Annotated in this window: 56 protein-coding genes (1 of these 56 cut by a window edge); 35 read left to right on the top strand and 21 right to left on the bottom strand. The window is 65.4% G+C overall.

Annotated features, from left to right (window positions below; genetic code table 11):
* The 7 genes from dprA to LFT45_RS22545 form a co-directional block, all read left to right on the top strand.
* Positions 1-614: the 3' portion of a DNA-processing protein DprA gene (gene dprA, locus LFT45_RS22575; RefSeq protein WP_236809630.1), read on the top strand. The gene continues 295 nt to the left of window position 1, outside the view; the window shows 614 of its 909 coding nt (coding positions 296-909); its start codon lies beyond the left edge, outside the window; the stop codon is at positions 612-614.
* Positions 615-938: 324 nt separating this feature from the next.
* The gene (locus LFT45_RS22570; RefSeq protein WP_236809621.1) at positions 939-1,109 is read left to right on the top strand and encodes a hypothetical protein; all 171 of its coding nucleotides are present in this window, start codon (positions 939-941) and stop codon (positions 1,107-1,109) included.
* Between the two features lie 549 nt (positions 1,110-1,658).
* Positions 1,659-3,005 (top strand): ParB/RepB/Spo0J family partition protein, encoded by a 1,347-nt coding sequence (locus LFT45_RS22565; RefSeq protein WP_236809619.1) that lies wholly within the window; start codon positions 1,659-1,661, stop codon positions 3,003-3,005.
* A gap of 1,127 nt (positions 3,006-4,132) precedes the next feature.
* Positions 4,133-4,408, top strand: a complete 276-nt coding sequence (locus LFT45_RS22560) for a glutaredoxin family protein (protein ID WP_236809617.1) — start codon at positions 4,133-4,135, stop codon at positions 4,406-4,408.
* A complete protein-coding gene (locus LFT45_RS22555) occupies positions 4,405-4,608 on the top strand; it encodes a hypothetical protein (RefSeq protein ID WP_236809616.1) in 204 nt (67 codons plus the stop codon). Before LFT45_RS22560 ends, LFT45_RS22555 begins: the two co-directional genes overlap by 4 nt.
* Before the next feature lie 76 nt (positions 4,609-4,684).
* Positions 4,685-5,326 carry a single-stranded DNA-binding protein gene (ssb, locus tag LFT45_RS22550; protein ID WP_236809614.1) on the top strand — a complete coding sequence of 214 codons (642 nt, stop codon included), beginning with the start codon at positions 4,685-4,687 and terminating at the stop codon, positions 5,324-5,326.
* Positions 5,327-5,362: 36 nt separating this feature from the next.
* Positions 5,363-5,656 carry a ParB family protein gene (locus LFT45_RS22545; protein ID WP_236809612.1) on the top strand — a complete coding sequence of 98 codons (294 nt, stop codon included), beginning with the start codon at positions 5,363-5,365 and terminating at the stop codon, positions 5,654-5,656.
* A 360-nt stretch (positions 5,657-6,016) separates the two neighbouring features.
* Here the strand turns inward: LFT45_RS22545 and LFT45_RS22540 are convergent, their stop codons facing one another.
* Positions 6,017-6,442 carry a hypothetical protein gene (locus tag LFT45_RS22540; RefSeq protein ID WP_236809610.1) on the bottom strand — a complete coding sequence of 142 codons (426 nt, stop codon included), beginning with the start codon at positions 6,440-6,442 and terminating at the stop codon, positions 6,017-6,019.
* Between the two features lie 432 nt (positions 6,443-6,874).
* Between LFT45_RS22540 and mobF the strand changes: the two genes are divergently transcribed.
* Together mobF and LFT45_RS22525 are read left to right on the top strand one after the other, a co-directional pair.
* A complete protein-coding gene (gene mobF / locus LFT45_RS23310; protein WP_272912851.1) occupies positions 6,875-11,347 on the top strand; it encodes a MobF family relaxase in 4,473 nt (1,490 codons plus the stop codon).
* A gap of 5 nt (positions 11,348-11,352) precedes the next feature.
* A complete protein-coding gene (locus LFT45_RS22525; RefSeq protein ID WP_236809609.1) occupies positions 11,353-11,829 on the top strand; it encodes an N-acetyltransferase in 477 nt (158 codons plus the stop codon).
* Between the two features lie 276 nt (positions 11,830-12,105).
* On the opposite strand, the gene LFT45_RS22520 is transcribed toward LFT45_RS22525, so the two are convergent.
* A complete protein-coding gene (locus LFT45_RS22520) occupies positions 12,106-12,831 on the bottom strand; it encodes a hypothetical protein (protein WP_236809607.1) in 726 nt (241 codons plus the stop codon).
* 83 nt (positions 12,832-12,914) lie between these two features.
* On the opposite strand from LFT45_RS22520, the gene LFT45_RS22515 reads away from it, so the two are divergent.
* Positions 12,915-13,193, top strand: coding sequence for a helix-turn-helix domain-containing protein (locus LFT45_RS22515; RefSeq protein WP_236809605.1), 279 nt, complete (start codon positions 12,915-12,917; stop codon positions 13,191-13,193).
* A gap of 139 nt (positions 13,194-13,332) precedes the next feature.
* Positions 13,333-13,557, top strand: a complete 225-nt coding sequence (locus LFT45_RS22510) for a hypothetical protein (protein WP_236809604.1) — start codon at positions 13,333-13,335, stop codon at positions 13,555-13,557.
* Between the two features lie 111 nt (positions 13,558-13,668).
* On the opposite strand, the gene LFT45_RS22505 is transcribed toward LFT45_RS22510, so the two are convergent.
* Positions 13,669-14,406, bottom strand: a complete 738-nt coding sequence (locus LFT45_RS22505) for a hypothetical protein (protein ID WP_236809603.1) — start codon at positions 14,404-14,406, stop codon at positions 13,669-13,671.
* Between the two features lie 23 nt (positions 14,407-14,429).
* Positions 14,430-14,813: a hypothetical protein gene (locus tag LFT45_RS22500; RefSeq protein ID WP_236809602.1), complete on the bottom strand. Its 384-nt coding sequence runs from the start codon at positions 14,811-14,813 to the stop codon at positions 14,430-14,432.
* Between the two features lie 369 nt (positions 14,814-15,182).
* On the opposite strand from LFT45_RS22500, the gene LFT45_RS22495 reads away from it, so the two are divergent.
* From LFT45_RS22495 to LFT45_RS22465, 7 genes are all read left to right on the top strand, one after another.
* On the top strand, positions 15,183-16,145 hold the full coding sequence (locus LFT45_RS22495; RefSeq protein ID WP_236809601.1) for a nucleotidyltransferase domain-containing protein: 963 nt from the start codon (positions 15,183-15,185) through the stop codon (positions 16,143-16,145).
* On the top strand, positions 16,142-16,738 hold the full coding sequence (locus tag LFT45_RS22490) for a hypothetical protein (protein WP_236809599.1): 597 nt from the start codon (positions 16,142-16,144) through the stop codon (positions 16,736-16,738). The genes LFT45_RS22495 and LFT45_RS22490 overlap by 4 nt, the downstream gene beginning before the upstream one ends.
* Positions 16,713-18,023: a HesA/MoeB/ThiF family protein gene (locus tag LFT45_RS22485; protein WP_236809597.1), complete on the top strand. Its 1,311-nt coding sequence runs from the start codon at positions 16,713-16,715 to the stop codon at positions 18,021-18,023. Before LFT45_RS22490 ends, LFT45_RS22485 begins: the two co-directional genes overlap by 26 nt.
* Positions 18,020-18,544: a Mov34/MPN/PAD-1 family protein gene (locus LFT45_RS22480; protein WP_236809595.1), complete on the top strand. Its 525-nt coding sequence runs from the start codon at positions 18,020-18,022 to the stop codon at positions 18,542-18,544. The genes LFT45_RS22485 and LFT45_RS22480 overlap by 4 nt, the downstream gene beginning before the upstream one ends.
* 1 nt (position 18,545) lies before the next feature.
* Positions 18,546-19,856, top strand: a complete 1,311-nt coding sequence (locus tag LFT45_RS22475; protein ID WP_236809592.1) for an SAVED domain-containing protein — start codon at positions 18,546-18,548, stop codon at positions 19,854-19,856.
* Between the two features lie 278 nt (positions 19,857-20,134).
* On the top strand, positions 20,135-20,596 hold the full coding sequence (locus tag LFT45_RS22470; RefSeq protein ID WP_236809589.1) for a MerR family transcriptional regulator: 462 nt from the start codon (positions 20,135-20,137) through the stop codon (positions 20,594-20,596).
* A gap of 2 nt (positions 20,597-20,598) precedes the next feature.
* Entirely contained in the window at positions 20,599-21,615 is a 1,017-nt protein-coding gene (locus LFT45_RS22465) for an arsenic resistance protein (RefSeq protein ID WP_236809588.1), read from the top strand.
* 107 nt (positions 21,616-21,722) lie between these two features.
* Here the strand turns inward: LFT45_RS22465 and LFT45_RS22460 are convergent, their stop codons facing one another.
* The 7 genes from LFT45_RS22460 to LFT45_RS22430 form a co-directional block, all read right to left on the bottom strand.
* The gene (locus LFT45_RS22460; RefSeq protein WP_236809586.1) at positions 21,723-22,931 is read right to left on the bottom strand and encodes an MFS transporter; all 1,209 of its coding nucleotides are present in this window, start codon (positions 22,929-22,931) and stop codon (positions 21,723-21,725) included.
* Between the two features lie 2 nt (positions 22,932-22,933).
* Positions 22,934-23,350 carry an arsenate-mycothiol transferase ArsC gene (locus LFT45_RS22455; RefSeq protein ID WP_236809584.1) on the bottom strand — a complete coding sequence of 139 codons (417 nt, stop codon included), beginning with the start codon at positions 23,348-23,350 and terminating at the stop codon, positions 22,934-22,936.
* Positions 23,347-24,006 (bottom strand): arsenate reductase ArsC, encoded by a 660-nt coding sequence (locus LFT45_RS22450; RefSeq protein WP_236809582.1) that lies wholly within the window; start codon positions 24,004-24,006, stop codon positions 23,347-23,349. The genes LFT45_RS22455 and LFT45_RS22450 overlap by 4 nt, the downstream gene beginning before the upstream one ends.
* A 32-nt stretch (positions 24,007-24,038) precedes the next feature.
* A complete protein-coding gene (locus tag LFT45_RS22445) occupies positions 24,039-25,427 on the bottom strand; it encodes an FAD-dependent oxidoreductase (RefSeq protein WP_236809580.1) in 1,389 nt (462 codons plus the stop codon).
* Positions 25,428-25,603: 176 nt separating this feature from the next.
* Complete coding sequence (gene trxB, locus LFT45_RS22440) at positions 25,604-26,581, bottom strand: thioredoxin-disulfide reductase (RefSeq protein WP_236809579.1); 978 nt, start codon at positions 26,579-26,581, stop codon at positions 25,604-25,606.
* A gap of 25 nt (positions 26,582-26,606) precedes the next feature.
* Complete coding sequence (locus LFT45_RS22435; RefSeq protein WP_236809578.1) at positions 26,607-27,029, bottom strand: arsenate reductase ArsC; 423 nt, start codon at positions 27,027-27,029, stop codon at positions 26,607-26,609.
* A gap of 200 nt (positions 27,030-27,229) precedes the next feature.
* On the bottom strand, positions 27,230-27,904 hold the full coding sequence (locus LFT45_RS22430) for an arsenate reductase/protein-tyrosine-phosphatase family protein (protein ID WP_236809576.1): 675 nt from the start codon (positions 27,902-27,904) through the stop codon (positions 27,230-27,232).
* Between the two features lie 46 nt (positions 27,905-27,950).
* On the opposite strand from LFT45_RS22430, the gene LFT45_RS22425 reads away from it, so the two are divergent.
* From LFT45_RS22425 to LFT45_RS22400, 6 genes are all read left to right on the top strand, one after another.
* The gene (locus tag LFT45_RS22425; protein WP_236809573.1) at positions 27,951-28,691 is read left to right on the top strand and encodes an aquaporin; all 741 of its coding nucleotides are present in this window, start codon (positions 27,951-27,953) and stop codon (positions 28,689-28,691) included.
* Positions 28,692-28,765: 74 nt separating this feature from the next.
* Entirely contained in the window at positions 28,766-29,116 is a 351-nt protein-coding gene (locus LFT45_RS22420; RefSeq protein WP_236809571.1) for an ArsR/SmtB family transcription factor, read from the top strand.
* Positions 29,117-29,139: 23 nt separating this feature from the next.
* On the top strand, positions 29,140-29,625 hold the full coding sequence (locus tag LFT45_RS22415; protein WP_442863638.1) for a GNAT family N-acetyltransferase: 486 nt from the start codon (positions 29,140-29,142) through the stop codon (positions 29,623-29,625).
* Positions 29,626-29,677: 52 nt separating this feature from the next.
* Complete coding sequence (locus LFT45_RS22410) at positions 29,678-30,256, top strand: DinB family protein (RefSeq protein WP_236809566.1); 579 nt, start codon at positions 29,678-29,680, stop codon at positions 30,254-30,256.
* A gap of 10 nt (positions 30,257-30,266) precedes the next feature.
* On the top strand, positions 30,267-30,578 hold the full coding sequence (locus tag LFT45_RS22405; protein ID WP_236809564.1) for a thioredoxin family protein: 312 nt from the start codon (positions 30,267-30,269) through the stop codon (positions 30,576-30,578).
* 608 nt (positions 30,579-31,186) lie between these two features.
* Positions 31,187-32,437 (top strand): Nramp family divalent metal transporter, encoded by a 1,251-nt coding sequence (locus LFT45_RS22400; protein WP_236809563.1) that lies wholly within the window; start codon positions 31,187-31,189, stop codon positions 32,435-32,437.
* Between the two features lie 22 nt (positions 32,438-32,459).
* On the opposite strand, the gene LFT45_RS22395 is transcribed toward LFT45_RS22400, so the two are convergent.
* On the bottom strand, positions 32,460-33,143 hold the full coding sequence (locus LFT45_RS22395) for a metal-dependent transcriptional regulator (RefSeq protein WP_236809561.1): 684 nt from the start codon (positions 33,141-33,143) through the stop codon (positions 32,460-32,462).
* A 909-nt stretch (positions 33,144-34,052) separates the two neighbouring features.
* Complete coding sequence (locus LFT45_RS22390) at positions 34,053-34,355, bottom strand: hypothetical protein (protein WP_236809560.1); 303 nt, start codon at positions 34,353-34,355, stop codon at positions 34,053-34,055.
* A 237-nt stretch (positions 34,356-34,592) separates the two neighbouring features.
* On the opposite strand from LFT45_RS22390, the gene LFT45_RS22385 reads away from it, so the two are divergent.
* From LFT45_RS22385 to LFT45_RS22375, 3 genes are all read left to right on the top strand, one after another.
* Positions 34,593-36,173 (top strand): multicopper oxidase domain-containing protein, encoded by a 1,581-nt coding sequence (locus tag LFT45_RS22385; protein ID WP_236809559.1) that lies wholly within the window; start codon positions 34,593-34,595, stop codon positions 36,171-36,173.
* A complete protein-coding gene (locus LFT45_RS22380) occupies positions 36,098-36,940 on the top strand; it encodes a multicopper oxidase domain-containing protein (protein WP_236809557.1) in 843 nt (280 codons plus the stop codon). The genes LFT45_RS22385 and LFT45_RS22380 overlap by 76 nt, the downstream gene beginning before the upstream one ends.
* 448 nt (positions 36,941-37,388) lie before the next feature.
* A complete protein-coding gene (locus LFT45_RS22375; RefSeq protein ID WP_236809553.1) occupies positions 37,389-39,359 on the top strand; it encodes a hypothetical protein in 1,971 nt (656 codons plus the stop codon).
* Between the two features lie 671 nt (positions 39,360-40,030).
* Here LFT45_RS22375 and LFT45_RS22370 read toward each other — a convergent pair.
* The 6 genes from LFT45_RS22370 to LFT45_RS22345 all read right to left on the bottom strand — a co-directional run bounded on the left by LFT45_RS22370 (position 40,031) and on the right by LFT45_RS22345 (position 46,176).
* Positions 40,031-42,049 (bottom strand): multicopper oxidase family protein, encoded by a 2,019-nt coding sequence (locus LFT45_RS22370; protein ID WP_236809552.1) that lies wholly within the window; start codon positions 42,047-42,049, stop codon positions 40,031-40,033.
* A 463-nt stretch (positions 42,050-42,512) separates the two neighbouring features.
* Positions 42,513-43,163: a cation diffusion facilitator family transporter gene (locus LFT45_RS22365; RefSeq protein ID WP_236809551.1), complete on the bottom strand. Its 651-nt coding sequence runs from the start codon at positions 43,161-43,163 to the stop codon at positions 42,513-42,515.
* Positions 43,164-43,420: 257 nt separating this feature from the next.
* Positions 43,421-44,176: a cytochrome P450 gene (locus tag LFT45_RS22360; RefSeq protein WP_236809546.1), complete on the bottom strand. Its 756-nt coding sequence runs from the start codon at positions 44,174-44,176 to the stop codon at positions 43,421-43,423.
* A complete protein-coding gene (locus LFT45_RS22355; RefSeq protein ID WP_236809543.1) occupies positions 44,176-44,664 on the bottom strand; it encodes a hypothetical protein in 489 nt (162 codons plus the stop codon). Before LFT45_RS22355 ends, LFT45_RS22360 begins: the two co-directional genes overlap by 1 nt.
* A 119-nt stretch (positions 44,665-44,783) precedes the next feature.
* Positions 44,784-45,410: a TlpA family protein disulfide reductase gene (locus LFT45_RS22350; protein WP_236809542.1), complete on the bottom strand. Its 627-nt coding sequence runs from the start codon at positions 45,408-45,410 to the stop codon at positions 44,784-44,786.
* 16 nt (positions 45,411-45,426) lie between these two features.
* Positions 45,427-46,176 (bottom strand): cytochrome c biogenesis CcdA family protein, encoded by a 750-nt coding sequence (locus LFT45_RS22345; RefSeq protein ID WP_236809540.1) that lies wholly within the window; start codon positions 46,174-46,176, stop codon positions 45,427-45,429.
* 123 nt (positions 46,177-46,299) lie between these two features.
* On the opposite strand from LFT45_RS22345, the gene LFT45_RS22340 reads away from it, so the two are divergent.
* From LFT45_RS22340 to LFT45_RS22325, 4 genes are all read left to right on the top strand, one after another.
* Positions 46,300-46,683 carry an ArsR/SmtB family transcription factor gene (locus LFT45_RS22340; protein ID WP_236809538.1) on the top strand — a complete coding sequence of 128 codons (384 nt, stop codon included), beginning with the start codon at positions 46,300-46,302 and terminating at the stop codon, positions 46,681-46,683.
* Positions 46,680-48,632 (top strand): heavy metal translocating P-type ATPase, encoded by a 1,953-nt coding sequence (locus LFT45_RS22335; protein ID WP_236809533.1) that lies wholly within the window; start codon positions 46,680-46,682, stop codon positions 48,630-48,632. The genes LFT45_RS22340 and LFT45_RS22335 overlap by 4 nt, the downstream gene beginning before the upstream one ends.
* Positions 48,629-49,147, top strand: coding sequence for a signal peptidase II (gene lspA / locus LFT45_RS22330; protein ID WP_236809531.1), 519 nt, complete (start codon positions 48,629-48,631; stop codon positions 49,145-49,147). The genes LFT45_RS22335 and lspA overlap by 4 nt, the downstream gene beginning before the upstream one ends.
* Before the next feature lie 608 nt (positions 49,148-49,755).
* Positions 49,756-50,781 carry a DUF808 domain-containing protein gene (locus tag LFT45_RS22325; RefSeq protein ID WP_236809519.1) on the top strand — a complete coding sequence of 342 codons (1,026 nt, stop codon included), beginning with the start codon at positions 49,756-49,758 and terminating at the stop codon, positions 50,779-50,781.
* 653 nt (positions 50,782-51,434) lie between these two features.
* Here LFT45_RS22325 and LFT45_RS22320 read toward each other — a convergent pair.
* Together LFT45_RS22320 and LFT45_RS22315 are read right to left on the bottom strand one after the other, a co-directional pair.
* Positions 51,435-51,875 carry a helicase associated domain-containing protein gene (locus tag LFT45_RS22320; protein ID WP_236809517.1) on the bottom strand — a complete coding sequence of 147 codons (441 nt, stop codon included), beginning with the start codon at positions 51,873-51,875 and terminating at the stop codon, positions 51,435-51,437.
* 446 nt (positions 51,876-52,321) lie between these two features.
* Positions 52,322-53,452, bottom strand: coding sequence for a metallophosphoesterase (locus tag LFT45_RS22315; RefSeq protein WP_236809515.1), 1,131 nt, complete (start codon positions 53,450-53,452; stop codon positions 52,322-52,324).
* A gap of 246 nt (positions 53,453-53,698) precedes the next feature.
* Between LFT45_RS22315 and LFT45_RS22310 the strand changes: the two genes are divergently transcribed.
* The 4 genes from LFT45_RS22310 to LFT45_RS22295 all read left to right on the top strand — a co-directional run.
* Positions 53,699-54,340: a hypothetical protein gene (locus LFT45_RS22310; protein ID WP_236809514.1), complete on the top strand. Its 642-nt coding sequence runs from the start codon at positions 53,699-53,701 to the stop codon at positions 54,338-54,340.
* Positions 54,341-54,445: 105 nt separating this feature from the next.
* Complete coding sequence (locus LFT45_RS22305) at positions 54,446-55,174, top strand: YcnI family copper-binding membrane protein (RefSeq protein ID WP_236809512.1); 729 nt, start codon at positions 54,446-54,448, stop codon at positions 55,172-55,174.
* A gap of 162 nt (positions 55,175-55,336) precedes the next feature.
* Positions 55,337-55,939, top strand: coding sequence for a copper resistance CopC family protein (locus LFT45_RS22300; RefSeq protein ID WP_236809510.1), 603 nt, complete (start codon positions 55,337-55,339; stop codon positions 55,937-55,939).
* Between the two features lie 245 nt (positions 55,940-56,184).
* Positions 56,185-56,902, top strand: a 718-nt coding sequence (locus tag LFT45_RS22295) for an SURF1 family cytochrome oxidase biogenesis protein (protein ID WP_236809508.1), incomplete at its 3' end; no start/stop codon positions are given.

The following is a 56,902-nucleotide window of genomic DNA, read 5'->3' as shown; positions in this document are numbered from 1 at the left end:
TCCCGGACGCGCCCCTAGGCCTCTGGTACCGGGGCAACATCGCCATCGGAATCCCCGACCCGTCCAACTGCGCGGCACTGGCAGGCTCCCGCGACTGTACAAGTTACGGCGCGGCCGTCACCGCCGACATCGCCCATAGCCTGGCCCAGCGCGGCATCTGCGTCATCGCAGGACTCGCCTACGGCATCGACGCCCACGCCCACCGCGCCGCACTGGCCGGAGCCACCGGAGACGGACCGGCCACCATCGCCGTCCTCGCCGGAGGCCTGGACCGCGACTACCCGTCAGGCAACGCCGACCTCGCGGCCGCCATCCGCGCCACCGGACTCACGCTCTCCGAGCTGCCCCCGGGATCCGCGCCAACCCGGCACCGCTTTTTGCAAAGAAATCGCCTGATTGCAGCCCTCGCCGGAGTGACCTGCGTCGTGGAGGCACGTTGGCGCTCCGGTGCGCTGACCACCGCCCACCACGCCGAAACCATCGCCCGGCACGTCGCCGCCGTACCCGGCAGCGTCCACAGCGCCAACTCCGCAGGATGCCACCGGCTCCTCAGGGAAGGCGGGGCCGTGCTGGTGACCGACGCGGCCGAACTGACCGAACTGCTCGCCAGCTAAACCCACCGGGGTGGCCGGTCCTTCGGGGCCGGTCACCGCGGGCGGTCCGCCGCCGCTGGCCGGCCCGGGTGCGTGGTTGCCGGCGGCGGACCGCCCATCACGCCCCAGTGCCGCGGTTGAAGGGCTGCCGTCGGCGGCCAGCCAAGACAAGCGTGTCAGCGGGGCCGGATACGATGCACCAAGACGACAAAGGAAGAGAACCGGCAGATGAAACCGATGCACCCACCAGCTGCGGAAAGAGCTGATCGTTTGACCAAAGCAGAGAACCACAGGAAAGCACGGAACCTCGCCTGATCGGGAGTCATTCTCCTGTTCGTGGGAGCCATGCTGGCTCCGAGCAACTGGGGCCCCGCGGTGGGGATCGACGGGGCGGGCATCTTCGCCCTCGGAACAGCGCTGCATAACACCAGACAAAGAGGCGGACGCATCCTCCAGGTCGTAGGCGCAGCCGTGATCATCGCCGGGATAGCCCTCACCATCACGGAAATCCTGTAGTCCTCCCAACACTGGAAGGACCACAGCGGCTCCTCGCGGCCGTCATGAAGATTGACTGCAGGAGGACCGCCCCCCCGGGGCCGGTCCTCCTCTGCGTTCGGCCGGCCTCCTCTGCGATAAGTGGGCACGCCCGCAGGGTTTGCACTGGTTTCCGCTGCGCTGCAACCAGGGATCGGGCGCCCACTCCGCTTCGCTCCGTGGCCGGCTGTTGGGTCCAGTGCCGGCTCCGCAGGGCTCCGCCGACCCTGGCCCAGTGTGTCTACGACGTTTTTTGGCTGCTGTCCTTCGGATTCTAAGTGTCCGCTCCGGCCTGTCGAGCCCCGGTTCCGCAGGCTCCACCGGGGCCTGCGGCCCGCTGAATCGGCTCCGGCGCTCCTTCGTCGCTTATTTCCTCCGCAGATTCCACGGTCCTTGCCCAAGGGTAGACAGGCCTCCGTCGGCCACAGCTCCGCAAGCTCCGCCAGCAGCCAAAAAACAACGGGGGAGAAGGGGAGCTGGCCGGTCACCAGTACCGCCCCGCACCCCCACGTCTCTGCAAGGACAAAAACCATGAACGCAACACCCACGCTTGAAATGCTCGACCCGGCAACCCTGACCGTCGACATCAACGTCCGGAAGGACGCCGCCCTGACCTCCGATTTCATCGCTAGCATCGCCGAACACGGCGTCATGGAACCCGTGATCGCCCACCGCAAGGACGACGGAACCGTGCACGTCCTGATGGGCCAGCGCCGCACCCGCGCCGCCGTCGAAGCCGGACGGCCCCTGATCCCGGTGATGATCATCGACAGCCCGGAAGAGGCCGAACGCATCGTGACCCAGGTGGTGGAGAACATCCAGCGCGCCGAGCTGACCGAAGCCGACGAAGCCGACGCCTACCACCAGCTGTCCCTGATCGGAGTCTCGGCCGCCGCGATCGCCAAGAAGACCGGCCGAACCAGGACCACCGTCGAGTCCGCCCTCAAGGCCAAGTCCACCGACACCGGAGCCGCCGCCCTGGGCAAGGGATACACCATCGAAGAAGCCCTGATCCTCGCGGAATTCGAGTCAGATGGAGACGCCACGGCTGAGCTCGAATCGGTCATCATGGACGAACCCGACATGCTCCTGCACGTCACCCAGCAACTGCGCGACAAGCGCGACCGCGCCGCCGCACTGGCCACCCTCACCGCCGAGCTGGAAGCGGCCGGAACGATTGTTGTGCCCGAATGCGGCTACGGGGAGGACAGCGAAACCCTCCGCGTCACGTCCCTGAAAAGGGCAGACGGCGAACCGGCCACAGACGAGGACTCAAACGCCGTCTACATCGAGACGGACTATCGCGGCGGGCACTCCGCCGTCGCCGTCGTCACCGGCTGGAAAGAACTGGGCTTCACGCTCCGCTACTACAGCGGCTACGGCACATCATCGGCCCCGAAAGGGCCGATGACCGAGGAGCAGAAGGCCGAACGGAAGACCCTGATCGAGAACAACAAGCTGATGCAGTCCGCAACTGTGGTCCGCCGTGAATGGGTCAAGAACCTGCTGGCCAAGAAGCAGGCCCCCAAGGGCTGGCAGTATTTCACCGTCCATGCGATCACCCACCACGCCGAAACCGCCAGCGGATACGAGGGAAAAGTCGCCGCCGAGATGGTCGGGGTGAAGTTCGAAGAATCCAACCAGTGGGCGTGGAACCCGCTCAGGGACCACGTCGCCAAGACCACCGCACGGCCGGAATTCGCACTGATTGCGCTGATCTGCGCTGGATATGAAAAGACCATCCAAAAGGACTCGTGGCGCTCACCCAGCCAAACCCACCGGGACTACCTGAACCAGCTGGTCGCATGGGGATACACGGCATCCGAGACCGAATGCATCATCATTGACAGTGGCGAAAAGACGGAGACGGCCGGATAGACCTTGAGCCCTGTGCCGGGTGGCGGATCCCGAACCGCGCCCGGCACAGGCTCCCAGCCCAATCACCGCAGGAAGGCCCGGAACCTTCCAGAATTCGGGCGGTCCGCCGCCCAGGGCGAACCACAGCAACCACTCACCAGCGACGGCCCGCCGTCCTGCGCAGCAGACAGGATTCAGAGCAGGAGCCGCGCTCCAGCAATGAGGCTGGGAAGGAACGCGGCCATCACTTCAGCTAGACTGACCCATAGATTTCTTGCAGAGAAACCCGAAGGGAGCCGGCACATGCCGGTTCCCTTCCGGGTTAACCGGCGGCCAGGTTTCCAATGGTCCAAGACCACCACTTCAGGCTCACCTACTTGCCCGGGTGGGATTCTTCCAGCAGGGACGACACAGTCAGGAGTCGGGGCGGCTGGTCCGGGCACAGGAACCTGCACGTCGGGGAGCCTTCTACTGCGGCCGGGGGACTTTCTCTGGGGTGCTTCTCGTGTTGACCCAAACTCGCCAGACGCTGTGGGCACGCTACTTCCTCCAAGACCAGGGGGCCAGCTCGGCCCCAGGGCCGGGTGAGGCGTGTGCTTCCGGCGGCTAGACACGAATGGCCGCCCCTCGGCGTTGAAGCCGACCACACCCGCAGGTTGCCCACGGATCTCGGCGGCGTTGCCAATCAGAACCCGGGAATGACGACGGCGCAGAGGTGTTCTGACATTCTGTGCAGCCACCTTCTGAAACTGACAGGCTATGTCATTTTCAGGAGCTGACTGCACTGACTTTCCCGTGATTTCGAGGGTAGTGCAGACGACTTGTGAATCTTGGCTGCTCGCTACTCCTCTGCACTAACCTCGCTTCTGCTCGCTACTCCTGCACTGAGGTCACTTCTGCTTAGCACTCCGCCGGCCCATGGCTTAGTGCAGAGGACTTCTGACATTCAGTGCAGACGACTTCTGAAAATGACAGACAGGCTATTCGCCCCCAGCCGACGAACTTCGCACGAATAGAAAATTTTGGAGGCAAAATCCATAGAATAAAGGATGAAACCGCTGTTTATTCAGTTGAATAATTGCTAGAATGGAAGCAGAAAGTCAGCCAGAGAAACCTCGCCACAGTGATACGAAACCAAGGGACTGAAGATGACTCTCACCATTTACACCAAGCCCTCCGGATGCTTCGGCTGCACCAAGACCAAGCAGAAATTCGCGGAGGCCGGCCTCGCCTTCCGCGAAGTGGACATCACCACCAACCAGGCCGCGTTCGAGTACATCACCGAAGAACTCGGCTACACCCAGGCGCCCGTCGTCGTCTACGACAAAGACGGAACTGAAAACCACTGGGCCGGACTCAACCCGGCCAAGATCCACCAGGTCATCGCCATCGAAAAGACCCCTCAGGAAGGCGCAGCATCATGAGCATCCCGCAGGACATCATCCACCGCATCCTCACCGAGCAGGGCATCCCGGCCGAACTGCAGGCCGATGAAACACTCCGGGCTATCGCCGACAGCATCGCCCGGCTCGACGCCTTGCGGGACATCTACGGCGACCAGCTCAACACCCGGACCACCGAACTCCTGGACACGGACACCCCGGACCTCCCCGACGGGGACTAAAACAGGACGGGCGCCACCACCCCGGACACAACCACTACCCGCCGATACGCAACCAGCACGAGAAGGAACGAAACCAATGAGCGGCGAAACCAGCATCACGATCACCGGCAATCTCACCAACAACCCGGAACTCCGGTCCATACCGGTTTCCCGTGGGCTCGGTAAAACCGACGGAACTCCCGTCGCAAACTTCACCATCGCCTCGACGCCACGGGTGTTCGATTCGGCCACGCGTGAGTGGAAGGACGGGGAGACCTTGTTCCTCCGCGCGACGGCCTGGGGGAAACTGGGCGAACACGCCGCAGCCTCCCTGACCAAAGGATCCCGCGTCGTAGCCACCGGCGACCTGAAGCCGCGCAGCTACGAGACAAAGACAGGGGAGAAGCGCACCGTCATCGAATTCGAGATCGAGGAGATCGGCGTGTCCCTGAAACACGCAGCCGTTCCCCGTGAGTTCACGAAAGCCGAACCCGCGACGGCAGAAACCGCAGGATCTACACCCGCAGGAGTCGAAACCGCGGGAGCCGAAACCGGGAGTGGGGCGCCGTCCGGTGAGGACCCTGACGCGCCGGTCGCGGCGGGCCGGGCGGAGCGCCGGGCGCGTGAGTTCACGATCAGCCCCCGCCTTTACACCGGCGAGGATGTATGGTTCGGCAGGGACGCCAACCCGTCCGGCCGTGTCGAGCTGCCAGCCACGCCGGCCGTGCCCGAATGGTGAAAACGGGGACAGCGCATCAGCCGATGAAAGCGAAGCATGCCGATTCCTAAGAAGAATAAGACCGTCTCCCCGTACTTCACGGAAGAGGACGCCGACCAGATCCGGGCGGCCGTCGCGGCCGTCGGACAGTTCGAAGGCTATGCCTCGATCACTGACCTCGTTGAAGCAGCGACCCTGCGGGAGCTGCGGCGGCTGCAGCGCAAGTACAACAAGGGCAAGAAATGGCCCGGCGTCCCGGCGGGCCAGATGCGGCCGGGCCGGCGGACCCGCGAGGAGGAAAGCCAACGCCACCAGGACCGCCAGCAACCACGCGCATCACCAAATCCCTAAAAGCCCTGCTGATGTTCGGGCGCACGGCACGGGAAGTGCCGCCGGTATGCAGCACAATGCAACCAGTGCCAAGACACGATGGGACACCCTCGCGCCGTCCGGACAGCACGTCCCCACCGACGAAGACACACCCCTGGCACGGGGCCCTGGCCGAAGACTGGCCGGGCTGCAGCGGCCGGCAGCCGGCCGGATCGACACCGGCACCGCCCGGGACCATCACGACTTTAGACGCGCCCCCGCAGCAACGAGGCTGCCCCATAAAGTTCCTTCATCGAAGGAAAACCAGAAGAGGCTGGCACAACGCCGGCCTCTTCAGCTTTAACCCGGACGACTAAGCCACCGGACAAACAGATGGCGCCCTTAGGCGGCCTGCTCCTCCACCGGTTCGACGGCCGGCTCCGCGGCCGGTCCGCTTGTTGGTTCCCCGGCTGGTTCAGTGGTTTCCTCGTCCTGCGGGGTGAGGAGGTCGAGCATCCTTTTGACCTCGGCGCCGGTCAGCCCGAGCCGGGCGGCAACGGCGGCCCTGGCTTCGCCGGCGGCCAGCATCGCCTGGACTTTCTCTGCCGCGGCGCGGACGGCGCTCTCGGCCTCAGCTTCTGCCTTCGCCAACAGGGCGTCGGCCTTCTGCCTGGCGTCGGAGCGGATGACGTCGGCCTGCTCCTGCTGTTCGAAGAACTCCGCGGCCAGATCGATCAGTTTCTCGTGACGTTCGGTCAACTCCCGCGCCTTGGTCCGGGCCTTCTCGCGGGCCGCGAGCTGCTGCGCTGATTTTCGTGGTGCTGCCATGGTGTGGGTCCCCCCTTGGGTCATCCGCGGACCAGACCCCGGCTGGTGCCGGGCCCAGGGTCCGCGGCCGGCGGCGCGCCGCCGGATCGGTCCTCGCTTGCGCTCGGGCTGGTATCGCCCCGGGTTATCCCCACGTGGACAGCTCCGAGATAGCGACGGTCTCCGCTGCCCACCTGTGGATAACCCGGGGCGACGGTTCCACACAATCGAACGCACCGTGGATAACGAAAAAGCGCGTTACCCACCGCCCATTCTCATGTGCAGAACCGCATCAAAATCTTGATGGCCCGATCCTACCGGCTCCCGGCTTGTTCCATCGCGCTACCTCCTCCGTCGTGTCGCCGATTCCACAAGCCACAACCCGGCAATACCTGTCACACCTCATGCATCATCGACGAGTGAGGCCCCTGACCGGGTAGGCTGGCATCCGTGATGACCGTGCACAAGCTCAGTGCCGGCGACGGATACACGTACTACACCCGTGAAGTCGCCAGCGGCGATGAGCTGCGCGCAGGTGACCGTGCCCTGGGCGATTACTACACGGTGGACGGCAACCCACCCGGCCAATGGGGCGGCGGAGGCACCGCACATCTCGGTGTTTCGGGGGAGGTCACCGAGACACAGATGGCGGCACTTTTCGGCGAAGGGCTGCACCCCAACGCCGACGCCATGCTCGCCGCCAACCCCGGCGCGGACGTCCGGCTCGGCGCCCGCTACCCCCGTTACGGGCAGAAAGACAACGAACTCAAAGCCCGCGTCGACCGGGCACTCGGGGACTACCAGCGGATGAACCACCGCGAACCGGATGCCGACACGCGCCGGGTCATCCGGATGAAGGAAGGCGCCCAATACTTCCGCGAACTCAACGGCCGCAACCCCGCCGACAAGGAAGAACTCGGCCGTTTCGTCACCGCGCACACCAAACCCGGATCCCAGGCCGTCGCCGGATACGACCTCGTCTTCGCTCCCGCGAAGTCAGCCTCCGTGCTGTGGGCCATCGGCGGCGATGAGGCACGGCAACAGATCGAAGCCGCCCACCACGAGGCCATTGACGAGACCATGCAATACCTCGAACGGGAAGCCACGTACACCCGGCGGGGACGCAACGGCGTCCGCCAGGAAGACGTCGACGGCGGACTGATCTACACCACGTTCCGGCACTACGACTCCCGCAACGGAGACCCCCAACTGCACGACCACGTCGTCGTCTCCAACAAGGTCCTCGGCGCCGACGGGAAATGGTCATCCCTGGACGGGCGGTTGCTGTACCAGTTCAACGTGGCCGCCTCCGAGCACTACAACCGCACCGTCATGGAGAAGATCTGCACCCGCCTCGGCGTCGGACTCGTGGAGCGGAAAGTCGCCGGTGACCGGCCGGTGATCGAGATCGCCGGCGTCGACGTCGCCGCCATCGAAGCCGCCTCCTCCCGCCGCGAAGGCATCAAACCCGTCCTCGACCGGCTCGTCGCGGATTTCACCGACGACCACGGCTACGCCCCCAACACCAAGGCCATGATCGCCCTCGCCCAGCAGGCCACACTGGACACCCGGGCCGCCAAGAAAGAGGCACGCCAGCTCTCCGTCCTGGTGGGGGAGTGGACCGAAGAACTCGGGGCCATCCTCGGCGTCGAGACCGGCCCCGCCGCCGTTCAAAAGGCCCGCGCGCACCGCCACGACGCCCGGGCCAAGGCCGACGCGGTCGACCCGTTGTGGATGGTCGCGCACGCCGACGAGATCGACCCGGCCCAGGAAGCAGAAGCCGTCATCCACACCCTGGAACGGTCCCGGGGGGTCTGGGGAGAACACCACATTGACGCCGAAACCCGACGTCGGCTCGGCTCCCGCTTCGGCGAACTCCCCATCCCGCCGGCACTCCTGGAACAGGTCAAGGCACGCGCGATCGACCAGTTCTCCCTGCGCATCACGCCCGAAACCCCGGCCCCCGAAGTCGCGGCCCTGAGACTGAGGAACGGGGCGTCCAAGTACGGCAAGGCCCACTCCACCCTGTACACGTCCTCCGGGATCCTGCACAGCGAAGACCGGCTGCTGACCGCAGCGCAGCGCATCGTCATCCCCGCCGCGACCACCGAATCTTTCGACACGGCCCTCGCGAAACAGGACAAGAGATTCGACGCGGGCCAGCTGGCCATGGCCAAGGAATTCGCCTGCAGCGACCGCCTCCTCATGGTCGGTGTCGGCCCCGCCGGGGCCGGCAAAACCACCGCCCTCAAACTCGCCGCGGACACCGTTCGGGAAGCCGGCGGCCGGGTCATCGGCCTCGCCCCGACAGCCGTCGCCGCGGCGGTGATGGGCACTGAACTCGGTGCGAAGGCCACCACCATCGACTCTTTCGTCCGCGGCCACCAGACCGATGCGGAGCAGAAGGTCATCCCCGCCCCGGCCGATGTCATCATCATCGACGAGGCCGGCATGGTCGGCACCCAGATGTTCGCCGCCGTCGTCACCATCGCTGACCAGTACGGCGCCGTGGTCCGGGCTCTCGGCGATGACCAGCAGCTCTCCGCGGTCGGGTCCGGCGGCGCGCTGCGCCTGCTAAAAAACACCGTCGGTGCCGTTCATTTGGAAGACCTGCACCGTTTCCGCAACCCTGACGGCACACCCAACGACGCCGAAGCAGACGCCACCCTCGCCCTCCGCGAACCACCTACCCATGGGGAAGATGACCCGTGGGGTTTCTACCGGGACAACCGTCGCGTCGTCGGCGGCGACGCCGAAACCATGACCGCCCAGGTCTTCGCCGCATGGCAGCAGGACACCGAAAACGGCAAACACTCGATCATGATGGCCTTCGACAACGCCACCGTCACCGACCTCAACGCCCGCGCCCAGGCCTACCGGCTCGGCAACGGCACCCTCACCGACGGGCCGGCAGCCACCCTCCGGGACGGGCTCACCGCCCGGGCCGGGGACATCATTGTCACCCGCGAAAACAACCGCCGGCTCGCCACCAACCGGGGCAAAGACTTCGTGAAAAACAACGACGTCTGGACCGTCCGCGAAGTCCACCCCGACGGGTCACTGACCGTCCGCCACGACAACCACGCCGGCACCGTCACGCTCCCGGCCGAGTACGTGCGGGAGAAGACGATGCTCGGCTACGCGGCCACGATCCACCGCACCCAGGGCATCACCTGCGACACCACCCACGCCCTGATCAGCTCCAAACTCTCCCGCTCCCTGGCCTACGTCGCAGCCTCCCGCGGCCGGGAAACCAACCAGCTCTACGGCATCGTGGACGACGGCGAGACCCTCGACGACGTCCTGACCGCCGTGGCCGCCAACCACGACGGGAACCTCACCGCCCACGAACAAATGGACGCAGCCCGCGCCCAAGCCCGTTCCCTGCCGGAGATGTCCGAGGTGTACCGGGACATCGACCATCAGGCCAACGAACTGCGCATGGCCAACATCGCCCGCCGCGAACTCGGCGAAGGCACCGCAGGCAGGTTCGTTAAATCCAGTGCGTGGGGTGCGATCGCGACCCATCTCCGCGCCGCAGAGAACGACGGCTTCAACATTCCCAACCTGCTGGGTGACAGCGTCGGCGAAGGAGACTTCGACGCCTCCGATGACCCAGGTGCGGTGCTGGCGTGGCGGATCGTAGACCGGCTCGACCGGTGGCGGGCCCGCGCCGCGGACCCTGGGCACCGGCCTTTGGAATCAATGAGCGACGAGGCCCTGGCCCGGCTCGAACAGCGCGCCATCGGCGAGCTCATGCGCGCCAAGGCCGACTCCGCCAGGACCGCAGCCGCCGACGAGGTGGACCGGAAGGCGCTGGTGCGCGGCTGGAGGACCGAAAACAGGGGCACTCCCTGGCAGCGCCGCCTGCACGGGCACTTCACCGACGACGACCTGACCGCACGCATCAGCCTCGCGGAGCAGAAAACCCGCACCGATGCGACGATCAACGACCACGCCGCCGTCCGGAAAGCCCGCTGGCTGGCCTCATCCCTGCACAAGGAAAAGGCGCTGCGCGAGGCGATGCATCCCGAGGCCCGGGCCGATGAAGCCTACGAACGCGGAGCCGTCACCAACTACCGCCGCGAGGAAAACGCCACCAGGGCGCAGGCCGCCGCCCAGATCCAGCGGCGGATCCGCGCCGAAATTGAACTGCGCCGCCAGTTGCCGCAGCCCCTCGCCGCCAAACCCGCAGCGGACCAACTGCCGGCATGGCTCGCCCCGGACGATGTCGTCACGCACCCGGACACCCCGGCACTGTGGCGGAAAGAACTGCTGGCCCGCCGCGAACTCATGGCCACCGAAACCACACGGCTCGGCGCCCAGCTCGCAGCCGAACCCCCTGCCTGGGCAACAGCCCTCGGGCCCGTCCCCTCCGACCCGGCACGGCAGGAACAATGGCGCCAGCTCGCCGTCGAAATCTCCACCTACCGGGACACCTACCGGATCCCCGCCAGCGAACCACTGCCCCTCCCGGCACACCACCAGGTCAAGGGCGTCGGCGCGGAGCTCACGGCAAGGGTCACGGCCATGCACAAATACAGCGCCCAAACGGCCAAGGAACCCCTGGCACCCGCCGACGCGCCCCTCATGGCCGAAGCCGCACAAGTCGAAGCCGCCGTGAAGGAATCCCCGACACCCGCAGAGCAGGTCGTGGACCACCTCCAGGAAACGCGCGGCACCGAAGCCCAGCTCAGCCCCGCCCAGGAACGCGCCGAGCGCATCGCCGCACTCGCACGCAAGGTCCGCGAAAACCGCGCCAAGAACCAGCGCCTCGACGCCGACACCAGAAGCCCGGAAGCCGTCAGGGAAGCACTCGATCAGATCAAGGCTCGTCGCGCCCAGGAACAAGCCCGCCGCGACGAGACCCGCCGCACCGACGAGCCCACGCCCCGGCAGGACCGCGGCCCCGGCATCGGGCGGTGACAGTCGTGCCCTTTGGTCGAATCGGCCGCACGTGGTGGCGACTGCGCCACCAGCGGCACATCATCCTGCACCGGGGCAGCAGATCATTCGTGCTCACCGTGCCCCGGTCCCCGGTCGGAAACGTGTTCAACGGGACGCTGCACCCGCGCCCGCAGCTGCACGGGACTCGTGACGGTACATTCGGCGTCGGAGAGACCAGCGCCTATCTCGACTTCACGATCATCAGGGACCGGATCGGCAAGTTTCAGGGCATCGGAGTCCCGGACGAGTACCACCGGCAGGGATGGGCTACCGATATGGTCCGGGCACTAATGGACCATTACAGGGAAGTCCACTTCTACAACAGCGCACTCAACGAGATGTCAGGCCCGCTGTTCATGAAGCTACGCGCCGAAATGCCCGGCCGGATTGCGCCTATCCGGGTATACGAGGACGGCGGCTACGAAGTAGATACATCATGGCGGCCCGGGCAACCCGCCTAACCACGAGTCGGTTTCTTGAAGCCCGCGGGGGAGCCTTTTTAGTCTTTCCCGAAACTTGCACTCACGCTGTCGTCCACGCGGCGCGGTCAGGCCATGCCGGCCCCTCGCTGCGGGCGCATGTTTGAGAGGGGTGTTCCCAACACCCAGGAAGCCTGCCAGCCAACCGCTGGCAGGCTTCCCATGGTTACCTCGTGGTTCAGACCCAGGTCACCGGCACACTCCCGCTCGGGACGGAACACGCTCCCGAACAACGGCCCTGGGGCGGGTCGTGCCTGATCAGCGAACGAAGGCCGGAACGTGCGAGTGGTTGAACGGCTTGAACCAGTCTTCGAGACGCATCGGCGCGAAGCCGAGCTGCATGTTCAGTTCGACGTCGTCTTCGAAGCCGTCCATCGCGTTCTGGTACAGCAATTCGCTGTCGGGATCTTCCAGCAGGTGTTCTTCGACCTGGCCGCGCCAGCCGTCCGCCAGATTGAGCCCGTACAGGTCCTGGATCACTTCCACCTGGTCCAGCAGGCACCGCACCGCCAGCTCCTGGGCCACGCAGGACGGATGCGTCCAGCCGCGGACCAGCGCCGCCGCCATATCCGCGGCGATGACGAGGAAGCGTTGGGCGAACCGGACGTCGTACTTGTCGGCGTGCCGGGGCGGCAGCCCGGACAGGACGTAGGTTTCGGCGATGTCCCGCCGGGAGACTTCGTCCAGGCTGCGCAGCTCGGCGACGTCCTCGAAGAGCTGGTCGATCAGGACGGCCGAGGCCTCCCACAACGCCCCCGCCAGCAGCTTTGCCTGGAACAGGCTCCTGTCCCGCTGCTCCGGAGTCACCGATTCCATCCATTCAAGATCCCAGGCCTCCAGCGCGTGCCGTTCATCATCGCCAAGGTCCTCAGGCCGGGGCCGGTACCCCAACTGCTGCAGGCTGAGGCCGTTCAGCTCCTGGCCGCTCTGGATCAGGTACTCGACATAGTCCTCGTGCTCTTGGTCCTCGTGCTCTGGGATCATGGGCCCGATGCTACAGGGGATAGGCTGCTCCGGTGAGCGAAACGGATACCCCCGGCACGCCCCGGCCAGCTACGAAACCACTGATGCCGAGGGAACCAAAGAATCTGCCGGGGCCTTTGGCCAAGGAAGTCATCGAAGCGGTACGTCGGCACATGAGCCGGCAGGGGGTGTCCGGTCTGGAGCTGGCCAAGAGGATCGGCATCTCGCAGAACTACATCGCCAAGAGGCTCCGCCACGAGGCATCGTTCACCTTCAACGACGTCGAAAACATCGCCACCGCCCTCCGGATCCCGAGCGGACACCTGGTTCCGGGGGTGGGTAACGGCAACGGCGGACCCCCGGCGGTGACCCTGCTGCGGTAGTCTCCATCGCCGGACCAGCTAACCTGCGCGATGAAGGAACCTACCGAATGCCGGCCAGGATTGATGAACTGTTTGAGAGTCTGCCGCGGGTTCTGTCCTGACCGACCTGACCCGGATCCTGGGCAAAGACCGGACCACCGTGTACCGGTCGCTACGGAAGGGCGAGGTTCCCGCAGTCCTCATCGACACGACCTGGATCATCTACCGGGACGAAGTGAAGGACTACCGCCTGAGCAGGCACAACCAAGCCGGCGGCGCTGCACCGGTGCAAGACTCCGCTCCAGAGGACAACGATCCCGCCGACCTCGATGCCGGCGACACGAAAGAGCGGCACGAAACCCAGGACGAAACACCTTTGGCGTAGATTCCCCGGCCGCTGGCACCCTTAGTGCAATCCCCGTTTGCGAGGGATAAGAGGACGGGGCCAGCCCGTCTGGCATCAGATGCGACGCTGTGACTCACCGACCTGCAGTTGTCAGCGGCACTCCAGCCCATACAGGGCGAGTATGTAGTTGAGGTCGGTGTCGTTGCGGTGGATCTCGGTTTCGGCTTCGAGCTCGACGGGGTCGGGTCCGAGCCGGTCGTCCTGCCGGCGGAGCCAGTAGGCCCAGCAGAGACCGCCGCCGTATTTGGAGTGTGCGTGTACGCCGGCGGCGTAGTTTCCATCGTCCAGGACCTGTTCGCGTAGCCATTCCGCGATGGTTGTCGTCGCGTCGCGGTTCTCTCCGGCAAGGGTGGCCAAGGTGACGGCGGAGATGCCGAAGGCGTCGTCGAGCTGCTGCCCGAGGTGACGGTTCAGGGCGGCAATCGATTCGGCTGCGGTGAGGTCGATCCACCGGATCGGGCTGTTGATCCGTAACGTGTACATGAGGCGACCGTCGCGCCAGTTGGCCGGCAGCCAACCGGGAACCATGTTCCCGTTCCTGGTCCAGTCATCCTGGATCAGTTCGCGTGCCGCGTCGACGGAAATACCGAACTGGGCGGCCGCGAATGCCACGGCGTCGCGGAAGTCCTTCCCGACCCGGCCCATGGCCAGTGTCTCGGCATAGGCTGTTCGCCGGTCCCCGGCGAGGTACACGGTGGAACCGGGGGTATCGAAACGCGACCACGATGACCTGTCAACGGCTCCTGTGCTCCGCGGCAGCGGGTTCAGAGGTCCATAGGAGGATTTGGCGATCCTGTATCCGGTGACCGGCCCTTCAATGTAAGCCAAGCCGGTGCTGGAGCAGACTGCCGTCAACCGGAGAACCTGTCCTCGGTCATAGCTGCAGCGGCCGCCATGACGTCCTTGGCGCGCATCGCCTTGATGGCTTCGATGGGGGAGACCTCATCCAGCCAGGGATTCGCGCCGACAAACCACAACCTGGCGACATGTTCGCCCTCGATGCTCGAGACCGCGGTCCATGCGCGGTGGGCGAGCTGCAACCGAGCCTGCGCCTCCGGCCTCGGCTCAGGGCCGTCCGCGCGGGCCCACCTATAGCTGATCTTCGGGTCTTTGCTGCCCGCCAAGGCGGACACCAGTGTCGCACCCAGAGCGCTGTTGAGCTGGCGGACGATTTCACGGATGCCCAGGCGTGCTGTGCCGCTGTGGGTCGAGCCGACGTCAATCGAAATGCTCATGAGTCCTACGCTCCTTCCATTGCATCCCACTCTACCGAGTGCGCCACCAAATAGCTACGAAAAAACCACTATTTCACACCTGCAAAGCTACTGTCTTTTCTGATCTTTACCTGATGCCGGCGTAGGAGGTCCTTTGATGTCACAGTCGGCTGTCATGCTTGCCGTGTGAATTCACAATCCGATACTTGGAACGCTTGGGCGCAACTCGGCGAACAGTCTAAACGCAAACCGCGGGCACAAAACATCAACGCCGAGGGAGATTTTTGGGGCTAATTAGCCCATTTGAATGACAGTCATGTAATACTATATCTAGTAGCAATATCTTCAATGAGTACTACATGTAGTGTTATGAACGAAACGGGGACTTAAGTGAGCGTAACGGACGCCTTCAACGAATTTCAGGGCATCGTCAACGCTGACGTCCAGCAAGTGAAGGAAGCCCGCTCACGGCGGGACCTGTTCAAGGACGCTTTCATCCTGGAAAGCGACGTGGACGAAGTCATCTCGTCAGGTTCACTGGCACGAGGCACTCACAAGGCCCCAATCCACGATGTGGATGTAGTAATTGTCTACGACGGCGCTAAGCATCCAGACTGGGGCGAACCAGGCTCCTCGGCAGAGGACGCCCTGGATTACACACGCAGGCGCGTCAACGCTCTCCTCGGTGCCACCAACGGAACCTTCGATAAGGCGGTACGCCTCGCCAAGTGGCGTAACCACGCAGTCAAATGCTTCCTGGACGATCCCGATGACCCCAACGCGTTCACTGTCGACGCGATGCCAGCTCTCCGTCGTAACGGCATGCTGCTCATTCCGGAAGCAGCTTCAAAAGACTGGGTTCCCTGTAATCCGGAATATCTCATCAAGGCCGTAGCGGACAAACATGCAGAGTGGAGCAGCTACGCCGGCACCGTCCGGATGCTCAAATGGTGGGCATCCGAGCAGGACATCAAGATCAAATCACTGGTCATGGAGGTACTCGCCCTTCACTTCCTTCCGACAAGCCACACCCGACCAGTTGCCATCAAGCAGTTCTTCGTCAGTGCCCTGTACGCCATTGAGGGCGGCTACGAAATCGTTGACCCAGCTGGGATCTGCGGTCCCATCCAGTCAGATCTTGACTACGAGGAATTTGCGGAGTGCCTGCGGGCAGCGCGGGATGCAGCAATCCGCGCGTTCCAGGCACAAAACAACAACAACACCGCCGCCGCCGTTCAACACTGGGGGGAAGTCTTCGGAGACGACTTCCCCAAGCCTCCTGCTACCGGAAAGCCGCTTCCGGCCGTGGCTCCCGCCCTGCCTCGGACAGTGAAGGATACCCCTCAAGGATGACCAAGCTTCAAGCCGCGGACCCGATCTTTTGGCAAGATGCCGAGCCCGCCCGGCTGCAACGCGACCGCAAGGAAGTTGCTGAGTTCGCTCCCCATTTGCTGTACCAGGAGCCGGATGCATCGGACGGTGGGGAGCACATTCATGGCGGGTGGTTCGGGGAGCTGCCACTATGGCCGTTCGAAAGGCCCGAGCCGGAGGGCGTGAAGGAGCTGATCGGCACCAGCGGGCTAACGGTAGCGGTCATGTACTCCGCCGCCCATCCCATGGTCCCCCCGACTATATTCCCCGTCAGCGTCGAACCGACGCCCGAGGAAGAGACGCAATCGGCGTGGCATGTGGCACCAGGCGGTTCACTGTGCCTGCTCCAAAGCGACGGTGGTTGGCACCCCGAAGCCAGCATTACGGAATTGCTTGCCAAAGCCGCAGGCTGGCACGTCGAGTATGCCTTGATGAAACGCGGGGAGATCCAAGAAATGTCCGTGCGGGGCATCGTGATCGACTCGTCTTTCGATCACCTTGTTACCAAATACGGGCACGGTGGCCACGAGGTCCCGGAACCTCCTATGATTGAGGACTCTATTGTCAGAGACTGACCCATTCATAGTCCTCACACAGGACGCGGCAGCGAAGATCTCCAAGGCAAAGGGCACGTCCGGTCGGATTCGGATGCGCTTTGTTCCTTCCGAGGGCATGTACATCATCAGCGCAATTACGTCTTCCGCTGGGACGACACTTCCGGTGGACATTCCTGCAGAATACCGATCGCTGAACTGGGATGGTGAACGCTGCGACGGACAGTGGATGAGGAAACCACAGGACGGAATCAATGTTCTCCACCGGTACTACATCAATCGGACCAGCGGGACTTTGGACTACGACGGTTTCCGGAAGATGGTTCCAGGCATCTCCGATCCTGGCAATTATTCGCGCCTGCTGATCACACACGATCCGGATCTTTCCCCGGAGGCCGTCCAAGCTGGGGTCCACGAATACGCCGGGTGGAACGTGACACGGAACGGCGTCAGGCCCCTTCACATTGAAGTCGAGCCCAAGGTTGTGGGTCTCCAACAGCTTGCCGATCAATGGCCCATTGAACAGCTCTCGGCCAACTCCGTCATGGTCGTTGGGTGCGGCAGCATTGGCAGCGCAACGGCGGAAGCCCTGGCGGGCTACGGAGTAGGCCGTGTCCTCCTTATCGACCCTGACCGCTTCCTGTGGCACAACATGCTCCGACACACCTTGGGGCCCGAAAGCGTCGGCAGGCGCAAAGTGCACGCATTACGGGACCACCTGAAGTCCCAATGGCCCTTGCAAGACATAGAAGCACTTCCCCTTGACGTCGTCAGCCAAGCTCACCTGGTGCGCCCATTGATGGAGGACGTAAATCTGGTGATCTGTGCTGCCGATGGAATAGCTCCCCGTCGGGTAGTCAGTCACCTCGCCCGCCGAGCTGGAAAGCCGGCCATCCTGGCATGCGTCCTCGACAACGGGTCCATCGGCGAACTACTGCGACTTCGTCCTACGCCCCGGTTTGGGTGCCTTTTGTGCTTCCGTGCGCACCTCGATGCGTCTGGTGCCATGGACGCCGAGGCCGATCAGGAACTGGACTATGGCACGGGCCGGGTACACCAGCCCATGACCGCCGTGCCACCGGACTTGCGCCTTATGGGCACACTTGCGGCCAAGGCGGCCGTTGCCACGCTGCTTGAGTCCTTGCACGGAGACCACACCCAGGCCCTTCCTGGCGAACACGCTGTGATCGGATTAAGGCCTGACGGCGACCTTGCCCCGCCGTTTGACGCCAAAGCCGCGGCTGGGATCAGCTGGGCGTCCATCCCGCAGCCCAGGGAAAACTGTCCAACCTGTGGTGCGGCGTGAGCAACCCGGTTCAAAGGCCCGACGTCCGGATCATCCCGAAGGCGCTGATGATGATAGGGGAGGAGGCCATCCGTTCCCGCGACGGGCTGGAAACCGGGGGTATTCTGCTCGGCACCGACGACGGTCAGGAGATTGTCATCCGTCATGCGGGTGGCCCCGGCCCAAAAGCCCGTCGCGAATTCCACCGCTTCCTTCGCGACTTATCCCATGCCCAGCAGTTGGCCGAGCTGGCATGGAGGGAAGACCAAAGCCAATGGATAGGTGAATGGCACACTCACCCATCGGGTGACGTCACTCCGAGCAACTATGACCTCGAAGCCTACGCCCAACACCTGCATGACCCCGAACTGGGCTTCAAACGTTTCCTCACCATCATCGTCGGGATTACTCGGACGGATGAAATCACGGCGGTTGCGTGGATCGTTGACCAGGAAACCGCCCTTCCTGTACCCGTAGCCGTTGGTGATGACCGCGAAGGCACCCCAGCACCTCAATCCCCAGCCGACAAGGATAGGAAGTAACTTGGCCGACCTCATCGCCACTCATGACCCGGCAGACCCCATCTTCATTTCCTACAGGCAATCAGATGGAACCGAAATCTGCGCAGAACTGGCCTGGCTATTGCGGGCAGGGGGAATACCCGTTTGGCGGGATAAAGACGACCTCCCTCCTGGCGACACGGAAGAACGCCTACGGCAAGCAATCGCAGACGGCATCTCCGGGGGTGTGCTGGTCACAACACCTGAGGTAGCAAAGAGCAAGGTCGTCAAAAGCATCGAAGCACCCCTGCTATTCCGATCACATAAAGCACATCCGAGCTTCGCTTTGGGCATTGCCAATGCGGTGGAAAAAGAACCCGGAAAGCTCGACTACTCGGCACCCGAGCGATTGCTCGGCATGGGCGAAAAGACCCTGAGCGGTGTCGACCAGCACCCCACACACCGCGACGGGTTACGGACTGTGGTTCAAAAGATGCTGTGGCACCGCCTGGCCAACCACCGGGAAACCGTTGCCTTGAACGACGGAACTTTCAGGCTGTCACTCCAGACCCGCAATGCGGCCCAGGTGTATGACCGCACAGGAAGCCAGTTGGATATCCGCGTCCGGCCATCTGATCATGAGCGTCTTCCCAGCCGCGAAGGTCTAATTGACCTGAAAGACACCATCACATTCCTCCCGGACGGCGTCACCCGAACCGGCGCCCGCCGTGTACAAGTCCAGGGTGGCGCCCACTTATCGGTTGCCTTCGCCGTAGGCGCAGCCCTGCCTTCGTCCCGCATCGGTCACATGGAAGTCTTCGATCAGCAGGGGAATGTTTGGGCCAGTGATAGTGAAGCCCAATTCAGCACCACCCCGCTTGTGAATATCAGCGATTCAGCCACGGATGCATCGGCAAGCAAACCCGGACGGCCAGCCGTTGCAGCGTATATCGATCTCAAAAACGACAGAAGCAACACGGCGTTCGAGAAATTCATTGAAGACCACGACGGAACCCTAAAGTCGTGGATCCATCTCGCGAGTATCACCGGTGAACTTCTAGATCCGGCGACTGCCGGCCGTATTGCAGCAGAAGTCGCCGCTCACGTTAGGGAGCTCTCGAACAAGAACGGAAACGCCGAGGTCCACCTCCTTCTGCGCTGCCCGTTCCCCCTTGCGGTCCTGATCGGACGCCTGACGAACACTCTCCGATGTGTGCTCTACGAATGGGATGATTCCGAGCCTACGACCGGCGATGATTATCGGCCAAGTTACCGGGCTACCCTCCGGGTGCGGGCCGGCGCCCGTGATGGGGTCGTCGAGGACGTGCTCCTGGTCGCTGCAGACGCTGTCTAACCGGACCTTCAGCGCCCGGCGGTGGCGCGGTCGCAGGTGTCAATCTTCCAATGGAAAGGAAAGGCATCTGATAAACTGAATATGGCGGAGTTTGTTCATACATACTAACAACCTGACATAATCACAATTATCGGCGTTTAAACCACGGGAGTGGAAGTAGCTGGAGAACTTCCGTGCCCGCATCTGATACCGGTAGAGTCCTTGACGCCGAATGGTCCCAGCGAAAGACCCATGCTGATTGGACCTTCGAGTGCACTCGAAGGTCTACGCTGGACAGCGTGCGAATTTCAGAGCTGGCAGCAGCGTCGGGGGTCCCTGCGACGACGCTGCGCTATTACGAATCGGTAGGGCTGGTCACAGCGAAGCGGGGCACTAACGGGTACCGCGACTACGACGACGATGCCCTCGGCCAGCTGTCGTTCATCGAGGCCGCCAAACAGCTGGACATGTCTCTGCCTGAAATTGTCGAGCTTCTGACCCTCATCGGGGGTGAGAGTTGCACGCAGGTGCGCGAGGTTCTTCATCCCAAGCTGCGGCAGCGGCTGCTCGAGGTCGACAAACGCCTGGCGAACCTGCATCTGCTGCGTGACCGGCTCGATGCGGCAGTAACAAGGGTTGGCGTGTGTCCGGACAGCGGACGATCCTGCCGCTCCGAATGCGCACTCCTCGGCACCCGGCAGGACACCTGCATCACCGCGGAAACTATCCCGCAGCCAACAGAAAACGAAGGAACACGGTGACCATGCACCGCATTATCGGATGGTGGGACGATCACCAGGTCCTGATGTACGTGGCCGCGATCCTGGCCGGAGCAGCGGTCGGTTTGGCTGCACCGCAGCTCGCGCCAGCCCTGGAGCATTCCATCGAACCGGTGCTGATCCTGCTGCTGTTCGCCACGTTCCTCGCCGTCCCCCTTATCGAGGTCGGCAATGCATTCCGCGACATCCGCTTCCTGGGCACGGTGCTCGTCGCGAACTTCATCATCATCCCCGCCGTCGTGTTCGGGCTTTCCCGCTTCGTCGCGGACGACCGCGGGCTGATGGTCGGCGTCCTGCTGGTACTGCTGACTCCCTGCATCGACTACGTCATCGTGTTCAGCGGGATCGCGGGCGGCGCCAGCGCCCGCCTGCTCGCCGCGACCCCGCTGCTGATGTTGGTGCAGATCCTCCTGCTCCCGGTTTACCTGTTCCTCTTCGCCGGCAGTGACGTCCTCAACGTGATCAACGCCGGCCCGTTCCTCGAGGCCTTCCTCCTGCTGATCGTGCTGCCCCTGGCCTCGGCCGCCGTCGTGCAGGGCATCGCCCGCCGGCACCGCGCAGGTCAAGCGATAGAAAAGACCATGGCCGGTGCCATGGTGCCCCTGATGATGGTCACCCTCGCGGTCGTCATCGGATCCCAGGTCGCCGCAGTAGGCTCCCAGGTCCTCAATCTCACCCGCGTTATCCCCCTCTATGTGGCCTTCGTCGTCATCGCCGTCATCATCGGAAGAGTCGCAGGACGGACCGCCCGCCTCGACGTCCCGGGGACCCGGGCCGCCATGTTCTCGGCGACCACCCGCAACTCCCTTGTCGTCCTCCCGCTGGCCCTGGCCCTGCCGCCGGCACTGAGCATCGCCCCGCTGGCCGTCGTCACCCAGACACTCGTCGAACTGGTCGCCATGGTCATCCTGGTACGCATCGTTCCGTTCATCGTCCCCGAGCCTGAGTCACACCATCTGACCAGCGCAAGTTCGCCCCAAGGGGCGGGCACGAGCAGTTGAAAAATTGAACATACCCCTCCCGTCTTTGGCCCGGGCGCATGTTTTATAACCCATCCCTCGCGAATCTGTAGGGTTCCGGGAAGCCCTCACGCCTTTTGTGTTCCCGTTCAGCCAGTAGCGTTTCGTCCACGGTGTACGGCGAATGCGGTGAGCGCTGCAAGGCCGGTGGCTGCCGCCATGGCGTAGGCCATGGCCGTATAGCTGCCAAGCCAGGCGGCTATGACCGGGCCGATGGCCGGGGCGAGGGCTGTGACGACGGTCAGGGGCGCGGCGAAGATGCCTTGCAGGGTGCCGATGCTGCTGGTTCCCCACCGGTCGGCGACGATGGTGGCCTGCAGCAGGGTCTGGCAGCCACGGACGGCTCCGGCAAGCATGCCGGTGCCGATGAGCAGGGGCACAGGGCCGGGCAGGAGTGCGAGCAGAAGGCTGGCGCCGGTGGCGGTTCCGGTGATGACCAGGATGCGCGCATGAGCGGGGATTGCGGCGAAGAGCAGCCGCCCGGCCACCTGGCCTGCTCCGACGAGTCCGAGGCCGAGTGCGGCCAGAGCGTAATCGGCTCCTTTTTCCATCAGCAGGGGGATGATGTTCAGCGTCACGGTGTAGAGGCCGAGGCAGAGCAGGACCATGAGTGCCTGCAGGCCGAGGAATTCGGCGCTGCGCCGGATGGAGCGCACACCTGCCCGGTCCTCGGCGGCGTGCGTTCCGGGCAATGTGTGCGTCCAGGTCCGGTTCAGATAGCGGGCGTGCAGCGGTATCGTCACCGAGGCCAGGACGGCGGCGAGGACAAGGAAGGCGCCCCGCCAGCCCAACGCGGCGCACAGGGCCGCCGTGAGCGGGGCGAAAATCGTGGACGCAAAACCGGCCACGAGGGTCAGGACCGTCAACGGCCGCACCCGGGAGGGGCCATACCAGCGGCTGATCACGGTGAACGCCGGCTGGTACAGCACCGCGGCCTGCGCGGTTCCGGCCAGCAGCCATGCGGCCGCGAACACGGACAGGTTCGGCGCGGCACTGACCGTGGCCAGGCCGAGGACACCAATGAAGGATCCACCGATCATCAGGTTGCGGGGGCCCGTCCTGTCCAGGAGCCGGCCAACGGCGATCCCGGCGACCGCGGATACGACCAGGCCGGCGGAAAAGGCCCCCGTGACCAGGGCCGGGTCCCAGCCGGTGTCCTCGCTGATCGGCCGGACGGCGGTGAGCAGCGCGTAGTAGAGCACGCCCCATGCGGTGGTCTGGGTGATGCACAGCGCGGCGAGGCCGCCGCGTGGTGCACCCTCCGCGACCAGTATCCGGGATACCGCAGGGGCGCGCATGGTTACTTCCCGCTGAGCTCCGCGTGCAGCTTCTGGACGCGGGCCTTGATGTCGTCCCGGACCAGGCGCATGCGTTCCATGCCTTCGATGCCGCGCTCGGAAGGTTCGTCCGTTTCCCAGACCTCGAAACGGACACCTTCGCGCGGTTCAAGCTTCGCTTCGGTGCCCAGGACGACGACGGCATCCACCGTGTTCAGGACCTCGTCGGTCACCGGTTTCGGGTATTCGCCGGTGACGTCGATGCCCAGTTCGGTCAGGGACTCCACGGCCTGCGGGTTCAGGTCCTTGGCCGGCTTGGTGCCGGCGGAATAGACGGTGACGGCGTCTCCTGCGAGGTCGCGCATGAGGCCTGCGGCGAGCTGGGATTTGCCGCCGTTCTTGCTGCACACGAACAGGACAGCAGGGTGTTTCTGGGTCATGAGGGCGTTGTTTCCTTTGTGAGTGAGTTGACCAGGGTTTTGACCCGATCGTGGATCTGGTCGCGGATCTCCCGGACCGTGGCGAGGGGCTGGTCGGCCGGGTCCGGCAGGTCCCAGTCCTCGTAGCGTTTGCCGGGGTAGATCGGGCAGGAGTCGCCGCAGCCCATGGTGATGACGACGTCGGAGGCGCGCACGACGTCATCAGTGAGCGGTTTGGGGTACTTCTGTGACAGGTCCAGGCCCATCTCGGTCATGACTGCCACGACGGCGGGATCGAGTTCGGCGGCGGGCAGGGAGCCTGCTGAACGGACGTGGATCCTGCCCTTGGCTTCGACGGTGAGCAGGGCGGCGGCCATCTGGGAACGGCCCGCGTTCTGCACGCAGACGAACAGGACTTCGGGCACCTCGGAGGCGATTGCTCCCTTGGACTTGGCCAAGGCGGCCAGCCTGTCGCTGGCGAAGTGCTCGGTGGTGGCGGGCAGGTAGGTGGTGATTTTCGCCGTCCGGGCCAGGGCCGTGTACGACTCAAAGACGTAGCGTTCGACGGTTTCGGCGGCGAAGATCCCGGCGAACCTTTCGCCGAGGCGGGCGCTGATCCGGTGCAGGACCTCGGTGTTGTCCTGCAGGCCCAGGCTGGTTTCACGGTTCTCGGTCATGGCAGCACTCCAATTGTTGGGTTTACTGTCGGTCAGTTGCTGCCGGAGCGGCCGTGCGTCAGCCCGGTGGGGAAGCCGACCAGCACCGGTTCGGGCGCGGCGCAGCACCCGGACTCAGCCGAGCCGGAGGCGGCGGCCTCTCCAGCGGCCGGGGCGGGAACGTCGCAGCTGGTCCCGGCGTCGGTGGAGCAGACGCCGGTTTCGGGGAGTTCCAGGTGCACGGTGTCCGCGGCTTCGCGGTCTCCGGCGAGGGCTGCCGCGACCGAGCGGACCTGCTCGTAGCCGGTGGCCAGCAGGAAGGTCGGTGCCCGGCCATAGGACTTCATCCCAACAATGTAGAAGTCTGTCTCCGGGTGGGCGAGGAGTTTCGCGCCGTGCGGCGGGACGGTGCCGCAGGAGTGCAATTCGGGGTCGATCAGGGGACCGAGTTGCACCGGCGCTTCGACGGCGGGGTCCAGATTGAGCCGCAGTTCGCGGAGGATGTCCAGGTCCGGGCGGAACCCGGTGCAGGGCACGATCACATCGGCCTCCAGCGTGCGGCCGTCGACCGCTTCGACGGTCACGCCGGAGTCCAGTGCTTTCAGGGCGGCGATGCCGAAGCCGGTGTGCAGTTCGATTTTGCCGGCCTCGACGAGGCGCCGGAGCCGGCCCCCGAGCTGGCCGCGGGCGGGCAGCCCGTCGGCGTCCCCGCCGCCATAAACCTTGGCTGCGGAGTCGCCGCGGAGGGCCCAAAGGATGCGGGTGTCCGGGGCGTCTTTGGCGAGGTCGGCGAGGTTGATCAGGGTGTTGGCCGCGGAGTGTCCGGCGCCGACCACGAGCACGCGGCGGCCGGCGAAGCTGGCGCGGTCCCTGCCGGTGACGTCGGGCAGCGGTGAAGAGATTCGGGCCACTGCGGCGTCTTCGCCGATGGCAGGCAGGCCGGAGGTGCCCAGCGGGTTCCGGGTGGACCAGGTGCCGGAGGCGTCGATGACCGCTGCGACGGTGTGGTCGCGGGTTTCGCCGTCCGTGTGTTCGACGCGGACCACGAAGGGGGTGGCGCGGCCCTTGATGTGGGTCTTGTCCAGGCCTGCACGGGTGACGGCGATGACGCGGGCGCCGGTCTGCAGCCGTGAACTGATGGCCGGGAGCTCGGCCAGCGGTGTGAGGTAGTTGTCGATGAGTTCGCCGCCGTAGGGCAGGGCGGTGGGGCGTGGTGGTTCCCAATCCGAGGCTTCGAGGAGGCGGACGGCGGCGGCGTCGATGTTGAACCGCCAGGGTGAGAACAGCCGGATGTGGCGCCACTGCTCGATGGCGGCGCCCGCCGAGGTCCCGGCTTCGAGGATCAGCGGTTCGAGGCCGCGTTCGAGCAGGTGGGCTGCGGCGGCCAGGCCCACGGGGCCGGCGCCGATCACGGCGACGGGAAGGTTCTTCGCTGACTCCATGGTGTCCTCTTTCATCCGTAGTTGTGGTGCGGTTGTGGTTGGTGGGCCCTGCCGGCCGGTGTGGGGCCGGCAGGTGCCCGGGGCGGGGTCAGCAGCAGTCCTGATCGTCGTCGCAGCAACCGGAGTCGCCGCAGCATCCGTTCGTCATTCAGCTCACCCCCTCCCCTGTTCCGGGTCTAGGCGTGGATAGGTTCTTCCACCAGCGCGGTGGCGATGCTGTCCGCGTCCTCCAACGCGGCCAGGTAGCGTTCGGCGTCCAGGGCCGCGGCGCAGCCCGTGCCGGCGGCGGTGATGGCCTGGCGGTAGCGGTGGTCCACGGCGTCCCCGCAGGCGAACACGCCGGAGAGGTTGGTGACCGTGGTGGGCGCGTCGACCTTGATGTAGCCCTCGGCGTCGAGCTCCACCTGCCCGGCCACGAGCTCCGTGCGCGGAACGTGGCCGATGGCCACGAAGATCCCGGTGGCCGCCTGCTGGCGGGTCTCCCCGGTGCGGGTGTCGGTGAGCGTGACGCCGGTGACCTTGCCGTCGCCGTGGATCGCGGTGATGGCGGAGTCCCAGGCGAAGCTGATCTTCGGGTTGTCCTTGGCCCGCTGGGCCATGATGCGGGAGGCGCGCAGCTCACCCTTACGGACGACGACGGTCACGGACTTCGCGAACCTGGTCAAGAAGGTGGCTTCCTCCATCGCGGAGTCTCCGCCGCCGACGACAATGATGTCCTGCTCCCGGAAGAAGAACCCGTCGCAGGTGGCGCACCAGGAGACGCCGTGACCGCTGAACTTCTTCTCCTCGGGCAGGCCGAGTTCCTTGTAGGCCGAGCCGGTGGCCAGGATGACCGCGGGGGCCTGGTGGGTCTCGCCGGCTCCGGTGACCACGGTCTTCAGGTGACCGGCAAGATGAACTTCGGTGACGTCGTCGAACACCACCTTGGCGCCGAATTTCTCGGCCTGTTCCTGCAGGCCGTCCATGAGCTCCGGGCCCTGGATGCCGCCCGGGAAGCCGGGGAAGTTCTCCACCTCGGTGGTGTTCATCAGCGCGCCGCCGGCCGTGACCGAGCCGGCGAGGACCAGCGGTTCCAGGCCGGCGCGGGCGGCGTAGATCGCGGCCGTGTAGCCTGCCGGGCCGGACCCGATGATGATCAGCTGTTCGTTGCTCATGCCGTGCTCCTCCAGGGGCTTCGGGCTACTTGGCGGCCGGGATCAGGGAGTCGATCAGGCCCTCAATGCGGGTCTTGATCTCATCGCGGATGGGACGGACGGACTCGACGCCCTTGCCGGCCGGGTCTTCCAGGACCCAGTCCTCGTAGCGCTTACCGGGGAAGTACGGGCACTCGTCGCCGCAGCCCATGGTGATCACGACGTCGGACTCCTTGACGGCCTCGGTGGTGAGGACCTTGGGGACCTCGGCGGACATGTCGATCCCGACCTCGGCCATGGCCTCAACGGCGGCCGGGTTGATCTTCTCAGCCGGCTGGGACCCTGCGGACCGGACCTCGATCTGGCCCTTGCCGAGGGTAGTGAGGAACGCGGCCGCCATCTGGGACCGGCCGGCGTTATGGACGCAGACGAACAGGACGGAGGACTTCTTGCCAGTTTCGGTACTCACGGGTTTTCTCCTGGAATCAGTTGGGTGATGGGTGAAACGGTCTTGGTGCGGTTGTCACGTCCGGCTCGTCCTGCATCGCCCACTGAATATTGATGTTGATCGATGTATGGAGTATCGGACGATAGATTGATGCTTGTCAATATTTACGCGAGGTCCGTTTTATCGCGGCCCGCAGGAGCGCTGGATAAGTTTGCTTGGTGTTAGGCGGCGTGCATCCTGGGCGCGAGGCCGTTGATGCGGTGGGAGATGTCGGTGAAGGCGTTCTCGAAGGCTTCCTCGGTGTTGATCCGCAGCGGATCCGGCACGGACCAGTGGACGCCGGCCAGGCCGGTCAGTTCCTCGTGCGCGTTGTCGCACACGGTCACGACGAAGTCCCCGTCCCCGGCGACCTGGTCCAGCCTCCGCGGTGACCGGTTCGCGAGCTGCAGTCCATGCCGGCGGGCAACGTCGATGGCCCCCGGCGCGATGCGCTCGGCCGGGTGCGTTCCTGCAGAGGCTGATGGGATGTCGCTGACCTGCTGCCAGAGCGCGGCGGCCAGCTGGGACCGGGCGCTGTTGCGGGTGCAGACAAACAGGACACGCCCGGCGCCATGCTCCACCCCGGGCGCGAGGCCATCGAGGGCGCCGGCGGCGAGGCGGATGTAGCTGCGGCGCCTGTCGGCTTCGGAGCGGTGGCGGGTGGCCAGGCCGGCACCCTCCAGGGTGCGCAGATGGTGGGACAGCAGGTTCGAGGGCATGCCCAGTTCGGCTTGCAGTTCCGTCGGGGAGAAGTCCCCCAGCGTCAGCAGATCGACGATGCGCAGCCGCGCAGGATCGGCTAGGGCCGCGTGCTTGGCAACCCGCGCCCGGAAAGCATCCACTGGATTAGTTTTCATTGACTCAATTTTGACTGAGTTAATTTCTTGGGTCAAGCTTGGTGCCATGACTTCCAACCAACCGCCGCTGTGGCGCCGCGCCGTCGCCGAACTTCTTGGCACCAGCCTGCTCGTGATGATCGTCGTGGGTTCGGGGATCGCCGCGCAGCAGCTCTCCCCGAACGACGTCGGCCTGCAGCTGCTGCAGAACAGCACCGCCACCGTGCTGGGTCTGACTGTGCTGATCCTCATCTTCGGCCCGGTCAGCGGGGCGCACTTCAACCCGGTAGTGTCGCTCGTCGACTGGATCTTGGGCCGGCGCAGCGGCACGGGGTTGGCCCTGCCGGAGCTGGGCGCCTATGTGGTCGCCCAGACGGTGGGCGCCATCGGCGGCAGTGTCGTGGCCAACGCCATGTTCGAGGTGGGGACCTCCATCTCCGCCAAGGACCGCGCCACCGGCGGGCATCTGCTCGGTGAAGTTGTGGCGACCGCCGGGCTCATCCTGCTGATCTTCACCCTGGCCGCCACCAAACGGGGCGTCCTCGCCGCGCCGGCGGTGGGCGCCTACATCGGGGCCGCGTACTGGTTCACGTCCTCTACGTCCTTCGCCAACCCCGCCGTGACAGTCGGCCGCATCTTCAGCGACACCTTCGCCGGCATCGCGCCGGGCTCCGTGCCCGGGTTCGTCGTCGCCCAGCTCATCGGGGCGGCAGCAGGCCTGGGGCTCCTCATCCTCCTGTTCCCCTCGGCAGGCCGCGCCGCTGACGACGTTGTGCTCCCCCACGAAGCCGGGAAGGCCGGCTCCTAGACTGTCGACGCAGCGACTCGACCCGACACAGCTCCGTACATTGATGAATGTCGATATTGGCGCATAATGGGTACATGAAGTTGCTGCCCGTTCTTGAGCCCGTCACGGATGAAGCCTGCTGCGCGCCAGCGGGCGCGCCCACCCTCGGCGCCGAGGAAGCGAAGCAACAGGCCCTGGTCTTCAAGGCACTGGCCGACCCGAACCGGCTCAGGCTGCTCTCCATCATCAAGGCCGCCTCCTCCGGCGCGACCTGCGTGTGTGACCTGACCGACCCGCTGGACCTGAGCCAGCCCACGGTGTCCCACCACCTGAAGGTCCTCGTCGAAGCCGGTCTGCTGCACCGCGAAAAGCGCGGCACCTGGGCTTACTTCTCCCTGGCCCCGGGCGCCCTGGACGACGTCGCTAGCCTCCTCGCCAACCTATGACGCCCTTAGTCACGCTCCGGAGCATGGCCCGCTCGGACTGGCCAGCCGTCCGGCGGATCTATCAGGAGGGCATCGACACCGGTCATGCGACCTTCGAGGCAGAAGCGCCAGGCTGGGAAGCATTCAACGACTCGAGACTGCCTCGCCACCGGCTCGTGGCCGAGGATGGGGAAGGCAGGATCCTGGGCTGGGCCGCAGTCTCTCCCGTCTCCGCCCGTCCTGTCTACTCCGGCGTGGTGGAACACTCCGTCTATGTCGCGGCCCAAGCGCGAGGACTCGGCTTAGGAACAGCGCTGCTGCGGGCCCTGGCCACGTCCACAGAGAGTGACGGGATCTGGACCATCCAGGCCAGCGTCTTTCCCGAGAACGAAGCCAGCCTCAGGCTCCACCTCGCCAACGGCTACGGCGTCGTGGGACGCCGGCAGCGCATCGCCCGGATGCCCCACGGGCCCCTGACCGGTCAGTGGCGCGACACCGTCCTGATCGAACGCCGATCCCCCGTCATCTGAATAGCCGCCGGGAAATCAGCAGAATCCAGGCGTAAAGAGCGGAAGGCGCGACGTGGAACCAACAAAGGCGGAAATCCTGGCCGGCTACAGCCGTGCCAGTCACGACCTCGATGCCTGGCTGAAGAACGCCGGGGACGCGGATCTTCGCAGACGCAGCAACGGAACCCGGTGGACCAACGAGGAACTGCTCTTCCACATGGTTTTCGGCTACATGGTCGTCCGCGCCCTGCTTCCGCTGGTCCATCTCATCAGCAGGCTCCCCGAACCAGCCGGGAAGGCCTTCGCCGCCGTCCTGAATGCCGGGACACGGCCCTTCGATGTCGTGAACTACTGGGGCTCCCGCGCTGCTGCCCTCGTCTACAACAAGCGGCGAATGCGCCGCAAACTCGACAAAACCATGAGTGCAATTTCCCGCAGCCTCGAACGCGAGAGTTCCAGGTCCCTGGCAAGATCGATGCCATTCCCGGATCGGTGGGACCCGTTCTTCACCCCGGCAATGACACTCGGCGACGTCTACGCTTACCCGACACTCCACTTCGACTTCCACGCCCGGCAACTGTCCCTCAGCCATCCCCCGATGAGCCATCAAGAGCCACACTCTGACAAGCCACCGGGACACCCGGTTACATGACGAGGAGCACATGAAGATCGAATTGCTGCACATCACTGGCTGCCCCAACACGGCAAGAGCACTCGCCCAGATAGAAACTGCCCTGACCGCCCTGGGGCGCCAGGACCTCACCGTCCACTTGCGGCGCATCAAATCTCCCGCAGACACGGCAGGAACGGCCTTTTCCGGATCGCCCACGATCACCGTCGATGGAACCGACATCTTCCCCGGTGCGGCCCCAACCACTGAACTGGCATGCCGGATCTACCCCACACCAAGCGGCATGGCCGGCGTTCCGACCGTCGATCAGGTACTGGAAGCGCTGAGAAACCGTGGACTCTGACAGCGCGAACCGGTGCTCCTGTTGCGGACGGCAAATGCAGCGCCACAAACTTCACGCGCTCGGCAATGAACCCGCCTATATTTGCCGGCGATGCGCGTTGTGGATCGCCTTGCGCCCCGGACATGACTCCACGCCAGGCACCTGAATCCCCTATTTCCTAGCCTGGAGGGACTTTCAACTCGGTGTCTTGAAGCCACCCGTCTCAAAACAACTACGGGTGTGAGACATCAGGTGGTGCGTGCACAGGTGCATCTTCCGTCGGCATAGACAGTCTTTAATGTGAATTTCCGAACTCGGCTTCACCAGATGTCCAAAGCTGTTTGCATTGGCCCTGGCCAACCCGGTTTCCTCTCCACGGCTGCCGCAGTCCATGTTCACTCAAGCTGCTACAGCCTCCACTAACTGGGCGGCCTGTGGCTGCAGTTGGGAATGGAGCCACTTTGCAGCAGTGGCGGTGGGGACAGCGTGGTGCGTTCCGAGGCCGTCGACGCATCATGGCCTCTGGAACAGCCAGCCAAGGGCTATTGCTCGCCGAAATGCTACTTTTCGGTATACCTAAATTGGCGGTATCCTCGATCTATGGCTTTCCCCGATGATGAGGACCGATAATGGCTGCACAGACTCTTCAGGTACGCCCGGCTGCCGGGCGGGTCTGGTCCCGGCTGCTGCTGCTTGGTCCGGCGTTTGTCGCCGCGATCGCCTATGTGGATCCGGGGAATGTCGCCGCTAATCTGACTGCCGGCGCGAGTTACGGGTACCTGCTGGTGTGGGTGCTGGTGGTGGCCAACGCGATGGCCGTGCTCGTCCAGTACCAGTCCGCGAAACTCGGTCTCGCTACGGGTTTGAGCCTTCCGGAGATTATGGGGAAGCGCCTCGGGACCCGTCGTCGGCGGCTCTACTGGGCCCAGGCTGAGATCGTTGCCGGTGCCACGGACATGGCCGAGGTGATCGGCGGCGCCGTCGCCCTGAACCTGCTGTTCGGGCTTCCGCTGCTCGCGGGCGGAATCATCATCGGCCTGGCGTCCATGCTGCTGCTGGCTCTGCAGACAGCCCGCGGCCAAAGGTCCTTTGAATACGCCATCCTGACCCTGCTGGGCGTCATTGCTGTGGGCTTCATGTCCGGCTTGTTCGTCAACCCTCCCGATACCGGCAGCGCCCTTGGCGGGCTGCTGCCCCGGTTCGAGGGGACGGACACGGTCCTGCTGGCCGCGAGCATGCTCGGCGCAACGGTGATGCCGCACGCCATCTACCTGCACTCCGCCCTGGCCCGGGACCGGCACGGCTTCTCCCAGGACCCGGCTGTGCGCACCCGGCTGATCCGGGCCACCCGGTTTGATGTCATCGGCGCGCTGTTGCTCGCAGGCGTGGTGAACATTTCGATGCTGCTGCTGGCCGCGTCCAGCCTGCAAGGCGTCGAGGGAACGGACACGATCGCCGGCGCCCACGCTGCCGTCTCTTCCGCCCTGGGCCCGGTCATCGGCGTGGTGTTCGCGATCGGGCTGCTGGCATCCGGACTGGCCTCCACCTCGGTCGGCTGCTACGCCGGCGCGACCATCATGGGCGGCCTGCTGCAGATCCGGATCCCGCTGCTCACCCGCCGGGTGATCACCCTGATCCCCGCCCTGATCATCCTGGGCGCGGGCATCGAACCGACCCTTGCCCTGGTTCTGAGTCAGGTGCTGCTCAGCTTCGGCATCCCCTTCGCACTGATCCCGCTGATCCGGCTCACCGGCAAGCGCGAGGTCATGGGGATCCACACCGATTCCAAGGCCCTGAAGATCGCCGGCTGGACCAGTGCCGCCCTGATCGTCGGATTGAACTGTGTTCTGATCACCCTGACCCTCACCGGCCAGTCCTGACCGCACGACTCTGGCCCCTGGGTCAGTGCAGCGGGGAGGGGATCACCCACACGGCGTCTGAGGCCTGCGTTCCGAGCGTAATGTCCTGGTCCTGCCCGGTGGCGCGTACGGTCGGTCCCGGCGAGAACGTCCCCCGCTCCTCAATCACCAGCTCCGTGCCGGGTGTGAGCCCGAGACCGGCGAGGTAGCGCAGAAGCCCGGCGTCTGCATCGGAGACGCGGTAGATGGTAACCCTGTTACCCGGGCCGGCAGCAGTGAGCTGCTGGGCCTCGGCTCGATGATACGCACCGTTAGGGGACGGGATCGGGTCCCCGTGTGGGTCCCGCACCGGATGCCCGAGCAGTTCATCGATTCGGGCCAGGAACGCTTCGGAGACCGCGTGTTCGAGCACTTCGGCTTCGTGATGGATCTCGTCCCAGCCATAACCGAGGACCTGGACCAGGAAGGTTTCCAGCAGCCGGTGCCGGCGGACCATCATGACCGCCAGATCACGGCCAGCAGGGGTCAGCTCGATGCTCCCGTACCGTGCGTGTGTGACAAATCCCCGGTCGGCGAGTTTCCGCACACCCTGCGAGACGGTGGATGCGCCAAGGCCCAGGCCTCCGGCGATCCGGCCAATGGTCACATCCTCCTTCGACCACTCAGCGGCCGACCAGATGAACTTCAGATAGTCCTGGGCGGAGGGGGTCAGGTCGGACACCGGCATGAGTCTGATCGTAACAACAACCGGGGCGCTACTTCCCTCGAAGTAAGAAGGAAGGGAACAGCGCCGCCTGAAGTCCTGGTTTCGCCGCACAGCGGTGGATATCGAGCATTTTGGTCCCGCGATGACGTTATGAACGACCATGAACTGGGCCAATCATGGGGCAGTTCCTTCGCGGTGTTGTCCCGGTGGAATGCGATGGCCTCCACAGGTATCAGTAGGGCGGTAGTACTGTTGAAGCCCTCGATGGCTCAGGCCGCAGGTGACATTTTGCCTGCGAGCGGACTCGCCGGTGTGAAACGGGGCTGGCAGCGTGAGTGCCTTGAGACCGGGCACGCCAGCCGTCGCCGGCCCGTCCCTTCACCCCCAAGAATGGTGACCGGGGGCAACCTGGCTTCTCCGGTTGAGACCTTTTCCCAAGGCTGGGCTAGCAAAATGAAAACACGTCCCGCGGCAACCCCTGCCAAAAGTTGCATGACGGGTCAGGTAGCCGGCACCCGGTGGCCCACCCCCAGATAGCGGCCGGGGATGTGCCACTGGGTTGCAGGCGTGCGACGAGCCGGGCAACGGCCCCAAGAAGCGCGGCTGAGGCTTTGGGCTGATCAGTGCTCGAGTTCTGAAAAATGGCACTGCCCTTTGGCTTGCCCGCTCAGATTTGGGTGGCCGCACCGGCTACGGACTCTGCCTGTCCCTGCTGACTCCGAATGTGCCGGTCGACTACTGTCTCACAACTCTTCCGTCGAATCGCTAGGGCTCCGAGACATAGGTGCGCGTCGCTGTTGCAAACCGCCGCCATTTCACGCTGCGACTCTTCGAATCAATGCCCTGCAATCACTCCTGGAAATCCTCAGGAGCCCGGGGAAGAACGCCGTAGGGCGGGACGCTCCTTGCCCCGGTGCTGAGTAATGGCCCTCACCCCCTGGACGTGTCACTTCCGGTCGCCCGGTCCGGCGCGTTGGTGACCTGCGAGATTGCCGACCCCATCGGTTTAGCGGCGGGCTTGCCCTGGGCGTCCAGTCTGGCGAGGCGTCCTGTGTTGAGTAGAGACAGTGTTCCGAAGGCCGTGGCAAGGCCGCTGCCCTCGCCGGGCAGGCTGCGGGAGATCACGCCGTACGCCCCGCCGCCGGCCAGGAGCAGGGCTCCGCCTCCCAGGATCAGTACGAATTGCCGACGGCTCAAGCGGGGTGCCGATGCCGCTGGTGACGTGGGATTCATGATGGGCTCCATTTTTGGTTTACGAGGGCACCGTTCATCCTGGGAACTGGGGCTTATGGAAAGCTTGCGGGGCCGGTTGGTCAATATGTGGGAGGGAAGGTGGGTCCCCCCGGAAGGGCGGGATCGCAAGGTTTCCCTAGCCCGGGTCCCGCACTGTGCTGTCTGTAAGCGCTATGGGGGTGTTCTGAACGTCTGTGCCGGCGCGGTTCCGGTCCCCCTGCATACTGGAGGTCGGACATGGCAGTCGTGGATATTCACGTTAACGATGGTTTCGTTCCGATGGTGGACGGATCGCTGGTTTACCACCGGGGTTTCGGGGAGCGCCGCACCGGGGTGAGCGATCCGAAGCCGGCGCTGGCGATGAGCCCGCGCGTCATCACTGCCAACGGGCGGGTGGTGGCCAGCCGAACCTACCCCTTGGGGGCGCCGCTGCCGCCGTTGGGAAGGCCGGCGCCCCTGCGGCCGGACCCGGCGAATCCGCGGCAGTTCCTTGCCCGGCGCGGTTACTGGGCCAGCTTCTTTCCGGACCGGACGCTGATCGCCGAAACGGGCAGCCTCATCCAGATCCGTCTGCACAACAACCTTTCCCAGCCGCACGAGATCAGGTTCCACCGCGCCGGGGCGGGCGGAACCGATGTGGGCTCCGGTCCGGTCGCCCCCGGAAAAAACAAGCTTCTGGAGTTCCGGGCGCCGCTGCCCGGAACGTACCTGTTCACCGATCCGGGCAATCAGCCCGTGGAACGGACCCTGGGCCTGTACGGGGCGCTGGTGGTCGTCGACCCGCGCAACGCGTGGCGTCTGGCACCCGGCGCGGCTGAGTTCGAACGCCAGTGGCTGTGGCTCTGCCACGACGTGGACTCCAACTGGGCCCGCATCGCCTCCAGGGGACAGACAGTTGACCCGCTTGCCACACCGGCGGTGCCGGACTATTTCACCATCAACGGCTTTTCCGGCTTCCAGTCGCTGGCCGTCACCACGGATGAGGAGTTCAACCACCGGCGGCATGAAGACACGCTACCCTCAGGCCATCCCCGCGAAACCGACGTCCGGAACTTCAGCGCCTCCCCCTCGGCCGGGGCCATCCGCACAGGACACCTCATGAGAATGCTGAACGCCGGCATCGTGGACCACCAGCTGCACTACCACGGCAACCACGTCTGGACCGTGCGGGCCAACGGCATCGACTTCCCCCGGACCAACGGCAGGGTATCTCCGCAGGGTGACGTGATCCTCCAGCAGTGGGAGGACACCATCATGTTGCAGCCGCTGGAGCGCAAAGAATCGATCCTCCCGGTCCGGCGCCCGCCCGACGTGATTGACGAGGTCTGGAACGCAAGGACCGTGGACTGGACGTACCCGATGCACTGCCACGCGGAACCGTCCCAGACCGCCCGCGGCGGACTGTACCCCGGCGGGCTCATGGCCGACTGGGTGCTGGCTGCAAAGCCGGTCCCCGAACCAGGGACTCCGCCAACGGCTGCAGATCCGCATCACACGTTCCGCAGCCAGGTGGACTTCTCCTCCGACCAACCCCACGAAGGGAGCCCGGAGACCGAGTTTCCGCTACGGCCGGACGTGGCCAGGGTGTTCGACTTCTTCAACCGGAAGTTCGAGTTCCCCGACCGTTCCGAGCACGAGATGTGGAGCTTTGCGTTCGATGAACTGGGGCGCCAGATCCCCGGCCCGACCCTGCGGCTGACCGGGGCGACCTCTTCAACGGCACAGTTAAGCCGAGCAAGCGCGTGCACACCATCCACTGGCACGGCATCGAACCTGACCCCCGCAATGACGGTGTGGGCCACACCTCGTTCGAAGTGAGCGGGGAGTACACCTACCAATGGCGGCCCGACGTGGGCGAAACCGGCAACCCCAACCGCGGATCCGGGGGAACCTACTTCTACCACTGCCACGTCAACACACCGCTCCACGTCCAGATGGGCATGTTCGGGGCAATTGTTGTCGATCCCCGTCCCAGCGCCACGTCCCCCTGGCCCGCCGGCGCACGCCGCCACTCCGTGAACGGTCCCCTGTACGACATCGCCACGGAAACCCTGATCGCACCGTACTCGATCGATCCGCGCTGGCATGAACTCAATCACGCCGCCGGGCTCTCGGGCGAAGACGCGGGCCTGAACCGCTTCGAACCCAGGCATTTCTTCCTCATCGGCGGGGCGATTGCCAGCAGGCCCAGGGGTGATGACATCGTCTGGGCCATCTCCAGCATGAGGGCGAACGTGGTTCGGAACGGCAAGCACCCCACCCTCGTGCGGATGGTGAATGTGGACTACTTCCCCACGCTGACCAGAATCACGGACGCCGCGGGCAGGCCGTCGAAAATCGCCGAGCTGATCGCCCATGACGGCCGGCCTTTCTGGGCCACCCCGAACCCTGCAGGCCCGGCGGTTCAACCGTCCATGGCCGGGCAACCGCTCCTGACGGACATCATCAAGTCCGGCGCGGCCGAAAAGTTTGACTTCCTGCTCCGCCCGCCCTCACCCGGAAAATACACCATCACCATCCAGTTCCTGCACTGGATCACCTCCAAGGTCCTCGCCACCCGGACGGTTACGGTCAACGCGGCCTGAATCCAGAAGGCCCGGCTGTTTGGGCTGCACGCCGAGTCCCCGCAAAAGGGCGGCGGGCGTGTTGCATGCGGCCCCCACCCGGCCGGGTTTTCCCAAGCTTGGCGGGTTTATCTAGAGGTGTTCTGAACCCGGCAGCGCCTGATGACCTCGGCCGGGCACGGAACACCCGGACCCGGCACCGCAATCCCTGCGGCGCCGGGTCCCTTTCATGACCGCCGGCAGTGTCAGCCCGCCCGTTCGTCACGGTTGAAGCGCCGCCCTGGCGATGCGCGATACAAGGATTGCCCCGGAGAATTCACCTAGCGGCGGCAACGGGCCTCCCCACGGTGCCAGCGGGCGGGGGGTGCCGGCCCCCCCGGGCAGGGACCGCGAACCCAAGGAACCCGACGGTTTTCCCAACCCCCACGATTTGTAGTGATGCCATCAGCGTTCTCATAAGGAGACCCACATGGCACCCCCACCGCTTTTCCTGTCGGCCCAGCGCCTGACACCGCGCAAGACCACCCGCGGCGGCATCGCTGCGGCAACTGCCCTGCTGCTGGCTGCGACGGGAGCAGGAGCTTCCCTGGCCGCCACCCAGGTAACCCAGACGAACACGACCAAGCTGACCGCCGTCGGGCCCGTCAACACCGAGTATGGCTTCCCGTCCTGGTACGAGGACAGCAACAAAACCCGCGTCGAGCTCTGCCTTGACGCGGAAAACCCGCTCTGCGGCTTCCTGCCCGGAGACATCCCGGACGAGACCGCACCCATATCGTTCCCGGGCAACTTCCCGGAAGAGGCGTTCTACATGCTCGCCGGCTCGGAACTGGCCCTTCCCGGCGGAGGCCGCGCCGTCCTGGTCCTCGGCCTGGAAGCCGCCTTCGCCAACGCCGTCACCGAAGGCGACCAGGTCGTCTTCGGCCGGCAGCGCATCGTCGTCAAGGGCGGACCGGCCAACGCCACCCTGACGTTCCAGCACCCCTACGGCACCATCACCATCGACACCGACGGCGCCGGCGACGGCAAGCTCGTCGAGGACATTTCACCCGCGGCCGGCAACTTCTCCACGGCCCTGAAGAGCAACATCGGCCCGTTCCTGAAGTGGGATCCGGCCGCCGCCCCCGCAGCGCCCGAAGGCTACCTCGGAGACCCGGGCCAGGACCACACCGTTACCGGCAGCCCGTTCGGTTACAACAAGTTCTCGGTGAACGGCGGCGGCCTGGCCCTGGAAACGGACCAGTTCACCGTCCAGGGCAAGATCTCCACCAACCAGGGAGTCAGCGGCGACAGCGCCGTCCTGAACGGCACCATGATCGACGTGTTCGCCAGCAGCGGGAACGGCGCCCAGCTCCAGGTGGACGGGCAGGCCGGGGTTTTCGAAACCACCCCCATGCTCAGTGACCCCGACACCGGCAGGTACTACGCCCGGGTCCAGTTCACCGGGACCGCGCCGGCCACGGTGAAGGTCACCAACATCGGCGACAAGCCCGCCAGCAGCAGCCAGATCAGCGTCACCAAACCCAGCGGCATCCTGATCACCAAGGCCCTCTACGACGGCACGAACCTGACCGTCAGTGCCCTCTCCTCCGTCGGCTACCCCCTGACCGTAACGGGCCTGGGAACCCTCGAAGCACCGGCCACCGCAGGAGCACCGGCCGAGAAGTCCTTCGCAGTACAGGCTCCCCCGGCCACCGTCACCGTCAAGACCGCGCAGGGCGGCACAGCTTCCCTGCCCGTGACAGTCTCCGGCGGAGCAGCAAGCCCCATCGGGCTGGACCCGGTCACCCCCGCCCCGGACCCCGGCCCCGTCGTGGACACCGGCAGCGGACCCGTCCCCGGCGAAACCCAGGAAACCGCGGCAATCGCCACCGCCGCATCGTCGAGCATCACACCAGGCAGCACGGTCCAGCTCGACGGCAGCACGTCAACCGGTGCCGCCACCTACAAGTGGACCCAGCTCAGCGGACCCACCGTCACCCTCTCCAGCGACACAACCGCCAAACCCACCATCAACTTCCCCTTCTACGCCAAGACCACCGACACCACACCCCTGGCCGCCATGGCCAACGGCCCGGTCGTCATGCAGCTGATCGTCACCGACACGAACGGCATCGGCAGCGCACCGGCGACGGTGAAGCTGACAGTCCAGAAGGACACCGTTGCTGTCGCCGGTTCCCGCCACCGGCTCAGCACCGAACTGCGGGTCACGGGCACCTCAACCCTGGCCGGCAACACCGCCGTCCTGATCCCGGCCACCACCGTGGTCATCTACGACACCACCCCCGGCCGCGCCGTCACCAAAATCGGCACAGCACAGGTCGACACCCTCGGTGCCTGGTCCTACCGGGCCAAGCCCGGACCAAACCGGCAGATCACCAGCGTCCTGGTCCAGTCCAGCCGCGGCGGCACCGCAACCGGGGTGCTCGCAACCCGCTAACCCCGCCGGCACCAACCTCCGCAGGGCCCCGTCTGCACAGCAGACGGGGCCCTGCCACGTCCGGGAAACTACCAGCAGGGTCGCCAGGCATGATGTGTCCTGCGCGCTGGCGGCCGCGCACCGGGCGCGTTCTGGAGTCTCTTGCCTGGTCGTGCCATGGCAACCCCAGCGGCTCTTCCGCCCCGTCCCATCCAAGAACCAGGCGCAGGGCCGGGAGGCGCCGGCGGTCACGGACCAGGGCGGCGGAGTGATGACGCCGTGCTGTGAGCAGGACTGGTGGCCCGGGGCCGCCCCGCCGCCCCGAGACCGGCCAGTGGCACTGCCGCGGGAGCCGGATACGGTACCAGCGCCGAACCGTGCCCGGGCGGGTCGGTGGCCATAACGTGGTTGCGGCGCCGGTGAAGGGACCGGACCAGCGGCGGGGCAGCATCGCTCCGGTCCGGGCCCTGGGCGCGTCCCGGGGGCGGAGGCCCCTGGAGCGAGGTGGCCTAAGCGAGAAGGATCGCATTGGAAAGCGTGAGTCTCCCCCGGGGGTACACTGTTGGCTCCCGGGGGTACAACTGTTGGACAGCCAGAGGCTCAGGTCCCGGCCATATCTTCCGGGGCCTGAGCCTCTTAACGGCATCCACGCCGCCTGCTTCATGGGGCCCTGGGTTAGGGCGCCATCGCTTTTAGTCGGTCCGCACGCTCCGGGTCGCTGTTCCGCCAAGGCTCGAGTCGGCCTTTACTACCGTGACTTGTCTGGCTGGTCCCGGTTTGGTGGTCAGTGTCCAGGTCCCCAGGGAGTTGGCCTTCACTGTGCCCAATCGGGTTGCGGCCCGGCCCGGGGTGACGTCGTACAGCACCACGGTGGCCGAGGTTGCTGCCGCTGAGCCGGGGAACGTGGAGGTTCCGCTGAACGACATGTCCTTCTTCAGCCGGTGCCGGGCGGTGGTAATGGTCACGACGTCCTGCTGTGCCGTCGGCGGCGCTGGTGCTGGAGCCGGGGGCGTTTCTACCGGCGCCGGCGGCGGGGTGCTTGTCTGAGGCGAGGCCGTCTCCGGGGATTGCGTGCCTTCCGTTGAACCGCTGCCCCCGCCCGTTTCGGTGGTCTCCGGGGCCGGAGCGGGCGCCGGAGCGGCCTGGCCGATTGGATGCGGCTTTGCGGCCTCAATGGGATCGTTGGGGTCCGGGTCGTTCGTGTCGATGCCAACGCTGAACTGGGACATCATGGAGTGGTCTTCATGGGGAAGGTTGTGGCAGTGGATCATGTAGCGGCCCCGGTGGTGTTCAAACTTCATCACCAGCCGGACCGTCTCGCCCTCCCCGACATAGACCACGTCCTTGGGTCCCCGTTCATGGGGGAAGGGTGCTTTCCCGTTCCGGCTGAGGATCTGGAAGTCCACGAGGTGGATGTGGACCGGGTGGAACCATCCGCCCGAGCTGTTTTCGATTTCCCAGATTTCCACGTCGTTCAGGCCAGGGTTGGCGAGGACTTTCCTGAAGCCACTCTCGATCACTTCCTCCCAGGTCATTCCGCCAATGGTCCAGGTCTCATTGTCGTGCTTCACGCGCATCCGTCGGGTTTTGACCGACTGGGACGGCGTCAGCCTCATCGTCGCGCTGGAGGCCAGCAGGGTCGGCAGCACCCTGGCGCCGGGACCCGAGGTGTCGACCGGTTCGTCTGTCACATCGAATGCCATGACCCTGTTCGTGAAGTCGTAGTCCACGTTGTTCTGATTGGACAGGTTGCGCAGTTCCACGCGCTTTCCCGCCGGATACTTCGAAAAGTCGATCAGGACTTCGTAGCGCTCGGCGCTGCCGTGCCGCCACGAGGCCACCTGCTGCGCGGCCGGCATCAGGCCTCCGTCGGTGGCGACCACCGTTACCGGATCCCCGGTGCTCAAGGAGAAACGGTAGGAGCGGGAAATGGAGGCGTTCAGGATACGGAAGCGGTAAATCCTCCGCTGGACCTTCATCACCGGCCACGGAGTGCCGTTGACCAGGACAACATCGCCCCACAAACCGGAGTTTGTGTTGTCGTTGTAACCGAGGGAGCCGTTGGCCGCGAACATGGCGTCGGATACCGTGAGCGGTACGTCGAACTTGCCCTGCGGCAGGAGGCTGCCTTCCACCGGGTCGTGCAGGTGGTATTGGGCGGCCAGCCCGGAGTACACGCTCTGCGCCGTGTAGTGGACAGCATGGTCGTGGTACCAGAGGGTCCTGGCCGGCTGGAAGTTGGGGTACTCGTAGTCCTTGCAGAGGCCGAGGCCGGTCACATCGTTCGCGTAGCCATCGAACTGCGGCAGCGACGCGGACCCGTGCAGGTGCGTGGACGTGTCAAGCCGGTACCCCCATTGCGGGTGGAACAGCGGCAGCACGTTGTCCATCTGCAGGGAAATGCGGTCCCCCTGGTTCACCTTGATCGTCGGTCCCGGGAATGTCCCGTTGTAGCCGAGGATCGGTGTGCTCAGCCCGGGAACGATGCTGGCCAGGGCCGCTTTTTGCTCGATTTCATAAAAGTGTGTCCTCCGGCCGTCTGCGTCCACGGCGGTGCTCTTGGGCTTGAGTACCTCAGGAATGGTCAGTGCCCGCTGATAGGGCTTGGGCATGTTGCGGGACGCCAGCTGGCTCGCCGACTTGGCACTCACCGAGGCCAACGGCACGGCCAACCCGAAGGCGCCGATGATACCGACTCCACCTATCTGCAATGCCTGACGGCGAGAAACTGACACGACTGCCCCCGGTTGTGAAGGTCCAATGCTGTTAGGTGAAGGGTGCACCGCTTCCCCTGCGAAAACCTTGAAGAGAGGCAGGGGCAGTGGCCGCCTTTTCAGGGGAGCCCCCTCATTGGAAACCCGCGAACAATGGCCTGCCGGACCGGTCAGGCAGTTATCAGCACCTCCGCGGCCGGACTCGGGCGGGAGCCGAATTCAGCACCCTGCGCCGAGCAGCTGGAACGGCCTGCACATGTGCCGGTACATCTCACCGGGCGGGCGCGCTGTCATCCACGGCGGGAAGCGGCTGTCGCAGTTGTGCCGTGTCAAGGTGCGTGCCAAGGAGCGTCATCAACCGCGGGCAGCTTGGGATCCCGCCTGTTCCGGGAACGGCCTTTGACGGTGGCGGCGAGCCGAACCGGTAAGCCACCGTGGTGGTGATGGTGATTTGGGGGCACTAGTCGTCGTCGTCGGTGTCTTCGGCAAGTTCGCCCTCCCAGGCTTCTTTGCCCTCCCACAGGGCGAATGCGGCGATGATGAAGCCTGCCACCGGGTCCAGCCACACCGCTCCGGTCAGCATGTATAACCCCACGCCCAGGAGCGTGGAGACACTCAGCAGCACGCAGATTTTGGTTTCCGCGGCGTCGGCCAGGATCAGGTTGTCCTGCAGCCTGGTTCCGACGCGTTTCTTCATTACTGCGAGGAACGGCATGACAATCAGGGACAGCACCAGGATGCCGATGCTGACCGGGGAACTCGCCGGCGCTTCACCCTCGACCAGGCTCTTGATGCCTTCGTAGCTGACGTAGGCGGCGAGGATGAAGAAGGTGACCGCGACCAGCCTGAGCGCGATGCGTTCTCTGCGCTCGTCCGCTTCGCCGTGCCGGAGCCGGGCGGTGAGCCGAATTCCGACCAGAACTGCGGCGATGGATTCAATGCCCGAGTCGATGCCGAAGCCGATCACGGAGACCAGCCCGGCCAGAAGGCCGGCCGTCACGGCGATGATGCCTTCGATGACGTTATATACGACCGTGAACTGGGCCAGCCGCAGACCCTTGCGGGTGAGCCGCTCGGCCTGTTCGGGGGTGAGAGTTGCTGGAGCGTCCATGACATGCCTCCACTTCGTCTGCCCGGTGATCGGCCCACCGCACCGATCACCCATCCCGATTCCCAAGGCGGTGGTCCCCGTCAACCATCAACTCCAGCCGGGGTCCTGCCATGCTCCGCGCCTTCAATGACGGCTTCTTACATCTCGTCCGGCACGTTCAGATCCGGTGCCCTCTCATTAACTGCCCCAAAAGCGTCTTAACTGCACCGGTTCGCCCTGCCCGCTCTTCTCCGTGGTCCCGTGCCCGTGCTGGTCTGTTATCGGCGCACTGGCGGGCGGGGGTCCAGGATGAAGCCGCTCTTGGGGAGGGCGGGCATGTTGGAGAGGCTGAAGTTGAGGTCTTGGGCGGGTACCTGGAGGTCAGGCGCGGCAGCGAGCGACTGGATGGCCCGTTTGATCAGGTCCACCGTAATGTCTTCCCCCGGGCATCGGTGGCCGGTGAAGTGGTCTCCGGCTCCCTGCGGGATCAGGGTGTGGGCATCGGGCTGCCAGTCGCGGAAGCGGTCCGGGTTGAAGCTTTCCGGGTCTTCCCAGCTTCGTGGATCGTGGTTGGTGCCGTAGAGGTCCAGAAGAACCCAGTCCCCGGGCTTGAAGGCATGCCCGGCCCATTCCAGGTGCCTGGTCGCTGTGCCTCCGACGAAGGGGAAGAACGGGTAGTACCGGCGGACTTCCTGGGCGAAACGGTGAAGGTCGGCGTCGTCGCTGCCGCAGAGTTTGTCTTTCCACTGCCGGTGCTGCGCGAGGGCGAGGGCGGCGAAGACGATGAAGTTGCTGACCGCCACGACCGGTCGCAGCAGGTTCAGCAGTTCCACCGCGGCCGTGTCAGCAGGCAGTTCCTTCCCGGTGTTGTCCCGATGGAATGCGATGGCCTCCACCGGGTTTGCCGGTATCTGATCCGCTCCCGACGATGACCGGGCTGCCTGGATGGCGTTCGCGGCCCACTTCTCAGTTGAACGCCGCCGCCCGCGGGCATACCAGTTCATGGGCCCGAACGTTCCGGCATGGTCGATCATCAGGCCCAGCTCCCTGCTGCGCCTGCGAACGGTGGCGGGATCGGTGGGAAGACCGGCCCAGCTGCAGGCGGCGGCGGTGAGGATCCGCCGTACCTCGCTGTGCAGGGCAAAACGGTGGTCCGGTGGCAGGCCGCGGTGTGGGTCGTGCCATGCAGCGTCAAAAGCCGCCCCGAGTCGTTGGACTGAATCGCGGTTGCCCACTTCCAGGAACAGTTGCTTGCGGCGGTGATGCTCTGCCCCTTCAAGGGCTGGACGCTTTTGGCATCCTGCAGCAGGTGCTTGGCCGACCGCGGAAGAGCCCCTGTGCGGCTGAACCGTCCCCCGCCATAGAAGAATTCCGCCGCCGCAGCTCCCCTGATGCACACGACGGGACGAAGCATCAGACGGGTCTGGAAGAGGTCCGTGCCGGCCTCGTCGTAGCGGGCCGAGATGAAGGTGTATCCCTCGCGCAGCAGGGCCAGCGAGCTGTCAGGCAACCGTGCAGTCACTCGTATCTCCCCTTGGTGCATGCCAGTGGCGTTGTTCCCGAGTCTAGGGCAGAGGCTACGGGGCCGGAAGCGTGCGGCTGAAGGCCCTGAGCGGCCCGCAGGACTGTCCCCGTCACCGTTCAGGACTCGTTGAGCGCGCTGGTGATCAGGGCCTTGAGGGTACTTTTTTCTGCCAGGCCCAGGACCCGCGCCGCGACTTTGCCTTGCCTGTCCAGAATGAGCGTGGTGGGCACGGCACGCGGTGGCACATGGTCGGACAGGGCCAGCAGGATGCCGCCGTCGGAGTCGTTGAGGCTGGGGTAGGTGGTGCCGAAGGTGCGTTCAAAGGCCGCGGCTGTCGCGGCGGTGTCCCGGACGTTGATCCCGTAAAACCGGACGCCGTCGTCTTTGAAGGCCTGGTGCAGCGCTTCCAGGTCGGGCGCTTCCTTGCGGCAGGGTGCGCAGCCGGCGTACCAGACGTTCAGGACGGTGACGTTGCCTTTCCAGTGGGCGGAACTGACCGCGGTGCCGTCGTAGAGCACACCGGACATTTCCACCGCGGCGCCTCTAGCCCCGGTTGCGTATTCGGAGACGGATCCGTCCCCGGCGATGTAGTTTTTGTTGTCCCCGGCCCTGGCCTGCGCTGCCAGGGTATCGGGGGCGGCGCAGCCGGCCAGAAGCAGCGCGGCGGACGCTGCGCTCAGCAGCAGTCCGCGCCGCCCCGGGAGCAGGGTCGCCGGTCGGGGTGTGGGCTGGTGTGTGTTCATGTTCTGGTTCTTTCCGTCAGACGGGGGTGGTGATCGTGGCGGCAAGGTTCTGCAGCTGGTAGATCCAGAGCATCCAGATCCCCGAGACCATCAGGATCCCGACCAGGACCAGCAGGGAACCACCGATGATGTTGAAGGCGCGGATATGCCGGCGGATGAACCCCAGGGTCTTCGTCACCCAGTTCAGGCCCACGGCGACCAGCACGAAGGGGATCCCCAGCCCGAGGCAGTACAGGAACCCCAGCAAAGCCCCGCGCCAGGGATCCCCTGTCGTGGTGCTCAGCGCCAGCACGGCGCTAAGGGTCGGGCCCATGCACGGGGTCCAGCCCAGGCCAAACACGATCCCCAGGACCGGGGCGCCGGCGGCGCCGGTCCGGGGTTTGAAGGAGAGCTTCCGGGTGTTCTGCAGGAAGGAGAAGCGGCCGATCAGCACCAGGCCCATGAACACGACGAATCCGCCCAGGACCCGGATCAGCGTGTCCTGCCATTGCAGCAGCCAGCCGCCGATCACACCGAACGCGGCCCCGTAGAGCGTGAAGACAGCAGCGAAACCAAGGATGAACAACCCGACGCCGGTCAGGACACGGCGCCGGTTGTCCGGCCGGGCCGGATCGGTCAGGCCCGAAACGTAGCCCAGGTATCCGGGCACCAGCGGCAGGATGCACGGCGAGATGAACGAGACCGTGCCGGCCGTGATCGCCAGCGGCATGGCCAACAGCAACGACCCTGACTGCACCATCTCGGCAAAGAAAGCACCGATAGTCACAGCAACCGACCCCCCGCGGTCCCATACGGACCCGGCAATGCCCTGGGACGGGGAAGCCCTGCCCGCGACGAGCGCAAGGTGGAAGGGATCGGTAATATCATGCAATCACGCTATCATCGTCGTATGACGATTCAAATTGGTGGTTCTGATGAGTGCGGGCGGCTGGATCCGGCGGCTGCCCTGTTTCATTCCCTGAGCGACCCGACCCGTCTGAGCATCGTGAAGCGGATGGCCGGGGGCGAAATCCGGGTGGGTGATCTCGCGACGGAGTTGGGCCTTGCCCAATCCACGGTGTCGGCCCACGTGGCCTGCCTGCGCGACTGCCGCCTGGTGGAGGGCCGCGCGCAGGGCCGCAGCGTCTATTACTCGCTCGCCCGCCCGGAACTGATGGACATGCTCGCCCAGGCCGAGGTCCTGCTCGCCGCGACCGGCAACGCGGTCAGCCTGTGCCCGAACTACGGCGCCGGAAGCACCAGCGCGGAACTGACAAAGGAGAATACGCGATGAGGGACGCCTGCGGCTGCAGCGATGACAAGCCCGAGACCGTAGCGGAAGAGGCCGAGGAAGCGGTCGGGTTCTGGCAGATCAATGAGATCCGTGCCGCCGCGGTCTCGGGTGTGCTGCTCCTGGCCGCCTGGATCCTGTCCCTGACCGGGGGCCCGGAGTGGCTGCGCCTGGTCCTGGAAATCGGGGCCCTGTTGGTCGCGGCATGGACTTTTGTTCCCTCCACCCTGCGCCGCCTGCTCAAGGGCAAGATCGGTGTCGGGACCCTGATGACGATCGCCGCCGTCGGCGCGGTGGCTCTGGGCGAGTTCGAGGAAGCGGCGATGCTCGCCTTCCTCTACTCAATCTCGGAGGGTCTGGAGGAGTACTCCCTGGCGAAAAGCCGGCGCGGTCTGCGGGCCCTGCTGGACCTGGTCCCGGCCGAAGCGACAGTCCTGCGCGACGGGGCAGAGGTCAGGGTTGACCCCGCCGAGCTCGTCCCCGGAGACCGGATGATAGTCCGCCCCGGCGAACGGCTGGCCACCGACGGCCGGATCATCACCGGCCGCACCTCCCTGGACACCTCGGCGCTGACCGGCGAATCCGTGCCCATGGAGGCCGGCCCCGGCAGCGAGGTCTACGCCGGGGCGATCAACGGCACCGGGCCGCTGGAAGTCGAAGTCACCAGCACCGCGGAGAACAACTCCCTGGCCAGGATCGTGCACATCGTCGAGGCCGAACAGTCCCGCAAGGGCCCCGGCCAGCGCCTGGCCGACAACATCGCCAAGAAACTCGTCCCCGGCATCCTGATCGCCGCCGCCCTGATCATCGGCTTCGGCTTCATCGTCGGAGAACCTTTGCTGTGGTTTGAACGAGCCCTCGTCGTCCTGGTCGCCGCGTCGCCCTGCGCTTTGGCGATCTCCGTGCCGGTCACCGTCGTCGCCTCCGTCGGCGCCGCCTCACGGATCGGTGTGCTCATCAAGGGCGGCGGCGCCCTGGAAACCCTCGGCAGGATCCGCACCATCGCCCTGGACAAGACCGGCACCCTGACCCGGAACAAGCCCGAAGTCATCGATGTCGCCGCTGCCGGTACGGCCACCCGGGACGAGGTCCTGGCCCTCGCGGCAGGGCTGGAGGCCCGCAGCGAACACCCCCTGGCCCGCGCCATCCTTGCCGCGTCCCCTGCCCCGGCCGATGTGACCGACGTGGACACCGTGCCCGGCGCCGGCCTGGAAGGCCGCTTCGAGGGCAGGACCGTCCGCCTCGGCCGTCCCGGCTGGATCAACCCCGGCCCGCTGGCCGCTGAGGTCGAGCGGATGCAAACGGCAGGCGCGACCGCCGTTCTGATCGAATCCGCAGGTGAGGTCATCGGTGCGGTGGCTGTCCGTGACGAGCTGCGGCCAGAAGCCCGGGACGTCATTGCCCGGCTGCGCGCCTCCGGTTACACCACGGCCATGCTCACCGGTGACAACGCGATCACCGCCAGGGCCCTGGGCGAGGCTGCGGGCATCACCGAGGTCCACGCCGACCTCCGTCCCGAAGACAAGGCCGAGATCATCCGGACCCTCAAGACCCGTCAGCCGACCGCCATGATCGGCGACGGCGTCAACGACGCCCCGGCCCTGGCCACCGCAGACACCGGGGTCGCCATGGGCGCGATGGGAACCGACGTCGCGATCGAAACCGCCGACATCGCCCTGATGGGCGAGGACCTGAACCACCTGCCCCAGGTTCTGGACCACGCCCGCAGGACCCGGTCCATCATGCTGCAGAACGTGGGCCTGTCCCTGCTGCTGATCGCTGTCCTGATCCCGCTGGCACTGGTCGGGGCGCTGGGACTGGCGGCGGTGGTCCTGATTCACGAACTGGCTGAAATCGTCGTGATCGCCAACGGCGTCCGCGCCGGCCGGATCAGCGACAAAACCACGCTCCAGCCCGCCAAGCCGGCGCCGGCCCTGGAACCGGCAGCATGAGCACCGGATCCCCGGCAAGCCCCGCCGGCACACCCCCGCTCGCCGGGAAAGCCAAAAGGGCCCGCCGTGTCCTGCTCTCCGCGGCAGCTGCCTTGGCTGTCGCGGACCTGGCCGTCAAAGGCCTTGCCGTCCTGACCCTTCAGCACGGCGCGGGCGCCGACCTGGGCATCATCAACCTCCGGCTGCTCTACAACACCGGGGTCGCATTCAGCCTCGGCGCGGGCCTGGCCCCGTGGCTCGTCATCGCTGCCACTGCCACGATCATCCTGACCATGACCTGGTACGCGGTATCCACCGCACCGGCCATGTCCAGGCTCTCCCGGGCCGGTGCGGCGCTGGTACTGGGCGGCGCGGCCGGGAACCTCGTGGACCGCCTCGACGGCCGCGGCGTCGTGGACTACCTCCACACAGGATGGTTCCCCACCTTCAACCTCGCCGACGCCTTCGTCACCATCGGGGCAGGCCTGTACGTTCTGGGCACCCTCCGGCACTCCCGGGCAAACACCCCGGACTGACCCGGGTCTACGGCTTATCCACGGCCGCCCGCGTTCCTGGATCACGGTCAGCCCGCTCCGCAGAGCCCTTCTGGCAGGCCAGCCGCCAATGGAACGTGCTCATCTAGTTCTTCCAGACCGTTGCCCGTGAAAATGGTCAGCGGCGACAGCTTGGCTGAGAAGGTCTTCTCCTGTCGTGGCTCCAATCCCCTAGGTGGCCTAACAGAGTCGGGATTTCGGCGACCTCGGTAGACAAGCCTGCGTCCCAGTAAGTGGCATTTTGCCGTCGAGGGGTGACGTTTTCCCTTTTGGTGATTTCTTTCGGTGTGAGAACCAGACGTTCACGGTCTTCTTGGCCCCGGTGTTCAGTCCATCCCGATTTAGCGGATGAGCGCCGCTGGCGCGCCGTGGAGTGGGAAAGTATGCGGCAGGCTCGCCGAGGTTCTGGCGACGTCCCGGGGCGCGGGTTGACCATGGCATCGACCGCAGCTTGGAACGGTTACAGGGGCAGTGAAACCCTTTGCCCCGATGGGCTGCCCGCCACCATATACTCCGAACATGCCAATCATGCGCCGTGACCGATATATCCTCGTCCAGCAGTCCACCTCCGAGGAGTGCGGGAGCGATCTGTGAGCGGCGGCCTCGTCGCCCTGCTGGACGACGTCGCGGCCCTCGCCCGTATAGCGGCGGCTTCGGTGGACGACGTCGCTGCCGGAACCGCCAAGGCGGGGGCCAAGGCCGCCGGCGTGGTGATCGATGACGCCGCCGTCACCCCGCAATACGTGGCCGGGGCTGACCCGTCGCGCGAACTGCCGATGATCAAGCGGATCTTCTGGGGCTCGCTCCGGAACAAGCTGTTGGCCATACTTCCGGCACTGCTGCTCGTCAGCGCTTTCGTCCCGGGGGTCATCCCGTTCATCCTCATGCTGGGCGGCACCTACCTCTGCTACGAGGGTGCGGAGAAGGTCTGGCACAAGGTCCGGGGCCGCCATTCCACGGAAGAAGATACGCCGGCGGTCGAGCGGGGTCCGGAGGCGGAGTCAAAGGTCATCAAGGGCGCCATTACCACGGACTTCATCCTGTCATGCGAGATCATGGTCATCTCGATGAACGAGGTGGCCGATGAGTCCTTGTGGGTCCGGGCGCTAATCCTGGTCGTCGTCGCCTTAGTGATCACAGTGCTCGTGTACGGTGCCGTCGCACTTATCGTCAAGATGGACGACGTCGGCCTGCACCTGGCCGCTAAGGACTCTGCCGGCTCCCAGCGCTTCGGCGAGCTGCTCGTCAAGGGCATGCCCGGGGTGCTGGCCGCGATCACCCTTATCGGCACCATCGCCATGCTGTGGGTTGGTGGTCACATCATGCTGCAGGGGGCATACGACCTCGGATGGCACACGCCGTATGACCTGGTCCATCTCCTCGAGACGCCTTTCGCCGGGACGCCGGTGATGGGAGGCTTCCTGGCCTGGCTCATAAACACCCTGTGCTCTACCGTCCTCGGACTCGCATGGGGTATCGGCGTCATGGCCATCCTGCACCCGGTGCTAAATGCACTGCCCTTCGGCAAAAAGAAGGGCGGACACGAAGAGGGCGACGTCCGCGCCGCAGTCGCCGGGTATCGGCCGACGAAACGCAAAGCCGATCCATCCTCTTAACTCGCACCCACCGCAGGAACACAGGCTCACGATTACCGGTCTACAGGGTCGGGTATGGAAGGGGGAAGCACCCTGTGATTCTCGCCCGGGGAGGCCTGGTGCCGGAATGCCCGTATATGCCTTGGCCCATAATCCGCCCCGTGATAGGTCCCCCCAAACGGAGCGCGGGTCGGCTCATATGGCTAGCGAAGTGATCCCGCATCGATAATGGTCTCCGGGCCACCGCTTTCTCCACCGTTGGAAGGCGCGAAGCGTGCCTGAGCGCCATGCAGGGATGGCGCCCGGCAGACGGGCGGCCCAGCGCAGGCGTTTTGATCACATCCCACCTCCCCGCCGGGAGCCGTTCGGCCAGTTCCCCGCAGGAAATGAAAGCAGCTGAGGGGCCATCAAGGGACCTGTTCTGCCCTGAACGGACTGCCTGACATCGCACAGGCGCCCCACTGGTGTTCCTGGGTGCCGGCTATGGCAGCTGATACCGGGTCCTGCAGCGCTCGTGTCAGGATGGTGGACTGAGACCCGCGGGGATGGCGCCGCACCGGCCGGGGCGTGAATCACGAGCGCCATGGCTGCACCCGCATGCGCTGTAATTGAAGCTCTGGCATCGACCCAAAGTGTCTGGAAGCGCCGCAGGTAAGAGAGGGCCGAGGCGCTGCTTACCCGTCCTGCGCGGGTTTGCGTCCGCACCGCCTTCCGGCCCGCCATCCTGGCACCGCGGCATCCAGGGCCTGGATTTTCGCCGTATCGAGTGTGCCACGGCGCAGCATGAAGCGTTGGGTGTGGATCCATACGCCCAGCTGGTGCTCCTGCGAGGTTTCTGCGGCCCGGTGTCGGGGCCAGTCCCGGTCCGAGCAGCGGTATGCAGCCAGTTCCTCCAGGCGGCTCTGCCACCGGGCGGCGTCGGCCGTGGAGCGGGGGGTCGCCTGCCACTGAGGCAGGACATCCAAACCAATCCGGAATGTGTGGGCCAGAGTGCCGTGCTTGGCCTCATGGCGGCGGCGGCGCAGCCAGGTCGCGAGGTTACGTTCGTGACCGTCAGTCGAGGCGGAAGACGGGTATCTGCCTGTCCGCTGAACGAGCAGGATCACATCGTTCATGCGCGCCAATCCCCGGGGGGTCACGCCAACCCCGCCTGCTGCCGGCCCCTGCGGCTGGTCCGCAGCCATGGAGTCACCTGGCTCCTGGAAGGGCACGGAGCGCACCCACGTACCCTGGATCAGAGGGGTTGTAACGGGTTCAATGTGCAACCCGTTCAATGCGGAGCTCACGTTCGGTAACTCCCTTCGCGGGCCGTTTCCAAGCATCCTGCCGCCCAAACCCTACAGAAAAACTGAGAAATACGGGAGCCGCAGGGGCCCATCCACCCCCCAGCCACACACACAGACCGGACAGCCGGCGGTGTTCCGGCGCCCGCGCCCCATCACCAGCAGGTGATGGTGGGGCGCCGAAGGAACGGGCACGTGCCCTCACACCGGGCCAGCATCTCATTGCCGAGACCGCGGCCGGTGACGTTCGTGTTCGAAATCGGGCTGTCACGCAGGCACTAGGTCACTGGCGCATTGAAGATCCGGCCGTTGGGCACCGGCAGGGGCCGGGTAGCAGCAATCGGGCGCCGGTCACTTTGCTTCGGTGGTGAAGGCATCGGTGAAGCTGTACCCTGCGCGGGGACGAACCGGACGCTGAGACGTTTAGGGGTGGCGGTGGCTTCGAGGGTGCCCTTGGCCGGGTCCCGGTTTTTCCCGGACACGGCCGCGAAGTATCCGGCTTCCGGATCATCAGCGGTGATGTCGTACATGCCCACACCGCCGGCTCCTGACGTGGCAAAGACGGTCCCATTGCCACGGACCATGCTGGCGTCGGTGTCGGCCAGGCACCGCGCGGAATGTTCATTAGGGACCAGGCGGGGGCAACCGTCCCCGGTGCCGATCTGGTGCGTGCGCTGATAGGCGTGTTCGTGGCCGGCAAGAACGAGGTCTACTTTCTTCTCCACCAGCATGTTGGTCAGTTCCTGCCCGGGCTGGCAGGCGTATTTGCCCATGCTCCGGCACGGGACGTGCATGCCCACTACCGTCCAGGGAATGCCCGCCGCCTCGGCGCCGTCGATCGCGGCAGTGGTCCACTGCCACCGGTCACTGCCCTGCGAATAGTCCAGAGTCTGCCCGTCCTTGAACTCTATGCCCGGGGATATCATGACAAACCGGACGATCGGGTTGTCCTGGGGTACATCCGCGTACCATTGCGTTCCGTACTCCCCCTGCAGGCCGGGGAGCCTGTTGGGCAGGCACGCGGCAAACTTGTCGATGTCCCCGTCGCTGCCGTCGCTCTCGTGGTTGCCGGTGATCAGCTGATAGGGAAAGTCTGCGCCCAGGGTTCCCTTGACCATGTCGCAGAACTGGTCTTCGATGCCCGGCTCGTACGCAAAATCCCCCAGGGCAAGGTTCAGCTGCGGCTTAAGACCCGCGATGAGGTCCAGGACGTTCCTGGCCCCATCACTGACACCGATGTCGCCCTGTGCGGTGAACCGCACCGACGTTGCGGCGGGGTCCGAGGTTGTTGCCGGTGGGGAGGGAGCGGGCGGGACAGGTTGTGGGACCGGTATGCAGCCGGCCAGCAGCAGGCATAGACCCGCCAGGACCGAAAAGACACCGGCACGCCCGGGTTTCCGCGCTCCCACCGACCACATCCTCGCTCCCCTGCCCCCCGTCCAGCCTGGATTGACGTCCCAAGTCTGCGCGCCCCTCCTTGCAGAAACCTTGCCACGCTGCGGATTCGGCAAGTTTCACCACTGTCCCTTGTGGCCGGTTCGGGGCGGGGCGCCTTTGCTGATCTTTGGATGCAAAAGGGGGGACCCCGTGGGCAAGGTTTTTGAAAGGTGGTCCCCGCAATCTGGGGTTTCGGACCGGTCCTGTAACCTGAAGGAATGGAGGCGCAGATGGCTGGAGGCGGGCTGCGTCTTTTCCGTTCCCTCCTCGTGACCGGAACGGTGTTTGTACTCGCGGCCGGCGCGCATGTCCTCGGCGGAGGCAGCCTTCCCACGGCGGATATTTCACTGGCCCTGCTTGCCCTGGTCCTGGCTGGCGTGATGTCTCTGGCCGGGCGGCAGTTGTCCCTGGCAAAGATTGCTGCCGTACTCGCCGGCGGGCAGATATTGCTGCACGAGGCCCTCAACGTTCTTTCCGGCGCATCCTCCTGCCAGGCCGCTGCCTCCTCCGACAGCTTCGCGCACCACGCTGTCCAAGCGGCCAGCCTCCCGTGCCAGTCCCCCCCATCATCCCTTCTTATCCACGAATCCGCCGGATATGCCATGTCACTGGCGCACCTTTTCGCCACCGCCGTGACTGCTGTGGTGCTGGGCAAGGCCGAAGCTGCCCTGTGGCAGCTTGCCGCGTGGCTGCGGCCCCTGGCGCGCTTCCTTGCCCCCACCCCGGTCCCCACCTGCCGGCCGGTGCCTTGCGGCCCGGCCCCGGCCCCAGCCCGCCCGCGATGGCGAAACCTGCGCGGTGACGGCATCCGCGGGCCACCCTGGCCTGACCGCGCCCTCCTTCCCGCCCGCTCGGTCTGACTCCGCCTGCACCCGGAGGCCGCGCCCTTTCGCGCCTAACCACCTCTCTTTTCCGCCGCCCACCCCGGCCTATCCTCGTGGGCGGCCCCAGCGAAGGATATTCCCATGCAACAGACAAACACGCCCGTTTTGAGAATTGCCGCGGCCGGCGCCGCGACGGCTGCTCTCATGAGCCTCGGCCTCGCCGCGGCGTCCGCCCACATAGAAGTAACGCCTGAAGTCACAGCCGAAGGCGGCTCGACCCAATTGACGTTCAGGGTTCCGAGCGAGTCCAAGACCGCGAAGACCGCCAAGATCAAGGTGGACCTGCCCGTCTCCACCCCGTTCAGCTCCGTCCGGGCCAAACCCGTCGAAGGCTGGAAAGCAGAAATCGTCAAAGGCAAGCTTCCCAAACCCGTCACCGTGAACGGTGCAACGGTCACGGAAGCGCCGCTGTCCGTGACGTGGACCGCCACCGACCCCCAGTACCAGCTGTCGGATCAGCAGTACCAGACCTTCTCGATCTTCGCGGGCCGGCTCCCCAAATCCGGCACCACGGTCACGCTCCCCATCGTGCAGACCTACTCTGACGGCAAGGTCCGGAACTGGGACGACCCGGCGGTCGAGGGCCAGGACGAGCCGCAGGACCCCGCGCCCTCCTTCGTCACCACTGTCGCAGCCGAAGGCGGACATGCTGAAACCGCAACAGCGGAACAGGCCGCCGAGCCGGCGGCGGCGGTCACCGACGCCACGTCCTCCCAGGGCCTGACCTGGGCGGCCTTGGCTGCGGGTCTCCTCGGCCTGGCTGCAGGTGTTGCCGCCATGTTCCAGGCACGCAGGGCAAGGAAGGGCTGACAGCAGCCCGCACGGACACCCCGGCCTACGGCATGAAGCCGCGGGCACGACAGGGCGGGCACCAACCGGTCCCCCCGTGCATGAACCTGTCCTTCTATTCGGGGCGGCGGCCAGCATGTGTTGACCGCCGCCCCGAAACAGACCTGAATTGCAGGAGGCTCCATGCCAATATCCAACCGAAAACGAGTCCTCTCCACCTTGGCCCTTGTGGCTGCGGCCAGCATCGGGCCGTTCTCCGCAGCCCCGGCTTTCGCCCACGATGCCATCCAATCGACCGCGCCTGCCGAAAACGCGACGGTTACCACGGCACCGGAAACCGTGTCCCTGACCATGTCCGAAGCGCCCATGAATTCAGCGGAGCTGAAGCTCAGCGTCATCACGGTCACGGATTCAACGGGTAAAACCATTAGCGACGGGAAGGTGGCCGTAGCCGGCACCACGATCTCCACCACACTCGACAAGGGCAGCAACGGCCCGTACAAAGTGCTGTGGCGAACTGTCTCCTCGGATGGCCACCCGATCCAGGGAAGCTACTCCTTCACGGTCCGGGATGCCACCGCAGGCGGCGCGAAACCCGCACCTGCAACGGCGCCACCTTCCTCCGCCACTCCGTCCCCTGCTGCAGCCGCGCCCGGCGCCTCGACGCAACAGAGTCCGGCGACCGACAACAGTGCAGCTCCGGTAGCGTTTACTGTCGGTGCCGCAGCTCTCATCATCGCGGGGATTCTGGTATTGCGCAGGAGAAAGGCCGCCGCCAGGAAGTAGCGGTGACTGCGCCTGCCGGTGGCCATTTGTGCCGGCCCGGCAGGCGCAGACCGGGAGTCGACGGCAGGTTCACCCGGCTGGGGCGATGATCCTTCAGAATCTGCGCCGAAGGCTGCTGCCGGGGCAGGAAGAGGCGCATGTCCCGGATAGGCTGGATCGGTGTGTTGCTCCTCCAAAAACTGTCCCCCCGCCGGGTGCGTCCCTAATATGGCTGGTCGTTCCATTCCTCCTGGGCTGGCCCGGCGATGACGTACAGATTCCTCCTGACCTGGCGCTGGCTGGGCATCTTCGCGATGGCAGCCCTTTTCGCTGCCATCTGTGTTGGCTTGGGAAACTGGCAACTGGAGCGAAGGAACCAGGCGGTCGCTGAAATCCGCCGGGTCCAACAAAATTACGACAAGAGCCCTGTGTCCTTCGGAGAGGCCCGCCAGTTGTTCGAGACGGCCGATGCGGACGCCAAGTGGACCACCGTTTCGGTCAGCGGCCGATACCTTCCCGAAGACCAAAGGATCGTCAGGAACCGGCCCAACAATTCCGCGCCGGGATATGAGGTGCTGGTCCCGTTCCGGCTGGCCTCCGGCGAGACCATAGTGATCGACCGCGGGTGGCTCCCGATCGGCAACGTCCGGCCCGGATACCCGGACGCCGTACCTGAACCCCCGCGCGGGAACGTTTCGGCGGTCGTACGGATCAAACCCTCGGAGCCTGCCCTGGACCGTGGAGCCCCCGAAGGTCAGCTCGCCAGCATTGACCTGACAGGTTATGCACGGCAGCTGGGCTATCCCTTAATGACCGGCAGTTACGGTGTGATGGCATCGGAGTCGCCGCGTCCGGCGGAGATACCCCAGCCACTGTCCTTACCCTCGGTTCAGGAAGGTTCCAACCTCTCCTACGCCATGCAGTGGATCACTTTCGGCGTGCTGGCTTTTGTCGGGTTCGGCTATGTGGCCCGGCAACAGGCGC

This window comes from Arthrobacter sp. FW305-BF8, assembly GCF_021789315.1.
Classification (GTDB): domain Bacteria; phylum Actinomycetota; class Actinomycetes; order Actinomycetales; family Micrococcaceae; genus Arthrobacter.
Note: the sequence above shows the minus strand (reverse complement) of the source record. Positions and strands in the feature narration are given on the sequence as shown.

Bases quoted from the DNA above. Each gene is read 5' to 3' on its own strand.
- LFT45_RS22320 (WP_236809517.1), bottom strand. From the start codon at position 51,875: ATGAACGATGTGATCCTGCTCGTTCAGCGGACAGGCAGATACCCGTCT.
- LFT45_RS22335 (WP_236809533.1), top strand. From the start codon at position 46,680: ATGAGGGACGCCTGCGGCTGCAGCGATGACAAGCCCGAGACCGTAGCG.
- LFT45_RS22395 (WP_236809561.1), bottom strand. From the start codon at position 33,143: ATGCCGGTGTCCGACCTGACCCCCTCCGCCCAGGACTATCTGAAGTTC.
- LFT45_RS22310 (WP_236809514.1), top strand. From the start codon at position 53,699: ATGGAGGCGCAGATGGCTGGAGGCGGGCTGCGTCTTTTCCGTTCCCTC.
- LFT45_RS22430 (WP_236809576.1), bottom strand. From the start codon at position 27,904: ATGAAAACTAATCCAGTGGATGCTTTCCGGGCGCGGGTTGCCAAGCAC.
- LFT45_RS22400 (WP_236809563.1), top strand. From the start codon at position 31,187: ATGGCTGCACAGACTCTTCAGGTACGCCCGGCTGCCGGGCGGGTCTGG.
- LFT45_RS22450 (WP_236809582.1), bottom strand. From the start codon at position 24,006: ATGACCGAGAACCGTGAAACCAGCCTGGGCCTGCAGGACAACACCGAG.
- LFT45_RS22555 (WP_236809616.1), top strand. From the start codon at position 4,405: ATGAGCATCCCGCAGGACATCATCCACCGCATCCTCACCGAGCAGGGC.
- LFT45_RS22415 (WP_442863638.1), top strand. From the start codon at position 29,140: ATGGCCCGCTCGGACTGGCCAGCCGTCCGGCGGATCTATCAGGAGGGC.
- LFT45_RS22500 (WP_236809602.1), bottom strand. From the start codon at position 14,813: ATGAGCATTTCGATTGACGTCGGCTCGACCCACAGCGGCACAGCACGC.
- LFT45_RS22465 (WP_236809588.1), top strand. From the start codon at position 20,599: ATGCACCGCATTATCGGATGGTGGGACGATCACCAGGTCCTGATGTAC.
- LFT45_RS22455 (WP_236809584.1), bottom strand. From the start codon at position 23,350: ATGACCCAGAAACACCCTGCTGTCCTGTTCGTGTGCAGCAAGAACGGC.
- trxB (WP_236809579.1), bottom strand. From the start codon at position 26,581: ATGAGCAACGAACAGCTGATCATCATCGGGTCCGGCCCGGCAGGCTAC.
- LFT45_RS22365 (WP_236809551.1), bottom strand. From the start codon at position 43,163: ATGGACGCTCCAGCAACTCTCACCCCCGAACAGGCCGAGCGGCTCACC.
- LFT45_RS22340 (WP_236809538.1), top strand. From the start codon at position 46,300: ATGACGATTCAAATTGGTGGTTCTGATGAGTGCGGGCGGCTGGATCCG.
- LFT45_RS22565 (WP_236809619.1), top strand. From the start codon at position 1,659: ATGAACGCAACACCCACGCTTGAAATGCTCGACCCGGCAACCCTGACC.
- LFT45_RS22390 (WP_236809560.1), bottom strand. From the start codon at position 34,355: ATGAATCCCACGTCACCAGCGGCATCGGCACCCCGCTTGAGCCGTCGG.
- LFT45_RS22540 (WP_236809610.1), bottom strand. From the start codon at position 6,442: ATGGCAGCACCACGAAAATCAGCGCAGCAGCTCGCGGCCCGCGAGAAG.
- mobF (WP_272912851.1), top strand. From the start codon at position 6,875: ATGACCGTGCACAAGCTCAGTGCCGGCGACGGATACACGTACTACACC.
- ssb (WP_236809614.1), top strand. From the start codon at position 4,685: ATGAGCGGCGAAACCAGCATCACGATCACCGGCAATCTCACCAACAAC.
- LFT45_RS22420 (WP_236809571.1), top strand. From the start codon at position 28,766: ATGAAGTTGCTGCCCGTTCTTGAGCCCGTCACGGATGAAGCCTGCTGC.
- LFT45_RS22520 (WP_236809607.1), bottom strand. From the start codon at position 12,831: ATGATCCCAGAGCACGAGGACCAAGAGCACGAGGACTATGTCGAGTAC.
- LFT45_RS22545 (WP_236809612.1), top strand. From the start codon at position 5,363: ATGCCGATTCCTAAGAAGAATAAGACCGTCTCCCCGTACTTCACGGAA.
- LFT45_RS22405 (WP_236809564.1), top strand. From the start codon at position 30,267: ATGAAGATCGAATTGCTGCACATCACTGGCTGCCCCAACACGGCAAGA.
- LFT45_RS22350 (WP_236809542.1), bottom strand. From the start codon at position 45,410: ATGAACACACACCAGCCCACACCCCGACCGGCGACCCTGCTCCCGGGG.
- LFT45_RS22305 (WP_236809512.1), top strand. From the start codon at position 54,446: ATGCAACAGACAAACACGCCCGTTTTGAGAATTGCCGCGGCCGGCGCC.
- LFT45_RS22300 (WP_236809510.1), top strand. From the start codon at position 55,337: ATGCCAATATCCAACCGAAAACGAGTCCTCTCCACCTTGGCCCTTGTG.
- LFT45_RS22425 (WP_236809573.1), top strand. From the start codon at position 27,951: ATGACTTCCAACCAACCGCCGCTGTGGCGCCGCGCCGTCGCCGAACTT.
- LFT45_RS22570 (WP_236809621.1), top strand. From the start codon at position 939: ATGCTGGCTCCGAGCAACTGGGGCCCCGCGGTGGGGATCGACGGGGCG.
- LFT45_RS22460 (WP_236809586.1), bottom strand. From the start codon at position 22,931: ATGCGCGCCCCTGCGGTATCCCGGATACTGGTCGCGGAGGGTGCACCA.
- lspA (WP_236809531.1), top strand. From the start codon at position 48,629: ATGAGCACCGGATCCCCGGCAAGCCCCGCCGGCACACCCCCGCTCGCC.
- LFT45_RS22515 (WP_236809605.1), top strand. From the start codon at position 12,915: ATGCCGAGGGAACCAAAGAATCTGCCGGGGCCTTTGGCCAAGGAAGTC.
- LFT45_RS22360 (WP_236809546.1), bottom strand. From the start codon at position 44,176: ATGATCGACCATGCCGGAACGTTCGGGCCCATGAACTGGTATGCCCGC.
- LFT45_RS22375 (WP_236809553.1), top strand. From the start codon at position 37,389: ATGGCACCCCCACCGCTTTTCCTGTCGGCCCAGCGCCTGACACCGCGC.
- LFT45_RS22490 (WP_236809599.1), top strand. From the start codon at position 16,142: ATGACCAAGCTTCAAGCCGCGGACCCGATCTTTTGGCAAGATGCCGAG.
- LFT45_RS22445 (WP_236809580.1), bottom strand. From the start codon at position 25,427: ATGGAGTCAGCGAAGAACCTTCCCGTCGCCGTGATCGGCGCCGGCCCC.
- LFT45_RS22385 (WP_236809559.1), top strand. From the start codon at position 34,593: ATGGCAGTCGTGGATATTCACGTTAACGATGGTTTCGTTCCGATGGTG.
- LFT45_RS22560 (WP_236809617.1), top strand. From the start codon at position 4,133: ATGACTCTCACCATTTACACCAAGCCCTCCGGATGCTTCGGCTGCACC.